At 60.3% G+C, this 57026-nt stretch carries 51 protein-coding genes and 1 pseudogene; 21 read left to right on the forward strand and 31 right to left on the reverse strand.

From position 1 onward, the window contains the following. Together cbiE and L9059_RS24665 are read right to left on the reverse strand one after the other, a co-directional pair. A partial coding sequence (gene cbiE / locus L9059_RS24660) for a precorrin-6y C5,15-methyltransferase (decarboxylating) subunit CbiE (RefSeq protein ID WP_247293444.1) occupies nucleotides 1-742 on the reverse strand: 742 nt, incomplete at its 3' end. 146 nt (nucleotides 743-888) lie between these two features. Further along, a complete protein-coding gene (locus L9059_RS24665) occupies nucleotides 889-1539 on the reverse strand; it encodes a hypothetical protein (RefSeq protein ID WP_247293445.1) in 651 nt (216 codons plus the stop codon). A gap of 265 nt (nucleotides 1540-1804) precedes the next feature. Between L9059_RS24665 and cobG the strand changes: the two genes are divergently transcribed. The 5 genes from cobG to L9059_RS24690 all read left to right on the forward strand — a co-directional run bounded on the left by cobG (nucleotide 1805) and on the right by L9059_RS24690 (nucleotide 7158). Continuing rightward, complete coding sequence (gene cobG, locus L9059_RS24670; protein WP_247293446.1) at nucleotides 1805-3127, forward strand: precorrin-3B synthase; 1323 nt, start codon at nucleotides 1805-1807, stop codon at nucleotides 3125-3127. Then, the gene (locus L9059_RS24675) at nucleotides 3120-3746 is read left to right on the forward strand and encodes a precorrin-8X methylmutase (protein ID WP_247293447.1); all 627 of its coding nucleotides are present in this window, start codon (nucleotides 3120-3122) and stop codon (nucleotides 3744-3746) included. Before cobG ends, L9059_RS24675 begins: the two co-directional genes overlap by 8 nt. Then, entirely contained in the window at nucleotides 3743-4477 is a 735-nt protein-coding gene (locus L9059_RS24680; RefSeq protein WP_428480297.1) for a precorrin-2 C(20)-methyltransferase, read from the forward strand. Before L9059_RS24675 ends, L9059_RS24680 begins: the two co-directional genes overlap by 4 nt. Then, nucleotides 4477-6183, forward strand: coding sequence for a precorrin-3B C(17)-methyltransferase (cobJ, locus tag L9059_RS24685; protein ID WP_247293448.1), 1707 nt, complete (start codon nucleotides 4477-4479; stop codon nucleotides 6181-6183). The genes L9059_RS24680 and cobJ overlap by 1 nt, the downstream gene beginning before the upstream one ends. Nucleotides 6184-6333: 150 nt before the next feature. Next, nucleotides 6334-7158 carry a hypothetical protein gene (locus L9059_RS24690; RefSeq protein WP_247293449.1) on the forward strand — a complete coding sequence of 275 codons (825 nt, stop codon included), beginning with the start codon at nucleotides 6334-6336 and terminating at the stop codon, nucleotides 7156-7158. A 30-nt stretch (nucleotides 7159-7188) separates the two neighbouring features. On the opposite strand, the gene L9059_RS24695 is transcribed toward L9059_RS24690, so the two are convergent. The 13 genes and pseudogenes from L9059_RS24695 to L9059_RS24755 all read right to left on the reverse strand — a co-directional run bounded on the left by L9059_RS24695 (nucleotide 7189) and on the right by L9059_RS24755 (nucleotide 24041). Next, nucleotides 7189-7785, reverse strand: coding sequence for a MarC family protein (locus tag L9059_RS24695; RefSeq protein WP_247293450.1), 597 nt, complete (start codon nucleotides 7783-7785; stop codon nucleotides 7189-7191). 64 nt (nucleotides 7786-7849) lie between these two features. Then, nucleotides 7850-10627 carry a hybrid sensor histidine kinase/response regulator gene (locus L9059_RS24700; protein ID WP_247293451.1) on the reverse strand — a complete coding sequence of 926 codons (2778 nt, stop codon included), beginning with the start codon at nucleotides 10625-10627 and terminating at the stop codon, nucleotides 7850-7852. Between the two features lie 99 nt (nucleotides 10628-10726). Next, on the reverse strand, nucleotides 10727-12022 hold the full coding sequence (purD, locus tag L9059_RS24705) for a phosphoribosylamine--glycine ligase (protein ID WP_247293452.1): 1296 nt from the start codon (nucleotides 12020-12022) through the stop codon (nucleotides 10727-10729). Nucleotides 12023-12211: 189 nt separating this feature from the next. Then, nucleotides 12212-13819 (reverse strand): bifunctional phosphoribosylaminoimidazolecarboxamide formyltransferase/IMP cyclohydrolase, encoded by a 1608-nt coding sequence (gene purH / locus L9059_RS24710; protein ID WP_247293453.1) that lies wholly within the window; start codon nucleotides 13817-13819, stop codon nucleotides 12212-12214. 81 nt (nucleotides 13820-13900) lie between these two features. Continuing rightward, a complete protein-coding gene (fis, locus tag L9059_RS24715) occupies nucleotides 13901-14221 on the reverse strand; it encodes a DNA-binding transcriptional regulator Fis (protein ID WP_007907419.1) in 321 nt (106 codons plus the stop codon). Beyond that, the gene (gene dusB / locus L9059_RS24720) at nucleotides 14218-15228 is read right to left on the reverse strand and encodes a tRNA dihydrouridine synthase DusB (RefSeq protein ID WP_247293454.1); all 1011 of its coding nucleotides are present in this window, start codon (nucleotides 15226-15228) and stop codon (nucleotides 14218-14220) included. Before dusB ends, fis begins: the two co-directional genes overlap by 4 nt. Before the next feature lie 184 nt (nucleotides 15229-15412). Next, a complete protein-coding gene (locus L9059_RS24725; RefSeq protein WP_247293455.1) occupies nucleotides 15413-16633 on the reverse strand; it encodes a DUF3426 domain-containing protein in 1221 nt (406 codons plus the stop codon). Between the two features lie 30 nt (nucleotides 16634-16663). Beyond that, nucleotides 16664-17542, reverse strand: a complete 879-nt coding sequence (gene prmA, locus L9059_RS24730; RefSeq protein ID WP_247293456.1) for a 50S ribosomal protein L11 methyltransferase — start codon at nucleotides 17540-17542, stop codon at nucleotides 16664-16666. 222 nt (nucleotides 17543-17764) lie between these two features. Then, nucleotides 17765-19123, reverse strand: coding sequence for an acetyl-CoA carboxylase biotin carboxylase subunit (gene accC / locus L9059_RS24735; RefSeq protein WP_247293457.1), 1359 nt, complete (start codon nucleotides 19121-19123; stop codon nucleotides 17765-17767). Between the two features lie 17 nt (nucleotides 19124-19140). Continuing rightward, on the reverse strand, nucleotides 19141-19602 hold the full coding sequence (accB, locus tag L9059_RS24740; protein ID WP_008031264.1) for an acetyl-CoA carboxylase biotin carboxyl carrier protein: 462 nt from the start codon (nucleotides 19600-19602) through the stop codon (nucleotides 19141-19143). Nucleotides 19603-19650: 48 nt separating this feature from the next. Beyond that, nucleotides 19651-20103 carry a type II 3-dehydroquinate dehydratase gene (gene aroQ, locus L9059_RS24745; RefSeq protein ID WP_247293490.1) on the reverse strand — a complete coding sequence of 151 codons (453 nt, stop codon included), beginning with the start codon at nucleotides 20101-20103 and terminating at the stop codon, nucleotides 19651-19653. 268 nt (nucleotides 20104-20371) lie between these two features. Beyond that, nucleotides 20372-20878, reverse strand: a pseudogene (locus L9059_RS31095) (methyl-accepting chemotaxis protein); the annotation flags it as partial. 1546 nt (nucleotides 20879-22424) lie between these two features. Then, nucleotides 22425-24041: a response regulator gene (locus L9059_RS24755; RefSeq protein ID WP_247293459.1), complete on the reverse strand. Its 1617-nt coding sequence runs from the start codon at nucleotides 24039-24041 to the stop codon at nucleotides 22425-22427. Nucleotides 24042-24463: 422 nt separating this feature from the next. On the opposite strand from L9059_RS24755, the gene L9059_RS24760 reads away from it, so the two are divergent. The 7 genes from L9059_RS24760 to L9059_RS24790 all read left to right on the forward strand — a co-directional run bounded on the left by L9059_RS24760 (nucleotide 24464) and on the right by L9059_RS24790 (nucleotide 31869). Continuing rightward, nucleotides 24464-25531: a DUF2333 family protein gene (locus tag L9059_RS24760; RefSeq protein ID WP_247293460.1), complete on the forward strand. Its 1068-nt coding sequence runs from the start codon at nucleotides 24464-24466 to the stop codon at nucleotides 25529-25531. A 3-nt stretch (nucleotides 25532-25534) separates the two neighbouring features. Next, nucleotides 25535-26092 carry an NUDIX hydrolase gene (locus L9059_RS24765; protein WP_247293461.1) on the forward strand — a complete coding sequence of 186 codons (558 nt, stop codon included), beginning with the start codon at nucleotides 25535-25537 and terminating at the stop codon, nucleotides 26090-26092. Between the two features lie 290 nt (nucleotides 26093-26382). Continuing rightward, nucleotides 26383-26754 (forward strand): translation initiation factor Sui1, encoded by a 372-nt coding sequence (locus L9059_RS24770; protein ID WP_247293462.1) that lies wholly within the window; start codon nucleotides 26383-26385, stop codon nucleotides 26752-26754. A gap of 214 nt (nucleotides 26755-26968) precedes the next feature. Next, nucleotides 26969-28882, forward strand: a complete 1914-nt coding sequence (speA, locus tag L9059_RS24775) for an arginine decarboxylase (RefSeq protein WP_247293463.1) — start codon at nucleotides 26969-26971, stop codon at nucleotides 28880-28882. A 285-nt stretch (nucleotides 28883-29167) separates the two neighbouring features. Further along, nucleotides 29168-30202 carry a contractile injection system protein, VgrG/Pvc8 family gene (locus tag L9059_RS24780; RefSeq protein ID WP_247293464.1) on the forward strand — a complete coding sequence of 345 codons (1035 nt, stop codon included), beginning with the start codon at nucleotides 29168-29170 and terminating at the stop codon, nucleotides 30200-30202. Continuing rightward, entirely contained in the window at nucleotides 30199-30981 is a 783-nt protein-coding gene (locus L9059_RS24785; protein ID WP_247293465.1) for a DUF4123 domain-containing protein, read from the forward strand. The genes L9059_RS24780 and L9059_RS24785 overlap by 4 nt, the downstream gene beginning before the upstream one ends. 12 nt (nucleotides 30982-30993) lie before the next feature. After that, entirely contained in the window at nucleotides 30994-31869 is an 876-nt protein-coding gene (locus tag L9059_RS24790) for an alpha/beta hydrolase (protein ID WP_247293466.1), read from the forward strand. Here L9059_RS24790 and L9059_RS24795 read toward each other — a convergent pair. Continuing rightward, nucleotides 31863-33212: an MATE family efflux transporter gene (locus tag L9059_RS24795; RefSeq protein WP_247293467.1), complete on the reverse strand. Its 1350-nt coding sequence runs from the start codon at nucleotides 33210-33212 to the stop codon at nucleotides 31863-31865. The genes L9059_RS24790 and L9059_RS24795 overlap by 7 nt on opposite strands. A 28-nt stretch (nucleotides 33213-33240) precedes the next feature. Then, on the reverse strand, nucleotides 33241-33534 hold the full coding sequence (locus L9059_RS24800; protein WP_045060321.1) for a hypothetical protein: 294 nt from the start codon (nucleotides 33532-33534) through the stop codon (nucleotides 33241-33243). Nucleotides 33535-33684: 150 nt separating this feature from the next. Here L9059_RS24800 and L9059_RS24805 point away from each other — a divergent pair, with 150 nt between their 5' ends. From L9059_RS24805 to L9059_RS24825, 5 genes are all read left to right on the forward strand, one after another. Continuing rightward, on the forward strand, nucleotides 33685-33987 hold the full coding sequence (locus L9059_RS24805; protein WP_135294881.1) for a MazG-like family protein: 303 nt from the start codon (nucleotides 33685-33687) through the stop codon (nucleotides 33985-33987). After that, nucleotides 33987-34736 carry a methyltransferase gene (locus L9059_RS24810; protein ID WP_247293468.1) on the forward strand — a complete coding sequence of 250 codons (750 nt, stop codon included), beginning with the start codon at nucleotides 33987-33989 and terminating at the stop codon, nucleotides 34734-34736. Before L9059_RS24805 ends, L9059_RS24810 begins: the two co-directional genes overlap by 1 nt. Before the next feature lie 12 nt (nucleotides 34737-34748). Then, nucleotides 34749-35375 carry a DUF4136 domain-containing protein gene (locus L9059_RS24815; RefSeq protein ID WP_247293469.1) on the forward strand — a complete coding sequence of 209 codons (627 nt, stop codon included), beginning with the start codon at nucleotides 34749-34751 and terminating at the stop codon, nucleotides 35373-35375. A 54-nt stretch (nucleotides 35376-35429) separates the two neighbouring features. Then, nucleotides 35430-35987 carry a DUF4136 domain-containing protein gene (locus tag L9059_RS24820; protein ID WP_247293470.1) on the forward strand — a complete coding sequence of 186 codons (558 nt, stop codon included), beginning with the start codon at nucleotides 35430-35432 and terminating at the stop codon, nucleotides 35985-35987. Nucleotides 35988-36211: 224 nt separating this feature from the next. Next, nucleotides 36212-38179 (forward strand): pilus assembly protein TadG-related protein, encoded by a 1968-nt coding sequence (locus L9059_RS24825; protein WP_247293471.1) that lies wholly within the window; start codon nucleotides 36212-36214, stop codon nucleotides 38177-38179. Here L9059_RS24825 and L9059_RS24830 read toward each other — a convergent pair. Further along, nucleotides 38176-40917: a PAS domain-containing sensor histidine kinase gene (locus L9059_RS24830; RefSeq protein ID WP_247293472.1), complete on the reverse strand. Its 2742-nt coding sequence runs from the start codon at nucleotides 40915-40917 to the stop codon at nucleotides 38176-38178. The two genes, L9059_RS24825 and L9059_RS24830, sit on opposite strands and share 4 nt — an antisense overlap. Beyond that, complete coding sequence (locus L9059_RS24835) at nucleotides 40914-41354, reverse strand: TadE/TadG family type IV pilus assembly protein (protein WP_247293473.1); 441 nt, start codon at nucleotides 41352-41354, stop codon at nucleotides 40914-40916. Before L9059_RS24835 ends, L9059_RS24830 begins: the two co-directional genes overlap by 4 nt. Before the next feature lie 75 nt (nucleotides 41355-41429). Between L9059_RS24835 and L9059_RS24840 the strand changes: the two genes are divergently transcribed. After that, nucleotides 41430-41900 carry a prepilin peptidase gene (locus L9059_RS24840; protein WP_247293474.1) on the forward strand — a complete coding sequence of 157 codons (471 nt, stop codon included), beginning with the start codon at nucleotides 41430-41432 and terminating at the stop codon, nucleotides 41898-41900. Between the two features lie 118 nt (nucleotides 41901-42018). After that, nucleotides 42019-42810, forward strand: a complete 792-nt coding sequence (locus tag L9059_RS24845; protein WP_247293475.1) for a response regulator — start codon at nucleotides 42019-42021, stop codon at nucleotides 42808-42810. 116 nt (nucleotides 42811-42926) lie between these two features. Here the strand turns inward: L9059_RS24845 and L9059_RS24850 are convergent, their stop codons facing one another. From L9059_RS24850 to cpaB, 8 genes are read right to left on the reverse strand one after another with little or no spacing between them, the layout of a single operon-like run. Beyond that, entirely contained in the window at nucleotides 42927-43187 is a 261-nt protein-coding gene (locus L9059_RS24850) for a DUF3613 domain-containing protein (protein WP_247293476.1), read from the reverse strand. Between the two features lie 11 nt (nucleotides 43188-43198). Next, nucleotides 43199-43906 (reverse strand): tetratricopeptide repeat protein, encoded by a 708-nt coding sequence (locus tag L9059_RS24855; RefSeq protein ID WP_247293477.1) that lies wholly within the window; start codon nucleotides 43904-43906, stop codon nucleotides 43199-43201. Nucleotides 43907-43930: 24 nt separating this feature from the next. Further along, nucleotides 43931-44821: a type II secretion system F family protein gene (locus tag L9059_RS24860; protein WP_247293478.1), complete on the reverse strand. Its 891-nt coding sequence runs from the start codon at nucleotides 44819-44821 to the stop codon at nucleotides 43931-43933. Between the two features lies 1 nt (nucleotide 44822). Continuing rightward, nucleotides 44823-45707, reverse strand: a complete 885-nt coding sequence (locus L9059_RS24865) for a type II secretion system F family protein (protein WP_247293479.1) — start codon at nucleotides 45705-45707, stop codon at nucleotides 44823-44825. 13 nt (nucleotides 45708-45720) lie between these two features. Beyond that, nucleotides 45721-46995: a TadA family conjugal transfer-associated ATPase gene (locus tag L9059_RS24870; RefSeq protein WP_247293480.1), complete on the reverse strand. Its 1275-nt coding sequence runs from the start codon at nucleotides 46993-46995 to the stop codon at nucleotides 45721-45723. Next, nucleotides 46992-48182 carry a CpaE/TadZ family protein gene (locus L9059_RS24875; RefSeq protein WP_247293481.1) on the reverse strand — a complete coding sequence of 397 codons (1191 nt, stop codon included), beginning with the start codon at nucleotides 48180-48182 and terminating at the stop codon, nucleotides 46992-46994. Before L9059_RS24875 ends, L9059_RS24870 begins: the two co-directional genes overlap by 4 nt. Further along, entirely contained in the window at nucleotides 48179-49393 is a 1215-nt protein-coding gene (locus L9059_RS24880; RefSeq protein ID WP_428480298.1) for a type II and III secretion system protein family protein, read from the reverse strand. The genes L9059_RS24875 and L9059_RS24880 overlap by 4 nt, the downstream gene beginning before the upstream one ends. A 20-nt stretch (nucleotides 49394-49413) precedes the next feature. After that, the gene (gene cpaB / locus L9059_RS24885; protein ID WP_247293482.1) at nucleotides 49414-50358 is read right to left on the reverse strand and encodes a Flp pilus assembly protein CpaB; all 945 of its coding nucleotides are present in this window, start codon (nucleotides 50356-50358) and stop codon (nucleotides 49414-49416) included. 332 nt (nucleotides 50359-50690) lie between these two features. Here cpaB and L9059_RS24890 point away from each other — a divergent pair, with 332 nt between their 5' ends. Next, on the forward strand, nucleotides 50691-50882 hold the full coding sequence (locus tag L9059_RS24890) for a Flp family type IVb pilin (RefSeq protein WP_247293483.1): 192 nt from the start codon (nucleotides 50691-50693) through the stop codon (nucleotides 50880-50882). A 79-nt stretch (nucleotides 50883-50961) separates the two neighbouring features. Next, a complete protein-coding gene (locus L9059_RS24895; RefSeq protein ID WP_247293484.1) occupies nucleotides 50962-51375 on the forward strand; it encodes a response regulator in 414 nt (137 codons plus the stop codon). A 453-nt stretch (nucleotides 51376-51828) separates the two neighbouring features. On the opposite strand, the gene L9059_RS24900 is transcribed toward L9059_RS24895, so the two are convergent. The 4 genes from L9059_RS24900 to L9059_RS24915 all read right to left on the reverse strand — a co-directional run. Next, nucleotides 51829-53499 carry a ShlB/FhaC/HecB family hemolysin secretion/activation protein gene (locus tag L9059_RS24900; RefSeq protein ID WP_247293485.1) on the reverse strand — a complete coding sequence of 557 codons (1671 nt, stop codon included), beginning with the start codon at nucleotides 53497-53499 and terminating at the stop codon, nucleotides 51829-51831. Between the two features lie 140 nt (nucleotides 53500-53639). Then, nucleotides 53640-55217, reverse strand: coding sequence for a collagen-like triple helix repeat-containing protein (locus tag L9059_RS24905; RefSeq protein WP_247293486.1), 1578 nt, complete (start codon nucleotides 55215-55217; stop codon nucleotides 53640-53642). 289 nt (nucleotides 55218-55506) lie between these two features. Continuing rightward, on the reverse strand, nucleotides 55507-56361 hold the full coding sequence (locus L9059_RS24910; protein ID WP_247293487.1) for a MaoC family dehydratase: 855 nt from the start codon (nucleotides 56359-56361) through the stop codon (nucleotides 55507-55509). Nucleotides 56362-56363: 2 nt separating this feature from the next. Continuing rightward, the coding region (locus L9059_RS24915; protein ID WP_247293488.1) for an SDR family oxidoreductase at nucleotides 56364-57026 on the reverse strand (663 nt) is incomplete at its 5' end.

Consider the following 57026-nt stretch of genomic DNA (forward strand, 5'->3'; position numbering starts at 1 on the left):
GAACCGGCGCCAGGCGGGCGAGGGTAATCGCCCGCACGTCGCGCTTGGTCAGTTGGCCGTCATGCTTGAAGGCGCTGTCGGGCAAACCGGCCAACCGCGACAGGCGCGGCGCGTCGGGTTCGGCAAGGCATTCGATGGCGACCAGGTTGAGATCGGCGATGAGCGGATCGGTCCAGTCATTGGCCACTGCGTCGATGCGACGTTCGGCGTCACCGCCCAGGTGCTCCAGCACGCTCAGGCGACTGGGGCCGAACCCGCGCTCACGTAACAATGCGGCAATGGCCCCAGGGCTCTGGCCGTCATTGCTGAGTACCAGCAGGCGAGTGCCACTGAACAGGTGCGCATTCAGCGCAGCGAGCGGGCGAGCCACGACCGACAGCGTGATGACCTCCTGCAACGGCCAGCCCATTCGAGCAACGGCCAGGGAACACGAGGAAGGGGCGGGCAGGATCAGCATTTCCTCGCTGGACAGCTGGCGGGCGAGACTGGCGCCGACGCCGAAGAACATCGGGTCGCCGCTGGCCAGCACGCACACCGACTCGCCGCGCAGTGCCAGGAGTGAATCCAGCGAGAATGGGCTCGGCCAGGCATGACGTTCGCCGATGATACACAAGGGCAATAAATCGAGCTGGCGTGGGCTGCCAAAGATCCGCGATGCAGACAGCAGCGCATGCCGGGCATTTTTCCCAAGACCCTTGAAGCCGTCTTCACCGATACCTACCACCGTCAGCCAAGGGGTCATGCCGTTCCTCTATTATCAAGCAAAGCTACACCATCACCGCACTCGAGCCTGAGTTGCCCGTGCGATCGAATATTATAGCGCGGTGTCGCTTGTAACCGGCTGTCGATATCTGCGCAGGAGATAAGCGTTTGGGAGTGCCGGTTTCTTCAGCTCCTGTATTTCTGCAGTTCAAATCGAATCATGGTTATTTCCCGGCGCTTCTTGTCCATCAATGCTCGAACACTGTCGAACTTGGCCTTGTCCAGTTTCAGATAAGCCCGCCGCTGAATGATCTTGGCCGATTGTCCGTACAGGTCCCGGTAGACGAAATGGCTGGTTTTCGATTCTGCTACCAACTCAAGATTAAACACCGCCATTTCAAGGATGCCCCTGGCGTCGTAGCGTGCCGGAATAACCTGGAATCGCTCGCCCATCAGGCTTTCCTCATCCAGGGACGTCTTCGCTGGTTCGTCACGCTTGAGCGCATCGAGGGTGTCAATCATGGCGTTGCCCTGGCGAGTGTCCGGCATGGCCTGGGTGCTGGCGACCAGGAAGTCGGCAACTGTCTTCTCGACCCAATGGCGTGTGCGAGTAAAGATGGCATCTTCGTACACGGACCAGCCCAGAAACTTCAAGGTCGATACATACTCATCCAGCCATTCTGCCGAATCGAGAAAGCGGCTGTAGCCCAGGTCGGCGGATCGCGTGGCGAGCTGGGTACTGTGAGTCAAGTCATCGTAATCTTGCAGGGAAAGTTCACCAATGCACGAAACCAGGTTGGGGCCAGTCAGCAAGCCCGATGGTTTTCCGTTAGTCATGAGTTACTCCTTGTATGCAACTGATACCCTGTCGGTTTGAACTTGAAAAAATACAAGAACGCCGGCGTGATAGATATTGAAGTGATGTGTGGAATTGATTCGCTGATTGAACAGTGCAGTCATGCCTTACTTAATGCGATTCTCCTGGTCATGAAATAACGGAGGCCCAAAAGCGCGCGCGTTTCGTCGTCAAAACGTACGGGCTTTTCATCCTGCCGGGCAAAGCAGGCATAATGCCGACCTTCCTCCCCTTGCCGGCTAACCCGTGAAATCACGACAGACCTCCAGCCCCTTGCGTCCTTCGGCTTGCCCGGGATTGCTGCGTGTCGTCCAGGCGCTGGACGGGGGGATTTGCCGGATCAAACTCGATGGCGGTTGCATCCGCGCCGATCAGGCCATCGTTGTTGCGCAGGCCGCGCAGCGGTATGCCGGAGGGGTCATAGAGGCAACCAACCGGGCCAACTTGCAGATCCGTGGCATTGGTGGGCAGGCAACAGCGCTGATCGATAGCTTGCTGGCCGCCGAATTGGGGCCTGCCACTGCCGCTGGCGACGACGTGCGCAATGTGATGCTCAGCCCTTGCGCCGGCATTGATCGACAAATGCTGTTCGACACGCGTCCACTGGCCCGGGAAATACTCGACAGCCTGCAAACCCGTGAGTGCTTTCATGACCTGTCGGCCAAGTTCGCCCTGCAACTGGACGGCGGCGAGGCGCTGGCAATGCTCGAGCACCCTCACGACCTGTGGCTGAGCGCGGCTGATCGAGAAGGAGAGCAGGTGCTGGTGTTCGGTTTTGCCGGCTGCCCCACAGACAGCCCGGCGGCAGCGGTACACCTGCGCGACGGACATGCGCTGGTGATCGCCGTACTGGAGCTGTTCCTGGAACTCGCACGGCCGGATCAAACCCGAATGCGCCATTTGCTCGCCGAACAGTCCCCAGAGTCGCTGCTGCGAACATTGGCCACCCGTGTGCCGCTACTCTACGTCGCTGGAGCGCAACGACCGGCGATGGCCGCGAAACTGCACGTGGGAACCTATGTACAGCGCCAGGATGGCCTTGTGTATGTCGGTGTTGTTCCGCCTCTGGGGAGGCTGGCCTCGTCGATGCTCAAGGGCGCCGCTCAACTGGCTGAACAGTTCGGCGACGCCAGCCTGCGCCTGACTCCCTGGCAAAGCGTGCTGTTGCCCAACATCCGCCAAGAGGATGCCCCCCTGGTCACCCGGCAATTACAGGCCCTGGGTTTTCTGGTCGACGCCAGCGAGCCGTTGACCGACCTGGTGGCCTGCACCGGATCTTCCGGTTGCAGCAAAGGGTTGGCGGATACCAAGGGCGATGCCCGGCTGCTGGGGGCGCTGCGTCCAAGCCCGCACACCCGGGAACAGGTGCACCTGACCGGTTGTCCGCGCACCTGCGCCTGCGCGCACGCTGCCCCCGTTACCTTGCTGGCGACCAGCATGGGTCACTACGATGTCTATTTTCGCGATGCAGCACTGCCGGGTTTCGGCGCGCTGCAAGCACGCAATCTCACTATTGAAGCGGCGGGTGCATTGCTTGATGCCCGCCCACGGAGCCCCCTTGATGCTTGATTACATCCGCGACGGTCAGGAGATCTATCGCAACTCCTTCGCGATTATCCGCGCCGAGGCCAACCTCGACCGGATCCCGGCTGACCTGGAAAAACTCGCGGTTCGAGTGATCCACGCCTGCGGTATGGTCGAGGCCATTGGTGGCCTGCAGTATTCCGAAGGCGCGGGTAAAGCGGGGCGTGATGCACTCATGGCCGGGGCGCCGATTCTGTGTGACGCACGAATGGTGTCCGAAGGCGTGACCCGCACGCGTTTGCCGGCCAACAACCAGGTGATCTGTACTCTGCGCGACGACAGCGTGCCGGACCTGGCGCGTGAGTTGGGCAACACCCGTTCAGCCGCCGCACTTGAATTGTGGCGCCCGCATCTGGAAGGCAGCGTGGTAGTTATCGGCAACGCCCCGACTGCCTTGTTCTACTTGCTGGAAATGCTCGATGCCGGTGCGCCGAAACCTGCGCTGATCCTGGGCTTTCCGGTAGGTTTCGTCGGCGCAGCTGAATCCAAGGCAGCGCTGGCCGCCGACAGCCGAGGCGTACCTTTCGTGATCATGCAAGGGCGACTGGGGGGTAGTGCAATGGCTGCTGCTGCCGTCAATGCCCTCGCTACGGAGATCGAATGATGCAGGCCCCTGGACGTTTGATCGGCCTGGGCGTCGGTCCTGGTGATCCGGAACTGATTACTGTCAAAGCCCTGCGCCTGTTGCGCGAGTCGCCTGTGGTCGCGTACTTCGTCGCCAAGGGTAAAAAGGGAAATGCGTTCGGTATCATTGAAGATCACCTTCAGGATGTACAAACATTGCTGCCGCTTGTGTATCCAGTGACGACCGAAGCATTGCCAGCACCGTTGTCCTATGAACAAGTGATCAGTGACTTCTACGACGCAGCCGCGCAAGAGCTGGCGGCGCATCTGGATGCCGGTCGAGATGTGGCGGTGATCTGTGAAGGCGATCCGTTCTTCTACGGTTCCTACATGTATCTGCACGATCGCCTGGCCGAGCGCTACGACGCCGAAGTCGTGCCCGGTGTCTGCTCGATGCTGGGTGGTGCGTCCGTGCTCGGTGCCCCACTTGTCTATCGAAACCAGAGCCTGTCGGTGTTATCCGGCGTCTTGCCCCATGAAGATCTCAAGCGCCGCCTGGCCGACGCCGACGCTGCGGTGATCATGAAGCTGGGGCGTAACTTTCCCAAGGTACGTGAAGTACTGGAGGAGCTGGGCCTGGCAGAACGGGCGCTATACGTCGAGCGTGCCACCATGGCCAACCAGAAAATAGTACCGCTGGATCAGGTCGAGCCGATGTCTTCGCCGTATTTCTCCTTGATCATCGTTCCGGGTGAAAGGTGGCAGGGCTGATGAGTCGACCCGTTCCTGCAATCGTCATTCTCGGTAATGGTAGCCTCGCGACCGCACGCCTTATTCAACGATGCCTGCCCGGGGCCCTGATCTACGGGTTGTCCGAAAGGGTCGAGGGCGCGGATGTCGTGTATCAGGAATTCGGTGCTACCCTGCGCGAAATCTACGCGGCGAACACGCCTATCATTGCGCTGTGCGCCGCCGGTATCGTGATCCGTACTCTGGCGCCATTGCTTCTGGAAAAAGGCGTGGAACCGCCGGTACTGGTCGTGGCCGAAGACGGCAGCGCGGTGGTGCCGTTGTTGGGTGGCCTGGGCGGTGTCAACGTATTGGCCCGCGAAATTGCTCAAGGCCTGGGTATTACGGCGGCCATTACTACCAGCGGCGAACTGCGCTTCGGCACCTGTTTGCTGAACCCTCCCAGCGGTTACGCCTTGGGCGATCTGGAACTGGGCAAACGATTTGTTTCCGATCTGCTCGGCGGTGAACCGGTTCGAATTGAAGGCCATGCGCCGTGGTTGGCACAAGCCCAGCTGGCGCAGGACCAACAGGCACGTCTGGCCATTCATGTCGCAAGTACCGAGCGCGAACCATCCGCCAATGAGCTGCTGATTTATCCCAAGAGCGTTCTGGTTCTGGTGACCGAAGAGGTCGAAGGCCTGGCCGATGCCATTCGCAAGCACCTGCATAGTGCGAAAATTGCAGTGCAATCGCTGGCCTGTTTGTTGGCCCATGAAAAGCAGATGGCCAGCCAGGCGCTACGGGATGCTGCCGTCGAACTCAATGTGCCATTGCGGTTTTCCGGTGCGGAGACGGTTTCCGATCAGTTGGGCGAACTGACCGCGCCACCGCTGGTGATCCGTAGCGATAGCGGGATTACTATTGCCGTTGCCGAACATCCTTTGGACCCTTCGCGCATAGGTCGTGCACGTGGACGCCTGGCCGTTATCGGGCTTGGCCCGGGCGCTGCCGATTTGATGGTGCCTGCAGTGAAGGTGGAATTGACCCGCGCCACCGATGTTCTCGGTTATGAAACCTATGTGCGAATGGCGGGACCGTTCCGTGCCGATCAGGTGCTGCACTGCACCGACAACCGTGAGGAAATGCAGCGAGCGCGTCATGCCTTCGAGCTGGCGGCGCAAGGTCGCTGCGTTGTGGTGGTGTCTTCCGGTGACCCTGGGGTATTTGCAATGGCAGCTGCGGTGCTTGAGGCACTGCATGAGTCCCGCGACCCCGCGTGGCACAACGTTGACCTGGAAATTCTTCCTGGCGTGTCGGCGTCATTGGCGACCGCTGCTCAGGCAGGTGCTCCGCTGGGGCATGACTTCTGTGTACTGTCGCTGTCGGACAACCTCAAACCATGGGACATCATCGAAAAACGCCTCGCCCTGGCTGCCGAAGCCGACCTGGCCATGGCGTTCTACAACCCGATTTCACGATCGCGTCCCTGGCAGTTGGGGCGTGCGCTGGAGATCGTCGCGCAGTACCGAATGGCTGATACGCCGGTCGTGCTGGGGCGAGATATCGGGCGTCCAGGTCAAACGTTGCGGGTGACGACCCTGGGGCAATTGACCGCAGATCAGGTTGATATGCGAACAATGGTATTGATTGGTTCTTCGACGACCCGCGTGTTTCCCCGAGCCCAAGGTTTGCCATGGGTATATACACCGCGTAGTTACGGTGAAAAGTTGCTCGATATCAAGTAACCGTGAGCTGTCCGAATCACCCGATTCGGACAGCTCTGCCACTTCAAACATAAATGGACATTCTTTGATGTTTGAAGGGGCACGGCAATATGAGTTAGGTTTTGAGGGTGCCAGGAGGCACCGTTAACTAACTAACAAGGAATGTCATATATGCAAAATGTAGACGGCACAATCAGTACCGAGGAGTCCAAGGACCTCATTTCGTGGCGTGTAGAAAGACGTCAGTCGTTATCGACTAATGTCAGTCCTGTCAGGTCGTTGGTTTCCCCGCTAATATCCAACCCCACCAGAGAACTGGATGCCCTGGTCTTAGGTAACGCGTTAATCGGCTACGGGGATAATGTGTCGCTCGAGAACATGACCATTATCGAGAACATCATCAAGTTTTCGAAGATGGAAGCTACCCTTGAAGTTCCGGGTGATAAAAAGCCCAAGGAATGGCATCAGGCCTTCCTTAAGTGCATGGAAGACCTGGGCTGCTATGTTCCGGACAGCGGAGTCGTGGAATATAATCGAGGCGCCGTGCAACTCACCATGTCCAACGTGTTAACAGGTATCGTCAAGGCAGGCATCGAAGCTGCCAAAGCGGCAATTCCAGGTGCAACAGTGCTGGGTGCTGTGGCGGATTCAACCCTGGATGCCCTGAAAAAAGAGCCGGACGTCGTCAAGTTGTTCCATTTCGAAGTCACCAAGGCCAAGGGCGTGAAACTTGCGATCTTGCCCTGCGAGCAACTGAAAAACGGCTTGATCATGATCATGCTGTCCTCCATATACAGTGAGTCCTTCAAGTCAGAGGGGGGAGTGATCTTCCTTGATGCAACGGTCGAGGATCAGGATGTTTTCCGCGCGGCCTCTTTCATCACATTCAACCCGCTTCGTTACGCGCAAAATAAAGCCAGCATCGAACGTGTGCTTGACCATCAGCAGGACGCTCAGTTGACCAAACGTTTTAATCGCACCAGGCAAAAGGCCTGACACGGGTCGAGTGGGCCTGGTGCCTGATACTCAGGACACCAGGTACCCTCTCACTCCGGTAAAGATGATTTGCGCTGCCAGCGCACACACGAACAACCCCATCAATCGGCTGACAATTTGCAGGCCCTGGTCGCCCAGGATTCTCTCGATGCGGTTGGACAGATAAAGCACTACGCCCACGGTGAAACTGGCCAGGGCGATGCTGACGATGGCAGTCAGCTTGTCGTCCCAATGGGGCTGGCTCACGCCCATGACCAGCAGGGCGCCGATGGTCCCGGGCCCGACGGTCAGGGGAATGGTGAGCGGGACGATGGTTACGTCCTGCTGCACATTGTCGGTTTGCACCACCGATTTGCCCTGCGCCATGCCCAGTGCCGAGATGAACAGCACGCTGCCGGCGCCGATGCGGAAGGCATCCACGGTGATCCCGAACACATTAAAAATCACCCGGCCAAACAGGTACAGCAACACACTCGAAACCAGCGTGGCGGTCGCTACTTTCCAGGCCAGGCGGCGTTGTTCTTTTCGCGAGTAACCGCGAGTCAGGCTGATGAAGCAGGACAGTACGAAGAACGGGCTGTAGAGCACCAGCATCTTCAGGTAAACACTGAACAACACATGGAGCATGGTGCGAGCTCACTGGAGAGAAAAGTCGAAGGGGAGTCTAACAGGCGCTGCAGCGTCTGTCGGCTCAGGTGGTTTGAGTCGCCGCGCGGTTCTGTTGATCTCGCTGGGCGACCCAGTGCTCGATCAGTTCGCGCAATTGGGAAAGCTCCACTGGTTTGGCCATGTGTCCATCCATGCCTGCCTGGCGGGCTCGCTCTTTGTGTTCGGCGAGGATGTGCGCCGTCAGGGCAACCACGGGGGTGCGCATGCGCTGATTTCCGACCTCCCAGGCGCGTAATTGCTGGGTGGCGGAAAAGCCGTCCAGAACAGGCATCTCGCAATCCATCAGCACCAGGTCATATCGCTGGGCCTTCATGGCCTGGAGCGCTTCTTCGCCATTGCTGGCGGTGTCGGGTTGCAAATTGAGTTTGCCCAGCATTCCGCGAATCACCTTGGTGGAAATGCTGTTGTCCTCGGCTACCAGAATACGGAAATCCCCCGGAACCTTTACCGGCAGGGTCGGGCCGGTTGGCAGTGGGTAGGGGGTAGCCAGGCCTTTGTTGCGCTGATTCAGCTCGTCGGCAAGGGTGGTCTTGAGCGTATAGCCGGCCACCGGCTTGGCGAGAATGCGCTTGATCCCGGAATTACGCGCGATGATTTTGCTGGGTGCGTTACTGATGCCTGTAAGCATGATCAGCAGAATGTCGTGGTTGAGGCTCGGGTCTTCCTTGATCTTAGCCGCCAGTTGCATACCGGTCATGCCAGGCATGTTCTGGTCAAGGAGCACTACGTCGAAATAGTCCCGCAGGTGCGCCTTGGTGCGCAACAGCGCAAGCGCTTCCTTGCCGGACGGCACCGCACTGACGTTCAGGCCCCAGGCGGTGCATTGTTGCACCAATACTTTACGGCACGTGTCGTTGTCGTCGACGACCAACACCCGCGCACCCTGAAGTGGACCATCGAGATCGGAGGTTGGATGTTCGAGGCGATCGGGGTCCAGCGGCAAAGTCAGCCACAAGGTGCTGCCCTGGCTATTACCGCTCTTGATGCCGAACTCTCCCTGCATCAGTCGAATCAGCTGACGTGCGATCACCAATCCCAGGTTGCCCCCGAGGCGGCTGGCCGACAGGAAATGCTTGCTGTGGAGTTCGGCATGCATCAGCGCGTCGCGCTCCTCGGCATTCATGGGCTCGCCGCTGTCCTGCACGGCAATGCGCAACCGCGGTTTGGTGCTGCGTTCATCCAGTGCAACGACGATCAGAATTTCACCTTCGTCGGTTTTCTTCAGGGCGTTTTCCAACAGGCTCAGCAGGGTCTGGCGCAGGCGCGTCGGATCACCGCTGATAACCCGCGGAACTTGCGGCTGGATAAAACTGATCAGCTCGACGTTCTGCTGCTCCGCCTTGGCGCGGAAGATACTCAGGCAATCTTCGATCAGCGCGTTCAGATCGAACTGCACATCGTCCAGTTCGATCTGCCCGGATTCGAGTTTGGAGATGTCGAGAATCTCGTTGATCAGTGTGAGCAGTTCGTTGCCGGCGCTGTGGATCGTCTGCACGTAGTCGCGTTGCTTGACTGAAAGAGGGGTGCCCAGCAGCAATTCAGTCATGCCCAGCACACCGTTCATGGGTGTGCGGATTTCGTGACTGATCTTGGCGAGGAATTCGGCTTTGGCATTGATCTCGGCATTGCTGGCGGCCAGGTCGCGGCTGATGCTGAAACGGCTTTCAGTGATGCTGCGCTGGCGCTCGCTCAGGGCAATGCTCATCAGTAGGCCGCTAACGCATATAAACGCCAGCAGAGTGGTAATAAGACCCTGGGGCTCCACCAGTGTCAGCCCCAGCAGTGCGGGGAGAATGATCAATGTGCCCAGGTTGAACACCACCATTGCAACCACGAAAAAGCGTGCTGGGCGATAACCTTTTTGCAGGTGCCAGGCCCCGGCGAACAGCATGCTGAGGCCAGCGAGGGCGACCAGACCGTAGGTAATGATGTTCAACGGCAGCGTGTTGACGAACAACAGCAACAGGCCGCAGGCGATGATGAACAGCATCTCGGCCAGCAGCAGTTTATTCATTGGGTGCGAACCCAGGGGAGCAAAAAAACGGTAGGCAAACATCAGTCCGCAGGGCGCGGTCAGTAGCAGGGCGAGATACGCACCGGGAGTCTGGATTGCGTGCCAGTCAGGCATCCATGCCCCGGCAAGGTTCAGCAGCAGTGCCAGGCTCAGCATCAGCAAGGCCTCGCACCCGGCCAGCCAGAGACTGCTGCGTGATCGCGTGTAGGCGTAACGGATAAGGTTGTGCAGGATCAGCATGCCGATGCAACCGAACAGCAGTCCGTATATCAGTGTCTGGGTCTGGTTGGCGGCGGTGCTGATCGCCGATTGCAGGGTGATGTGCGGCCGCATCTGGTGTTCGGAAGCCAGGCGCAGGTAGACATCCAGGGGTTTGTCACTTTGTGGCAGCGGCAACAGGATATCGCTGCTGGCCAATGGCCGTTCGTCTTGCGGCTGATCGGGCCCGGCATGGGTCTGATCGAGGAGCTTGTCGCCGTCCAGTACGTAGAGATTGATGTGTGCCAGATCCGGGGCGAATACCTTCAGCACCTGCTCGTGTTTGCCGGGAGCAAGCCTGAAGCGCAGCCAGAGCGCGCCATCGGGCTCGGCAGCAGTCAGGCGTTCAAGTTCGATGGGGCTGAATTGATTGATATAGCGTGTGGAACGGATATCGCTCAGTTGCAGGTTGCCCTGATCGTCGAGTAATACCGCCCAGCCACTGCCTTGCGCGGCCTGGACCGGGAGCATGCAGAGCAATGTCAGCAGAGTGACGGTGAGACTTACGGCAATCCTGAGCCAGCGCACGGCGAAATCCCTTCGTAGGTTGATGCCAGAATATAACTATGCGCGGCGCCGGAATAGTCCGGCAAGGGCTTGACGCCCTTGCCCGACCGAATGGATCGACTATTCCTGATTTTCGCCACGCTCGCGGGCAATGGCGCGGTAGCCGATGTCCTTGCGATAGAAACATCCTTCCCAGTCGACCTTGGCTGCGAGTTGGTAAGCCTGCTGTTGGGCGGCATCTACGCTGGCGCCCATGGCGGTCGCACAGAGTACCCGACCACCGGCGGTTACCACTTGTCCGTCCTTGAGCACGGTGCCAGCGTGGAAGACTTTGCCTTCCAGGGCGGCGGCGGCGTCCAGGCCATTAATGGCAACGCCTTTGGCGTAATCACCAGGATAACCACCCGCTGCCAGCACGATGCCGACGCTCGGACGTGGATCCCACTGTGCTTCGACCTTGTCCAGCGCTTGTGCCAGGGCGGCTTCGACCAGCAACACCAGGCTCGACTGTAAGCGCAGCATGACCGGTTGGGTCTCAGGGTCGCCGAAACGGCAGTTGAATTCGATAACTTTTGGGTTGCCCGCTTTGTCTATCATCAGTCCGGCGTACAGGAAGCCAGTGTAGACGTTGCCTTCATCGGCCATGCCGCGCACGGTCGGCCAGATCACCAGGTCCATGACGCGCTGGTGTACTTCGCTGGTCACTACCGGGGCGGGGGAGTAGGCACCCATGCCGCCGGTGTTCGGACCGGTATCGCCATCGCCGACGCGTTTGTGATCCTGGCTGGTGGCCATCGGCAATACGTTCTTTCCGTCGACCATGACGATGAAGCTGGCTTCTTCTCCATCCAGAAATTCTTCGATGACCACACGGGACCCGGCGTCACCGAAGGCATTGCCTGCGAGCATGTCGCGTACGGCTTCCTCGGCTTCGGCCAGTGTCATGGCGACGATCACACCTTTACCGGCAGCCAGGCCGTCGGCCTTGATGACGATCGGCGCACCTTTTTCACGCAGATAAGCCAGGGCAGGCTCGATCTCGGTGAAGTTCTGATAGTCGGCGGTAGGGATTTTGTGGCGCGCCAGGAAGTCTTTGGTGAACGCCTTGGAGCCTTCCAACTGGGCTGCGCCAGCGGTCGGACCGAAGCAATCGAGGCCGCGGGCGCGGAAGAGATCGACCACACCGGCAACCAGCGGTACTTCCGGGCCGACGATCGTCAGAGAGACATTCTTCTCGGCGAAGTCGGCAAGCTGCTCAAGGGCCAGCACATCGATCGCAACGTTTTCGCATTTGGCTTCAATGGCGGTGCCGGCGTTGCCAGGAGCAACAAAAACCTTCTGCACACGCGGATCCTGAGCCACTTTCCAGGCCAGGGCGTGTTCACGGCCACCGCTGCCAATGATCAAAACATTCATTTCAAAAACCTCGGATGAAGCTAATTCTGTTTTAGAACCTAAAGCGCTTCGCGCTGCAGGAGGTCGCAATGAAGCCGGTAGATGCAAGGCGGAGGCTACCTTGATAAGCGGAGTTGCCTTTTGGCAATGAGCATCATCAAGGTAGCCTCCAACGCAGCAGATGCCGGTTTCAGTGCGGCCGTTGTCTGGTTAGTGACGGAAGTGGCGCATGCCGGTGAACACCATGGCGATGCCGGCTTCATCAGCCGCTGCAATCACTTCTGCATCACGCATCGAACCGCCTGGCTGGATCACTGCCGTGACACCGGCCTTGGCTGCATTGTCCAGGCCGTCGCGGAACGGGAAGAAAGCGTCCGATGCCATCACCGAACCCTGCACCTGCAAACCGGCATGTTCGGCTTTGATTGCGGCGATGCGGGCCGAGTTCACACGGCTCATCTGGCCTGCGCCGACGCCGATGGTCTGGCGGTTCTTGGCGTAGACAATGGCGTTGGATTTAACGTATTTGGCGACTTTCCAGGCGAAGATCAGGTCGTTGATTTCCTGTTCGGTCGGAGCGCGCTTGGTCACGACTTTCAGGTCTTCGCTGCCGATCATGCCGATGTCACGGCTCTGCACCAGCAGCCCGCCATTGACGCGCTTGTAGTCCCACGCAGCAGCGCGATCTGTCGACCACTCGCCACAGGCCAGCAGGCGCACGTTGGCTTTGGCTGCGACGATGGCGCGAGCTTCTTCACTCACGGACGGCGCGATGATCACTTCGACGAACTGACGCTCGACAATGGCCTTAGCCGTTTCAGCATCCAGTTCGCGGTTGAAGGCAATGATGCCGCCGAACGCAGATTCTGTATCAGTTGCATAGGCCAGCTCGTAGGCCTGACGGATGCCACCTTCGGCGTCCGGGCTCACGGCCACGCCGCATGGGTTGGCGTGCTTGACGATCACGCAGGCTGGCTTGACGAAGCTCTTCACACATTCCAGCGCGGCGTCCGTGTCAGCCACGTTGTTGTAAGACAGTTCCTTACCTTGCAGTTGGGTCGCGGTGGCGATGCCAACTTCGGCAGGCTTGGCTTCCACGTAAAACGCCGCGCTCTGGTGCGGGTTCTCGCCGTAGCGCATTTCCTGAGCCTTGATGAACTGGCTGTTGAACGTGCGCGGGAACTCGCTGCGATCTTCAGTGCCGAGCGTATCGGCAGCCTGGTTCACGGTGCCCATATAGTTGGCGATCATACCGTCATAGGCTGCGGTGTGTTCAAAGGCCTTGAGCATCAGGTCGAAACGCTGGGCGTAGGTCAGGCCGCCGGCCTTGAGACCTTCGAGCACGCTGGCGTAGTCGCCTGCATTCACCACGATAGCTACGTCTTTGTGGTTTTTTGCTGCTGAACGGACCATGGTCGGGCCGCCGATGTCGATGTTTTCGATCGCGGTCGGCAGGTCGCAGCCTGGCTTGTTGATGGTGGCTTCGAACGGGTACAGGTTGACGGCCACCAGGTCGATCGGCTTGATGCCGTGCTCGCTCATGATAGCGTCATCGATGCCGCGACGGCCGAGGATTCCGCCGTGGATTTTCGGGTGCAGAGTTTTCACCCGACCGTCCATCATTTCCGCGAAACCGGTGTAATCCGCGACTTCCACTGCGGCAACGCCATTGTCGCGCAGCAGCTTGAACGTTCCGCCAGTGGAGAGGATCTCGACACCCAGGGCTTCAAGTTCCTTGGCGAATTCGAGGATCCCGGTCTTGTCGGAAACGCTGATCAAGGCGCGGCGGATCGGCAGGCGGGTAGTCTGGTCGGTCATTTCAATTTCCATCAAAAGCAAAGGAGTCAGCAAAAAAGGCGACCGTTTTTACGCAGGCGCCTTTCTGGTTTGATTGAATGCTTACAGCAAATCGTACTGCTTGAGTTTCTTGCGTAGCGTGCCCCGGTTCAGTCCGAGCAGCTCGCTGGCCTTGGTCTGGTTGCCCTTGACGTAGTTCATCACGCACTCGAGCAGGGGAGCCTCGACTTCGGAGAGCACCAGGTTGTACACATCCGTGACGGCAGCGCCCTCAAGGTGGGCGAAATAATTGTGCAGCGCCTTCTCGACACTCCCGCGAAGGGTCTGGCCTTCTTCGCTAGGCGTATTGAGGTGCTGTTTCAAATTCACGTTGTCGCTCACGGGTGTCGTTCCACTCACTAAAGTCTCGGTCATCATCGTCATGCGGCCACCCCTTCTCCGTCCCCTGTCAGGCTCTTGTAACGTTCGGCGAAGAAGCCCTGAACGTTGGCGCATTGTGCTTCCGTATCTTCCAAACGATTGAAGTGGGCGCGAAATTCCCTGGCGCCCGGCAAGGTTGCGAGATACCAGCCCACATGCTTGCGAGCAATGCGCACACCCATGACGTCTCCATAGAAAACGTGCAGCGCGGCCAAATGCTCTAGCAGTATGCGTTCCACCTCGATCAGTTCCAGCGCCGGAAGTTTTTCACCGGTGCGCAGGTAATGCTCGATCTCGCGAAAAATCCATGGCCGCCCTTGGGCAGCTCGCCCTACTAGCAGGCCATCGGCACCGGTGGCATCGAGCACATACCGGGCCTTTTCCGGCGAATCGATATCGCCGTTGGCAAACACCGGGATCGACACCGCCTGCTTGATCGCGGCGATGGTGTCGTACTCGGCTTCACCGGTGTACAGATCTGCACGGGTGCGGCCATGGACCGCCAACGCCGTGATTCCTGCCTGTTCGGCGATCTTCGCCACCGTCAGGCCGTTCTTGTTGTCCCGGTCCCAGCCGGTCCGGATCTTCAGGGTAACCGGCACATCGACTGCGGCCACGACGGCCTGCAGGATCTCGGTTACCAATGCTTCATCCTTCAACAGTGCGGAGCCGGCGGCCTTATTACAGACCTTCTTGGCCGGGCAGCCCATGTTGATGTCAATAATCTGTGCGCCTAGTTCGACGTTGGCCCGTGCAGCATCGGCCAGCATCTGCGCATCGCCACCGGCGATCTGCACCGAGCGGGGCTCGGGATCACCTTCGTGGATCATGCGCATGCGTGACTTGCGGGTGTTCCACAAGCTCATGTCGCTGGTGACCATTTCCGAAACTACCAGCCCGGCGCCCAGTCGCTTGCACAGCTGACGAAAGGGTTGGTCGGTGACGCCCGCCATGGGGGCGAGAATCAAGCCGTTGTGCAATGTATATGGACCGATGCGTACCGCCGACATAGGACTTCCCTGTTGTGGGGCCGGATCATGAGAGTTCGAAAAAGGGTTGGCATGATACCCGCTCTCGATGACTGGATAAAGGCTGAATTGAACAAAATCTGAGCAGTTATTCTGTTATCGCCAGCGGTTTGGTACAGACACGCACAGTCAGGAATCCGTGGTCAATCGCGGATCAGTGGCCGTTTCACTCGGGCGAATGAAAACTCAGGCTGTAGTTCACCGCTTTTGAGCCTGGATCGAGGATATCCAGTGCGATGTGGATAGGCGTTTGCGGGGGCATTTCCGCCATGCCTTCGAGATCGCCGTTGAGGTACTCGCCGGGTTTGAATCGACGGCTGGCGATCAAGTGACCGTTGAGGTCGGCAAAGCGCAGTTCCAGGAGGGGGAATGGCTGGGAGAACGCCGCACGATTGTAGATGATCGCATCGACTACCAAGGCGCCGCTGAAGTCCGGGTGGCTGCGCACTACCAGATTGCTGCTCTTGATTTTCGCGATGTCGACCTTGGACGGTACGGTGCAACCGATCTGAGGGCACAGCTGCTGGAACCAGGGGCGGTACTGGTCCTGGCGCGCGAGTTCTTCGAAGTGATACGCAACGTATTGGCCGCCCAGCGCGAGTGCGGCTAGGACAACCAGCAGCATCCAGATGAAGCGGCGGCCCCAGGGCGAGCGGCGTTTTTGCCAGTCCAGTTGCAGCGGGTCGTCGGTGAGGTCCTGCAGCACTTCGGCGCGCACTGCCGGTTCGCTGCGTTTTTTGCGCAACGGCTCGATCGAAGGCAGATCCTCATCCAGGTCATCTACCGCCGACAGGGACAGGCGTTCCCTCGTGGGTTCTGGCTCCAACAGCAGTTCCTGGCGAACCAGGGGAGGGCGCGGCTCATCGTCGAGCTCGACCAGCTCCAGTGTCAGCGAGGGTTCGGTACGGGCCGGTTTGAGCGGGGTGAATTGCGTAGCGGCAGCTTCGTCGCCCTGGCTGGCCTGTGCACGGTCCGCAGCCGACTCGCTGAACAAGCTGTCGGACCAGGGTGCTTCCTCATGATCGGCGTTGTCGCGTCGCGCACTCAATGAGTCTTCACGGTGCCGGCCGAATTCGGTGGTCGGCTGGATTTCCCGCTGTTCGAGTCGCGCGAGTTCTTCGTCCAGGTCCATGCTGTCCAGGTCCAGTTCGGCAGCCGTCCATTGTTTCAAGCTGATGGCCCGTTGCTCCGGCGGCTCGACGATGACTGGGGATGTGGAGGCAACAGGCTCCTTGCCGGCGTGTTGCTCCAGTAGCTGCTTGGCGGCATTAAAAACCTGCAGGCACGAGCCGCAACGAACCACTCCGCGGGCCACGCTCAACTGGGCGTGGCTGACGCGGAAGCTCTTTTGGCAATGCGGGCATTGAGTGACGAAGCTATCGGTCATGCGGCGATCCGGTGAATGCAGGCGTCCATTCTAGCGCCGACGGCCAGTGATGCGCACCCAGCCATCGCGATTGGCGATCGGGTCCAGGTCGAAGTCCTGGGCGTAGGCCTTGGCGACTTCTTCGCCTTGCTCGGCGAGGATGCCCGACAGCGCCAGGCGACCACCTGGTTTGACCAGGCTGGACAATTGCGGCGCCAGAGAAACCAGCGGGCCGGCAAGAATGTTGGCCACCAGCACGTCGGCCTGAACCTGGGGCAGATCTTGCGGCAGATACAACGGAAAGAGTGCTTCGGCAATGTTGTTGCGCCCGGCGTTGTCGCGGGAGGCTTCCAGCGCCTGCACGTCGATGTCAGTGCCTACCGCTTCTCTGGCACCCAGCAACAGCGCGGCAATCGCCAGGATGCCCGAGCCGCAACCAAAGTCGAGCACGTTGCAATCCTTCAGGTCCTGACCGTCGAGCCATTCCAGGCATAGCGCGGTGGTCGGGTGTGTGCCGGTGCCAAACGCCAGGCCCGGATCCAGCAGCAGGTTCACCGCGTCAGGCTCGGGTGCGGTGTGCCAGCTAGGGACAATCCACAGGCGCTGGCCAAAACGCATCGGCTGGAATCCGTCCATCCAGCTGCGTTCCCAATCCTGGTCTTCGATGACTTCGCTGTGATGCTCGGGCAGCGGGCTGCCGGTCAGCAACTCAAGATGAGCCAACACGCTGGCCGCTTCAGTGCCGCCTTCGAACAGGGCCAGCAGGTGCGTGTGCGACCACAATGGCGTGGTATTGAGTTCCGGTTCGAAGATCGGCTGATCTTCAGCGTCCATGAAGGTCACCGACACGGCGCCCACTTCAAGGAAAGCCTCTTCGTAGGTTTCGGCTTGTTCTGGGCTGATGGCGAGACGGACTTGCAGCCAAGGCATGGCGGGCACCTATGAAAAATATTGATTGCAGCCTAGCGGTCTGCGAGAAGCGCGCAAGTTTACGCGAGCGCGCAGTGTTTGTGGGAGTCGCATGATCTGCATCCTCCGCACGAGCCCTGAACACACTGCTCCCACAGAGACTGTGCAGGGTTGCAGATTTGATGAAATGTCCAGAAACAACAAAGCCGCCCCAAGGCGGCTTTGTTGATTACCAGCTAAAGCTTAGAGCTTCTCGCCTGCCAGCTTGTGTTCCAGGTAGTGGATGTTGATCCCACCTTTGCAGAAACCTTCGTCGCGGACCAGGTCGCGGTGCAGCGGGATGTTGGTCTTGATCCCGTCGACAACGATCTCGTCCAGCGCATTGCGCATGCGCGCCAGGGCTTCATCACGGGTTGCGCCGTAGGTGATCAGCTTGCCGATCAACGAATCGTAGTTCGGCGGAACGGCATAACCACTGTACAGGTGCGAATCGACGCGAACGCCGTTGCCGCCTGGCGCGTGGAAATGCTTGACCGTGCCGGGGCTAGGCATGAAGGTTTTCGGGTCTTCGGCGTTGATCCGGCATTCAAGTGCGTGACCGCGGATGACAACGTCTTCCTGGGTGTACGACAGCTTGTTGCCAGCGGCGATGCTGAGCATCTCCTTGACGATGTCGATACCGGTAACCATTTCCGAAACCGGGTGCTCAACCTGAACGCGGGTGTTCATTTCGATGAAATAGAACGCGCCGTTCTCGTACAGGAACTCGAAAGTGCCCGCGCCACGGTAGTTGATGTCGATGCAGGCTTTAACGCAGCGTGCGAGGACTTCAGCCCGGGCTTTCTCGTCGATGCCCGGTGCCGGCGCTTCTTCGAGAACCTTCTGGTGACGACGTTGCAGCGAGCAATCGCGGTCGCCTAGATGGATGGCGTGGCCCTGGCCGTCGGAAAGCACCTGAACTTCCACGTGACGTGGATTGGTCAGGAATTTTTCCAGATACACCATCGGGTTGCCAAACGCTGCGCCTGCTTCGGTGCGGGTCAGTTTGGCGAAGGAGATCAGGTCTTCTTCTTTATGCACAACGCGCATGCCGCGACCACCACCGCCGCCAGCGGCTTTGATGATCACCGGGTAACCGACTTCGCGGCCGATGCGCAGAGCGGTTTCTTCGTCTTCCGGCAGCGGGCCGTCAGAACCCGGAACGGTTGGAACGCCAGCAGCGATCATCGCGTGCTTGGCCGAAACCTTGTCGCCCATCAGGCGAATGGTGTCGGCTTTCGGGCCAATGAAGGCGAAGCCGGAGTTCTCGACCTGTTCAGCGAAATCAGCGTTTTCCGCGAGGAAACCGTAGCCTGGGTGAATGGCGGTAGCGCCGGTCACTTCAGCGGCGGCGATGATTGCCGGGATGTGCAGGTAGGAGTGGGCGGCCGAGGCCGGACCAATGCAGACGGATTCATCTGCCAGGCCCAGGTGCATCAGCTCTTTGTCAGCCTTGGAGTAAACGGCGACGGTCTTGATGCCCATCTCTTTGCAGGCACGCAGAATCCGCAGTGCGATCTCACCGCGGTTGGCGATCAGAACTTTTTCCAACTTCGCAGTCATCAAAGTTTCTCCGCGGTTCAAACGATGGTGAACAGCGGTTGGTCGTACTCAACCGGCTGGCCGTCTTCGACGAGGATGGATTCGATCACACCGCTGGTTTCAGCTTCGATGTGGTTCATCATCTTCATCGCTTCAACGATGCACAGGGTGTCGCCTTTCTTCACGGTCTGGCCGACTTCGACGAAGGACGGCGAGCTAGGCGAAGATTTGCGATAGAAGGTGCCGACCATCGGCGAACGGGCAACGGTGCCGTTCAGGACAGGTGCGGACGGAGCAGCAGGCGCGGCAGCGGCAACCGGGGCGGCAGCGGCAGGCGCTGGAGCCGGAGCGTGCATTGGAGCCGGAGCGTAGTACTGCTGAGCTGGGGTTTTGCTGTGGCGGCTGATGCGAACGGACTCTTCGCCTTCCTTGATCTCGAGCTCGTCGATGCCGGACTCTTCCAGCAATTCGATCAGTTTCTTAACTTTACGGATATCCATGAATCATCAACTCCCAAGGGTCGGTCAGGGGCGTTTAACGCTTGTTGTTCAAGTCGTTGCCTGTCTTTCAAGCTGCTCTAGTGCGGCCTCCAGGGCCAGTCGATAACCGCTGGCGCCAAGGCCGCAGATCACTCCCACCGCTACGTCGGAGAAGTAAGAGTGATGGCGGAAAGGTTCGCGTTTGTGCACGTTAGACAAATGCACTTCGATGAATGGGATGCTCACCGCCAGCAGCGCGTCACGTAAAGCGACGCTTGTGTGCGTAAAAGCTGCTGGATTGATCAGGATGAAGTCCACTCCTTCGCTGCGGGCCGCGTGGATGCGGTCGATCAATTCGTACTCGGCATTGCTCTGCAGGTGCAGCAAATGGTGGCCCGCTTCACGGGCACGGCGTTCCAGGTCCTGGTTGATCTGTGCCAGCGTCGTGGCGCCATAGGTGCCCGGTTCGCGGGTGCCGAGCAAGTTCAGGTTGGGTCCGTGCAGAACCAGAAAGGTCGCCATCTGCTGTTCCTTGTTATCAGTGTGCATTTGTCAGAACCCGGCGACTATGCCGCAAAGACTTTGTGACTGTCCAGTTCTATGCAATAGCCAGCACGATGGCCGATGTTTGCGCGAAATATATGACCGCCCGTTTCAATCCGGTCATTGTGGCAGACCGTCAGGTTGGCGTTGACAGGTGTGACGCCTTCGCGAGCAACTCCGCTCCCACACAGGATCCATGCTCGACACAGGTCCCTGCGGGAGCATGCTTGCCCGCGAAGGCAGTCGATCAGACGCGAAACGCCTGCACCGCCGTATGCAGCCGCCCGCCCAGCACCAGCAAATGCTCGCCTTGCTCGCGGCCTTCACCAATTCGCAGCAAATTATCCCCACCCAACTGGTGAATACGCTCGCTGTGATCACGGATCTCGCTGACAGCGCTACTCTGCTGCGCTGTCACATCGGCGATGCGTATTGCGGTGTCGGAAATGGTCTGGATCGCACCGACGATTTTATCCAGTGCGCCATCCGCTGCCTGGGCCTGGTTGGCCGTGGACTGCGCGTGCCCGACCTGGGCACGCATGCCTTCGACCGATTGCCGTGCGGCCGCTTGCAGTCCGGCGATCAAGCTCTGAATCTGTGCCGTGGCACCGGCAGTGCGTTGCGCCAGGGACCGAACTTCCTCTGCCACAACAGCAAACCCGCGACCCATTTCCCCGGCGCGGGCCGCTTCGATGGCCGCGTTCAGGGCTAACAGGTTGGTCTGGTCGGCAATTGAGCGGATGACCGTCAGCACCCCGCCGATAGTTGCCGACTCTTCGGCCAGATGCTCAATCATCTGCGCATTGCCTTGCACTTCCCCGACCAGGGCGTGCAGACCGGCAAGGCTCAAGCCGATGACTTTCTGCCCTTGCTCTACTGCCAGCCCGGCATGGCGACTGGCGTCGGCGGCCTGGCTGGCATCGCCGGCAACCTGCTGGATCGTGGCTTCGAGTTCTCCCAGAGAATCGCGGATCATCGCGGTGTCGCCAGCCTGATCTTCGGCGCCGATGTGCAGGTCGTTGCTCAACTCGGCCAGGGTGCGACTGCTGCCGGCAACTTGTTCGGCGTTGAGGCGAATGGTCCCCACCAGGTCTACCAGATAGGCCCGCAGGCGATTGAGCGAGGCCTGGATGTCGTGCAGTTCGCGGTTGGTCTTGCCCAGTTCGATGTCCCGGCTGAAATCGCCCTCGGCCCAAACCGAGAGGGCTGGTGCGAGGTTGGTCAGGGTGCGAGCCAGTCGCCGTTGCAGGGTGTCGATCAGCAGCGCTATCAGCAGGATCAGGCCGATCATCAGCCCTTGCAGCAGTCGCACCTCACCCTGGATTTGCCCGTGTTGCGCACGCACTACCGGTTCCAGATCGGCGATGGACTGCTGCACGGCGGTCACTTTGCGATGGGTCGCGGCGCTGAGCTCGCTGCGTTTCTCGATCTGTTCGCGGGTACGGGCAAGTTCTGCGGGGTAGCGGGCCAAGAGGCTGTTGAGTTCTCGTTTGAGCGCAATGCCAGCATCTTCGGCGACAGACTGTTCAGTGTTTTCCAGGCCCATCATGGCAGCGAAATCATCGGTGTTCGACTCGCTGCTGGCCGTTACTCCCAGCAAGGGTAGGGCCTCCAGAATACTGGCCTGGGTGCGGATGTTGCTGACTTCGCGCTCGACATCCGCGGCCAATTCGCTGCGACCGCTGCTCACCAGTTTGTCCCGGGCCAACGACAGCTTGCCTACGTGCTGCGAGGCACTGAGCAATGGCTTCAGATAGTCTGCGTTGGCGTTGGCATATTGGCTGAGCTGGTCAAGGTTTGCGCCCAGCTCCCGTTCTGCTTGCAGCAGCAATGCCTGGGGGTCCCCTGCGAGCTTGCCGGCGGCGAGCAGTTCGGTTCTGCTGAACCCTTCAAGATCAGCAAGGCTCGGGCGCACGGAGTCGGCCAAGGGTTGCGGCAGTTCATCAAGCTCTTTTTTCAGCTCATCGATCGCCTGGCCAGCACTGCTCAGGCGCAGAGCGTCGCCACTGGCGAGGTAGTCCTGAACGTTGTGCGCTACCTGCCTCTGAAACTGCTGGGACAGGCTCAGGTAACGCTCCATCAGTAAATAGGGGCGTTCAAGGGCTTTTTGCGACCACCAGAGGGTGGCGCCAAGAGCGGCGCACACGGCGACTAAAAGGAGGGTGTTGAGATTGGTCAGCAGCTTCAGACGCATCGCGGGACTACCAACGACAGAATGGTAAGCGCCTGAAGTTATTGCGTTTCTATTACAAAGTTATGACCTGATCGGTGGAATCAGCTGAAAAGGTGGCCTTTTGCTTTTATTCCCGCGAAGACTGTACGCGATTGCGCCCGGCATGCTTGGCGCGGTACAGCGCCTCGTCAGCCTGGCTTGCCATCATCAAGCTGTCGGAGTTATCACCGAGGTCCACCACTCCTGCACTGAATGTGCACCAAAGGTCCTGGGGCTGCGCCGGATAGTGGATTTCGGCGAAGCGCCGGCGGATTTCATCGAGCACCTTGTGGGCCGACTCCAGATCCGTATCGGGCATGACAATGGCGAACTCTTCGCCACCGTAGCGGCCTATGAAGTCGGTCTTGCGCAGGCGCTGCTTGAGAAACAGCGCCAGGCTCTTGATCACCCGGTCACCCATCGGATGGCCATGGCTGTCATTGACCCGCTTGAAGTGATCGATATCGAGCATCGCAAAGCTCAGTGGCTTGTTCTCACGGCGCGCGCGAAAGCTGCAGTCTTCCAGCAACTGCAGGATATGGGTGTGGTTGTACAGGCCGGTGAGACTGTCGCGCACCATCCGCGCCTTGAGGTTGCGTGCCCGCGCCGCACGGTTGCGCACGGTGGTGATCAGGTGGCGCGGTTTTATCGGTTTGGTCAGGAAATCGTCGCCGCCTTCGCTCATGGCGTCGAGTTGCTTGTCCAGGTCGTCCTCGGCCGAAAGGTAGATGATCGGCACGCTGACGTATCGGTCGTTATGGCGGATGACCTTGGCCAATTCGGTGCCGGTGCAGGCCGGCATGTACATGTCGAGGATAATCAGGTCGGGCTGGAAGTCCGCGAGCTCGGCCATGGCCTGAATAGGTTCGATCAAGGTTCGCGTGACAATGCCGGCGCTGTTGAGCAGACGTTCGGTGTGCATTGCCTGGGCGCGGGAATCATCGATGATCAGTACTTTGAACGGTTCGTATTGCGCGACGCAGGTCAGGACTTCGATTTTTTCCAGCAGGCTTGACGCTTCGAGGGTGCCGGTGAGGAATTCCTGGCCACCGGCACGCACGGCGGCGAGGCGGGTGGGGGTGTCGGTTTCGTGAAGGCTGAAGAACAGCAGCGGCAGTTGCTGTTCCAGGCCTTCCTGGGCTTCGGCGGCCAGTTTGAGGCCGACGCCGGGGCCACTGAAATCGACGTCCATGACGATCGCCGCCGGCAGGCGTTCTACCATCGAGGAGCGAAACGCCGCCACACTGTCCAGGGACTGGGCGCTGAGCCCGAAGAATTCCAGCTGTTTGGCCAGGCGCTCAGCGCGCTCGTGATCCTGCAGCATCACGTAGATCGGTTTGCGCGAGGGCGGCAGGAAGGTCTGATCGAGCTGATCGCCTTGGCGCAGTCCGGTGCGCGAGAGGCGCTGCATTAAACGGTTCAGGTCGGTAATCAGGCCGCTGCTGAGGCGGCCGCGATTGGACTCGACCGCTTCAAGCGACTGGCCGATCTGACGAGCCAGTTGCATGTGTTCCGGTTGCTCGAAGCGCTCGGAGAATCGCAGCAGGCGCAGGTTGGCTTCGCCCAGTTCTGCCAAGTCGGTAGAGGACCACTCGCTGCGCTGCAGGCGTTGCCATATCTCAAGAATCTGACGTGCCTGATGAGTTACCCGCTGGGCAAAGTGGTGCTTGAGGCGCTCACGGCTGGGGTCTTCTGGCTCGGTCATATCCTGACTACTAGTTAGGGTGCATGCTGAGATCGACTGGTGGCTCTATGCTAGCATCTCTTCCAAGCGTGGATCAGTGTCGCATGTCAATAATGTGCTAGGCGAGCCTATTCAGTTTGTGACCGACGAGTCGCGTTGCTGCTTATGGGGTGCGTAGGTGCTGGTAGGAGCTGTCGAGTGCAACGAGGTTGCGATCTTTCAATTCTGGCGTTTCCCACAAGCAAGATCAAAAGATCGCAGCCTCGTTGCACTCGACAGATCCTACGCCGCACCAACACAAGGCGTGGTGTTCATTTATAGTGGAGGCATCGACCGTGCGATTGTTGCTTGCGCCGTGCACGTATTAATGCGCGGCAAATGAGGCACGATGGCGTAGGGTTGTGGTCGAACCGATGAACTCAAGTGATTGAAAGGATATCGCCATGCTGGACTGGAAGAACCGCGCGGGCAGCGCGCCTGAACGTGCCGCCGAACCAAAATCGGCTACCCGCAGCTACATAGGTGGCCTGTTGTTCAGCCGGGCGCTGGTCACCTTGATCGGCCTGTACCTGTTGGTGGCGATCGCCCTGGGCTGGTATTGGAGCCAGGAGCCGGCGCTGTTCCCGGTTCAGCAGAATGCCCAGGTCGCTGCCGAGAAAGCAGGCAAGCAGATGGTCACCGGCTACACCACGGTTGAAACCCTCAAGACCGTTGCAGGGACCTTGCTGACCAAACCAGGCGGCTATATTTCCAATGACCGTTTTCCGCCAGGCCTGTGGATGGACAACACGCCAAGCTGGGAATACGGGGTGCTGATCCAGGTTCGCGACCTGACCCGAGCCCTGCGTAAAGACTTCGCTCGCTCGCAATCGCAGTCGGCTGAAGACTCCGACCTGGCCAAGGCCGAGCCGCGCTTCAACTTCGACAACAAGAGCTGGGTGCTGCCGTCCAGCGAATCCGAGTATCAGGAAGGCATCAATTCCCTGAGTCGCTACCAGGCTCGCCTTTCCGATCCTTCGCAGAAAAACGCGCTGTTCTACGCCCGTGCTGACAACCTCAACAACTGGCTGGGTGATGTGGGCACCCGCCTGGGTTCGCTGTCGCAGCGCCTGTCGGCCAGCGTTGGCCGGGTCAAGCTCAACACCGCATTGAAAACCGAAGTCGTGGCCCCGGGCCAGGTGCCGCAGGTCGACGAGGAAATCGTCGAAACCCCATGGATGCAGATCGACAACGTGTTCTATGAAGCCCGCGGCCAAGCGTGGGCCTTGTCCCACCTGCTGCGCGCCATCGAAGTCGACTTCGCCGACGTGCTGGCGAAGAAGAACGCCACGGTCAGCGTGCGCCAGATCATTCGTGAGCTGGAAGCGTCGCAGGAGCCTGTCTGGAGTCCGATGATCCTGAACGGCAGTGGCTTTGGCGTCCTGGCCAACCACTCGCTGGTCATGGCCAACTACATCTCCCGGGCAAACGCCGCAGTGATCGACTTGCGTCAATTGCTCAACCAGGGCTGAGTCATGGCCGATAGCGACAAAGAGGCCGCCCACCGCGCGGCCTCGGATGCCGAGCAGATCGCCTGGGTCGACGAGCAGGACAACCTGCTAGGCGCCCTGGTGCGTTCCGACCTTCGCGAGCGGGGCCTGATCGGGCGTGGCACGTACATCATGCTGTTCAATTCGGCGGGTGAGCTTTGCGTGCACCGCCGCACCTTGAGCAAGGCGATCTACCCCGGCTACTGGGACGTGGCTGCCGGTGGCATGGTGCTGGCGACCGAGACCTATGCCGAGTCGGCCGCACGGGAACTGGAAGAAGAGCTGGGTGTTAGCGGGGTAGAGTTGACCGGCCACGACCATTTCTATTTCGAGGACACCGGCAATCGCCTGTGGTGTTCGGCGTTTTCTGCAGTGTGGGATGGACCGTTGATCCTGCAGCCGGAAGAGGTGGTTGAAGCGTGCTTTCTGCCTATTGATCAGGTCATGCTGGAAATCCGGCAGAAGCCTTACTGCCCGGACTCCCTGGCCGCGTTGAAGCGCTATCTTCGCGCCTGCGGGAAAGACGTCGCAAAAGAGCTATAAATTGGCGCCGATTGGCTCTTAGCAATCGGCGTTTTTGCCGTTACACTGCGCGACCTTTTCAAGCTGAAACGGTATTGCTGTAACTGTAGGCGCGAGCTCGCTCGCGATGTACTCAAGGGCGACGCGTTCATTCAGAATGCCCGCGTTATCGTTTACGTTCATCGCGAGCGAGCTCGCTCCTACAGCGAACGGCGCATACCGTTTCAGTAGCGCTGCCCCTGCCTGAGTGGGGCTTCGCGGTCGATAGCCATGCGCTGCGGCCAGTCTTTGTCCTCCCGAGAGGATTGCCGGTGGCCAAAAAAGCCGCATCCTTCGCCGCCCTTGGTGGCTTGGTATTTTCCACCGACGCAGGTCGTCATTGCCCCGATTGCAGTAAACCGGTGGACGCCTGCATCTGCAAACAGACCGTTATCCCAGCCGGCGACGGCATTGCTCGCGTGCGTCGCGAAAGCAAGGGTCGTGGCGGCAAGACGGTGACCACCATCACCGGCGTGCCCCTGGCTGAAGATGCGCTCAAGGACCTGGCGACTGCGTTGAAAAAACGTTGCGGGACCGGTGGCGCGTTGAAAGACGGCATCATTGAAATCCAGGGCGATCATGTCGAGCTACTCTTGGCCGAACTGATCAAGCTCGGTTTCAAGGCAAAGAAGGCCGGCGGCTAGCAGCCTCTGTGAAAACCACCCTCGACTTGATCCAGTCCTGACAGCAGGTTTGGCGTCGTCCACATGGTTTTCACAGAGCCTGTTCTGACCGGTTTCTAAACTCACTGCGATCGGCGAGGTCTACCCCCTCGTTGACGAACCGTCATTTTCATTCTTTAGACTGCGCCGGCCTGAACCCAGGCGACGCTCTATGACTTCTTTATAGGGGACTTCAATGTCCGTACGACGCACACGCAAAGACGATGGCAGCCAATGGACAGTTGCGGACAGCCGCAGTGTTTACGGGATCCGCCATTGGGGGGCCGGGTATTTCGCGATCAATGACGCCGGTCGCGTCGAGGTTCGTCCGAACGGCCCCGCCAGTTCGCCAATCGACCTGTTCGAGCAAGTTGACCAACTGCGCCAAAGCGGTTTGTCCTTGCCATTGCTGGTCCGTTTCCCGGACATCCTGCAAGACCGTGTGCGTCAGCTGACCGGTGCTTTCGATTCGAACATCGAGCGCCTGGAATACCAGAGCAAGTACACCGCGCTTTACCCGATCAAGGTCAACCAGCAAGAGGCGGTGATCGAAAACATCATCGCCACCCAGGACGTCTCCATTGGACTTGAAGCCGGGTCCAAGCCTGAGCTGCTTGCCGTGCTGGCCCTGGCGCCCAAAGGCGGCACCATCGTCTGCAACGGCTACAAAGACCGTGAGTTCATCCGCCTGGCGCTGATGGGCCAGAAGCTGGGTCACAACGTGTTCATCGTTATCGAGAAAGAATCCGAAGTTGAGCTGGTGATCGAAGAAGCCGCCTCGCTGAAGGTCAAGCCACAGGTCGGCCTGCGCGTGCGCCTGTCGTCCCTGGCGTCGTCCAAATGGGCGGACACCGGCGGCGAGAAATCCAAGTTCGGTCTGTCGGCGGCGCAACTGCTGTCGGTGGTCGAGCGTTTCCGCGCTGCGGGCCTGGATCAGGGCATTCGCCTGTTGCACTTCCACATGGGCTCGCAGATCGCCAACCTGGCGGACTACCAGCACGGTTTCAAGGAAGCGATCCGCTACTACGGCGAACTGCGAAACCTGGGCCTGCCGGTGGATCACATCGATGTCGGTGGTGGCCTGGGTGTCGACTACGACGGTACTCACTCGCGTAACGCCAGTTCGATCAACTACGACATGGACGACTACGCCGGTGTCGTGGTCGGGATGCTCAAGGAATTCTGCGATGCACAGAGCCTGCCGCACCCGAACATCTTCTCCGAAAGCGGTCGCTCGCTGACGGCGCACCACGCCATGCTGGTGGTGCAGGTCACCGACGTCGAGAAACACAACGACGACGTGCCGCAGATCGAGAACAAGGAAGCCTTGCCGGAAACCGTGCAGTGGCTGGTGGACCTGCTGGGGCCGACCGACATCGAGATGGTCACTGAAACCTACTGGCGCGCCACTCACTACATGAGCGACGTGGCCACCCAGTACGCCGATGGCAAGCTGACCCTGGCGGAAAAAGCCCTGGCCGAGCAATGCTACTTCGCCGTGTGCCGTCGCCTGCACAACTCTTTGAAGGCGCGTCAGCGTTCGCACCGTCAGGTGCTCGACGAACTCAACGACAAGCTGGCTGACAAGTACATCTGCAACTTCTCGGTGTTCCAGAGCCTGCCGGACACCTGGGCAATCGGCCAGGTCCTGCCGATTTTGCCATTGCACCGCCTCGACGAAGAGCCGCTGCGCCGCGCCGTGCTGCAAGACCTGACCTGCGACTCCGACGGCAAGATCAAGCAATACGTCGACGAGCAGAGCATCGAGACCAGCCTGCCGGTACATGCTCTGAAGGAGGGTGAAGACTACCTGCTGGGCATCTTCCTGGTTGGCGCCTACCAGGAAATTCTCGGTGACATGCACAACCTGTTCGGTGACACCGACTCGGTGAACATCTACCAGAACGCTGATGGCAGTGTGTATCACGCCGGAATCGAGACCCACGACACCATCGAAGACATGCTGCGCTACGTGCACTTGTCGCCGGAAGAGCTGATGACCCACTACCGCGACAAGTGCGCCAGCGCGCGCATCACTGCCGCCGAACGCACCCAGTTCCTCGACGCCTTGCGCCTGGGCCTGACCCGTTCTTCTTACCTGTCCTCCTGAGTGAGTGATGCCAGGCTTGATTCCTGTCTGGGCCGGTTGGCCTGCGACGGGCAAGCCTGGCTCCCACCGATAAGTCGTCTGAAATCTTTCTGCGCACTGTAGGAAGTTTCAGTTCGCACGGTGCTACGGTTCTCTCATGCCTGGCGGAATTAGCTGCTTTCTGACGATCTAAAGCGTTTGTTCCTCAATTCGCGTAGGCCCTTTCCCAAGTTGTAATTCGGCACTCTACTCAGCCATCCCTCTCAGGGAGAATCCCTGGCTGCCCCCTCCAGTAGAGAATCGCCGATGTCCAATCCAGCCAACGAGCCTGCAATTCGTCTGGATGTAGCAGGTCTGTCCCATTCCTTCGAAGTCCTGGACTTTGCCTGTTCTGAAGCCATCAGCCAGCCGTTTGTGTACGAGCTGCAGGTGCTGCTCGATGACCCGGAACTGGACCTTGCCAGCCTGCTGTACCGTTCGGCCTATCTGCATCTGGATGCGTCGGGCAACGGTGTTCACGGGCAGCTGAATGAGCTGGTCCAGTTGCAACATGGCCCGGGGCCCCGGCGTTGCCATGTGCGGCTGCAGCCGAAGCTCAGCGGCCTGTCCCAACGCAACAGCCAGCGCATTTTCAGTGCCCGTTCAGTGCCGCAGATCCTCAGCCAGGTGCTCAAGGAGCATGGCCTCACCGAAGAGGATCGGCGGTTCGACTTGCGTGGGGAGTATCCGCTGCAGGATTTCTGTACGCAGTATTGCGAGTCGGACCTGCAATTCCTGCAGCGCCTGTGCGCCCAGGCGAACATTCATTACTACTTCGAGCACAGCAGGCGCGGTCATTGCCTGGTCTTTGTCGAAGCGCAGGCATCAGCTACTGCCGCAGTGAAACCCCGCATGCCCAGCTTGCAACGAGCCTGGGTGGTCGAGGTCGATGAAGCCCGGCCCGATCCGTCGAGGCCAGTCGCGGTGCAGTTTGACTGGGTGTACCAGGGCGAAGGCGCAACGCCCAGTCATTGCTGGCTGCCAGTGTCCGAACACGTGTGCCGTGACTCGTTGTTGCAGCTGACCGAAGGGGCCGAGGTGGTGGTGAGCTTTATCGAGGGTGATCCGGATCGCCCACTGATCACCGGCTTTCTGAGCTCCCCGACGGCGCTGCGAGTCCAGTGCCCGGTTGATGTCCCGGCCCCCTGCGCAAATGTCGAGGGCCTGCTGCAACAGTTGCGCTCAGCACAGCCGCTGCTATTGCTGTGCATGCTGCCGGGTGGCGGCAGTTTCAATCATTGCGCGCAGACGCTTTGCACGTGCCGGCTGGCCATGCGGCTGGGCGGGGGGCAATTGCCATGAGCGTCCCGAGGCCACGCTGGCTACTTCTCGACGGATCTGACGCGCCCCAGGCCAGCGCCGCGCTGGCGGACACATTCGCCCACGTGTCGCGCTCTTGGTTGTTCGAAGGCACTGAGCTGCATGCGCTGCGCGAGCAAGGCCCGACGCTGGTCGATCTGGATGATTGCCCGGTGCTGGCTGAGCGCGCTCACCAGGAGCCGCGCATCTGGCGCGGCCTGTTGTTGTACAGCGAGGCCTCGACCGCACAGTTGCTGGCTCATCTGCGACGCATGCTGACAGTTTCGGTCGGGCTGCATCATCGGGCCCTGCTGAGTTACTACAGCCCGTACACCGCCAGCTACTTTTTCGATGCCTGCGATGCCCGTGAGCTGAGTCGCTGGCTGGGGCCGGTACGTCAACTGAGCTGGTTCGGCGGCACCTGGGCGGACCGGGCAATCGGCTTCGAGGGCTGGCAGCAGCTGAGCAACCCAGGGCTTGTGACCGGCCCCCTGGCGATCCAGGAATGTCTTAGCCAGGGACAGCTGGACAAGCTGCAAACCTGTCTGCTGGAGCAGCATGCCTGGCAATGGAGTGAAACCACCGGGACCGATTACGAGCGTCTGTGGTCCCATCTTCAGGAAGGCCTGGCGCTGGGTTTCAGCGAGCGTGCGGTGCTCGACGAGTGGTTGTGGCTACGCTTGCAGTATCCGGCGTACACACCAGCCAGCACGCTGCCGGGGCTGACCCCGCGAGAGCATCTCGAATGCCTGCGCTACCTGTGGAAGAACAACAAACCCTGAGGTGTGGCGGCGATGGCGAACAGAATCCGGCTATTTTGCAAACTGGCCATCGGCGCGCTGCTGCTGGCTGCAGCCACGGGCTGTTCACCGCTCAAGGCACTGAATGCACTGACGCCTGAAGGCAGCTTCGACAAAACCGAGGGCATTGCCTATGGCAGTGATCCGCGGCAGAAGCTCGATGTGTATGTACCGCGGCATTCCATGGAAAACGCACCGGTCGTGGTGTTTTTCTACGGTGGCAGCTGGAACAGCGGATCGCGCAGCGATTACAGTTTTGTCGGCGAGGCCCTGGCATCCCGGGGAATCGTGGCGGTGTTGGCGGACTATCGGCTTTATCCGCAGGTACGCTACCCGGCGTTTCTTGAGGATGGTGCCAGGGCAGTAGCCTGGACCCGGGCGCATATCCAGCAGTTCTCCGCAAATCCGCAGCGGTTGTACCTGATGGGGCATAGCTCCGGCGCGTACAACGTCGCGATGCTGGCGCTGGACCCGCAGTTCCTGGGGGCCGCAGGCATGTCGCCACACGATATCAGTGGCTGGATCGGCCTGGCCGGGCCCTATGATTTTCTGCCCATCAAGAACCCTGACGTGCGCCCGGTGTTTTTCTGGCCGGATTCGCCGCCCCAGTCGCAGCCGATCAACCATGTCAGTCGTGGAGCGCCACCTGCCTTGCTGATGGCGTCCAACGATGACGAACTGGTCGACCCGAGTCGCAACACCGGCGGCCTGGCGCGCAAGCTGCGCGAAGCGGGGGTACCGGTGCGCGACCTGTATTTTTCCCGCACCGGTCATGCCACCCTGGTGGCAACGTTGTCCCGGCCGCTGCGTGGCCTGGCGCCGGTGCTGGATGAGGTCACAGGCTTCATCAGGGCCACGCCGGCTCAGTGAGCCTTGGCAGCAAACCAGCCGTCGTTCTTTTGCAGAAGCCAGGCAAATGCGCCCAGGGTCAGGCTGCGTAGCAACATGAACAGCAGAAACGTCAGCCACAGGCCATGGTTGCCCAACCCTTGCAGCGCCCAGGCGAAGGGCAGCAGCAGGGCCACCGTTAACAGCATGCCGTTGCGCATTTCCCGGGCCCGCGTAGCACCGATGAACAGACCATCGAGCAGGTAACTCCAGACGGCGATCAAGGGCAGCGCTGCCAGATAGGGCAGGTAGATGAACGCGGTGTCACGCACGCTTTGTATATCGGTCTGCATCTCGATAAACAGATGCCCGCCAAATAGAAACAGCGCGGCAAAGCCCAGGCTCGCCAGCAGTGACCAACCTGAGGCCACCACTAACGAGCGGCGCAATGCCTGCCGATCCCGGGCGCCAATCGCATGACCGCACAACGCCTCCACGGCGTGGGCCAGGCCATCCAGTGCATGAGCAGTCAGCAGCAGGCCATTAAGGAGCAGCGCATTGGCGGCCACGGTGGCGTCGCCCAGCCGTGCACCTTGCACGGTGATCAGGAAAAAAATCGACTGCAGCGCCAGGCTGCGAATGAAAATGTCGCGATTGACCGCCAGCAGTGCTCGCCAGCTCTGCCAGATTGCCAGCGCGGCCCAGGCGATGTGTCCGGGGTAGGCGCGCAGAGCCTTGCGGGTCATCAGCAAGCCGATGATCGCACCGGTCCATTCGGCGATGACCGAGGCCCGGGCGGCCCCGACCACACCCCAGTCCAGGCCAAGAACGAACCACAGGTTCAAGGCGATGTTGACCAGGTTGGTACTCAGCAGTATCGCCAATGGTGCCCGGGCGTTCTGCGTGCCGAGGAACCAGCCGACCAGTGCATAACTGGCCAGCGCCGCCGGCAGGCCGAATAATCGGGTATGGAAGAATTCGCGGGTCAACTGCTCCAGCTCAGCCGAAGGCTGCATGAAGTGCAGCGCGACTCCGCTCAAGGGCACGCCTGCCGCGCCCAGGACAATCGCCAGCCCTAGGGCCAGCAACAAGCCTTGCAACAGGATCTGGCGCAATGCCGCGCCATCGCCTCGGCCGGCCGCCTGCGCCGCGAAACCGGTGGTGCCCATGCGCAGGAAACCCATGCCCCAGGCCAGGAAGGTGTACAGGCTGGCCCCGACGGCGACGGCGCCCAGTTGATGGGCATGGGGCAGGTGGCCGACAACGGTGCTGTCGACCAGCGCCACCAGCGGCACGGAAATATTGGAAAGAATCATGGGCGCGGCAAGCGCCCAGACCCGGCGATGGGTCGGGCGATCGCGCCAGTCGTTACTCAGGTTGGACATGCAGGCTCCTTGGGGGAGCCATTGTGTGTCAGTGGATTATCCAGCTCAACAACCATAAGCCCAGCAGCAACCAGATGATGCCCATTATGATCGACGCATTCATGAATGCCCGGATGGCCGACCACAGCAGCATCAGGCCAAGAACCAGCGCGATGATGCTGATGATCGAAGTGTCCATCCCCAGCGCCCGGGACAGCCCTTCGACAAAATTGGCCCCGGCATGGCTCAATAGATTGAACAGGCCGCTGAGGCCGTCGACGATAAAACGAATAACTGAACCGAGTGCCTGGCCGAGCCATTCGAAAAAGCTTTCTACCTGCATGTGTAGTTCGTCCTGAGAGAATGATGAGGCCCGTGAGTGCAGCTTCTACAGGGCATCGACTGTGGATTATGGGGCAAAGTTCGACACTACATCGATATGCTTGCAGTCCTGGGCCAACCCCGTGAAGCTATACGTCTTCAGGAGAGCCCGATGAACCTTGTTGAACTGACCGAACGCCTGCACGCCATCCGCGACCGCAATGACTGGCGACAATTTCACAGCCCAAAAAACCTGGCCATGGCTGCCAGCGTGGAAATGTCCGAGCTGGTGGAGATTTTCCAGTGGCTGACCGAAGACCAGTCGCGCCAGTTGCCGGCCGACAAACTCGCCCATGCCGGTCAGGAAGTCGGTGACATCGTGCTTTATCTACTGTTGTTGTGCAGCGAGTTGGGGTTGGACATGAATGAAGTGGTGCGCAGCAAGCTGGCGGACAGCGAACGGCGGTTCAACTGATGAGTGACCGTCATTTCGATCAGTTGGCGACGCGCTTTGCCGAAAAAATCTATGGTGGGGCCAAGGGCGCCATCCGTCTGGCCGTGCTACAGGCTGATCTGGCCGAAACCCTGCCGGACCGGCCGTTGCGCGTTCTGGACATCGGCGCCGGGCTGGGCCACATGTCGTTATGGCTGGCCCAGCGAGGTCACGACGTCACGCTCGCCGAACCTGCCGAACCGATGCTCGAAGGCGCTCGCCAGCGCTTCGCCGAGGCCGGGCAGCAGGCGACCTTTATTCAGGCGCCCTGGCAGGATCTGCTGGGCCAGCTTACCGGGCCCTACGACCTGGTGCTGTGTCATGCGGTGCTGGAATGGTTAGCCGAACCCCACGCGATACTGCCGGTCTTGCATCAATTGACCCGGCAGGACGGCTGGTTGTCCCTGGCCTTCTACAACCGCGATGCGCTGATTTACCGCAACCTGCTCAAGGGCCACTTCCGCAAGATGCGCAAGAACGACATGGCAGGTGAAAAGCAGAGCCTCACGCCACAGCAGCCCCTGGACCCGCGTGAACTTGCGGCGCAACTTGAAGGCCTGTGGCAGGTCGAAACTCAGAGTGGGGTACGGGTGTTTCACGACTACATGCCAGTGGAGTTCCAGGCCCGCGCAGAACTGGTGGACTTGCTTGAAATGGAACTCGCGCACCGCCGTCACCCAAGCTTTGCCGGGCTTGGGCGCTATTTGCACTGGATCTGTCGGCCGATCTGATCGGAGCATGAAATGAAAAGTCGTTCGGGTTTACTGATGCTCTGCCTGGGGTTGGCGGCCTGCCAGGGTAGCAACCCCTATGTCGCGGCCTCCAGGCCATTGCCGCCTGCGCCGCCCCAAGCCGCGACCACCTTCGACCGTAGCGCCTATCCGGCACCGCCGCGCGACTACGGCCGGTATCGCAGTTGGGCCTGGCTGAACGGGCAATTGCCGCCGGGGACCGCTTGGGCGGATTCGGCGCAGGTGGCCGAAGCCGTCAGCAACGCGCTTGACCAGCGTGGCTTGCGGCCGTTGCACGACAACCGCCCGGCCGACCTGTTCGTAAGCGCCGACCTGCGCCTGGAGACCCGCTTGCGTCAGGTCCGGGATGACTCCTATGGCGGCGCCGGTTATTACGGCGGTGGTGGCGGTTATAACCGCTGCTGTGGAAGCGGCTATGGCATGTACAACACGGTGCCGATCGTGCGCACTTATCAGGAACAGGTCGTGGTAGTAAGGGTCGACCTGTTCGATGCGCAAAGTGGCCAGCCGGTGTGGAGCGCCAGCGCCGAAACCAGCAACCAGGGCAAGCAGAGCGCCAGGGCCGATGCAATCAGGGAGGCTGTGGAAAAAGCCATGTCGGCGTATCCTCCCAGTTAGCTGCGGTAGATAAGACGCATTACGCAGGTTCATGCCTTCACCCGGAGAATCATCATGTTCCGCCGTCTAGCTTTACTGGTCGTGGTCGCGCTGTTGGGCGCCTGTGCCTCGGACCAGGTCAACCATGACTTTGACGCCAGTCGTGATTTCTCCGCCTACCGCAGCTGGAGCTGGAAAGAGCCGGCCCTGCAATATCGGCCCGATGACCCGCGAATCAAGAGCGATCTTACCGAGCAGCGCATTCGCCAGTCTGTGACCGACCAGCTCGACCAGCGCGGCCTGCGCCCGGTCGCCGCCGGCACCAAGGGTGACTTGAGCGTACAGACCTACCTGATTGTCGAGCAGCGCCAGCAGCAGGTCACAACCAACTACGGCGGTGGCTGGGGTGGCCCGTGGAATGGTTATTGGGGCGGGCCGATGTACAACGAAACCCGTAACGTCACCTACAAGGTCGCGACGGTGCAGATCGACCTGCTCGATGGCAAGGACGGCAAGCTGGTATGGCGCGGCAGCGACGAGCAAATGATCGCCCGCTCGCCAAACCCGGCTGATCGCAGCAATGCGATACGCGAGACCGTGGCACGGATCCTGGCGAACTATCCGCCTAGATAGTCCTGTCACACAATCCTCCGGAGGGATCGGGCTTGCTCGCAAAGGCGCCGTGTCATTCAACAATGATGAGGCTGACACATCGCTTTCGCGAGCAAGCCCACTCCCACAGTTATCTCTGCAAGGTGCTGAATGGCTTGTTGCCAGCAGTCACGCCAACCCTTGTCTACACTCTCTCGTACCCATGGAGGTAACGCCTCGGCAGTACGCCGGCAAAGGAGTGCAGGATGTCCCCCCGCTTGCAGTTTCACAGCCCGGCCCGGCAACGTGGTGCGATCGGTCTGATGGCAGCACTGACCCTCGGCCTGGCAATGCTGTTCATGTTGCTGGTGCTCGATAGCGGCAGGCTTTACCTGGAGCAGCGCAAGCTGCAGCGAGTCGCCGATGTGGCGGCCCTTGAGGCCGTGACCCGCGACGGCGATTGCCTGGCCAATCTCACTGCTGCCAAATACTCCACTGAAAGTGCCCGCCGCAATGGCCTGACCGTCGCCGACGGCATCACCCTGACCACCACATGCGGAGTCTTGCTGACCGGTGCCGACAAACTGCGCAGCTTTACGCCGGATGCCAGCAAAAAAGAAGCCATCCGCGTGATTGCCACCCGAGTGGTGCCTACCAGCATCGCCGCCGGCGTCGGAGCACTGTTCAGCCCCGGCCCGGTCAGCCTCAACACCCAGCTCACGGCGACAGCGGTCAGTGCTCCGGCCGTGCTGCCGCCCCTGGCCATGTTGACCATTGGCAGCACTGCGCTTGTGGTCGACTCCAGCAAGTCCGCGGCCTTGAATCTGTTGTTGGGGAAAATGCTCGGCGGCAGCCTTGATCTGAGCGTGGTGGGCTGGCAAGGCCTGGTCGATACCCACATCAATCTGCTTAGTTACCTGAATCAACTGGCCCTGGACGTCAATGTCAGTGCCGGCAACTACACCGAGTTGCTCAACAAAAAAATCAGGCTGACCCAGTTGCTGGATACCGCGATCACCGTGCTCCAGGCCGGCGGAACGACCGCTAACGTCGCGGTTAACGGGCTGACCGATCTCAAGGTTGCAGCAGGCAGTACCGAGCTTACGTTAGGGCAACTGCTGCAGTTGCAGACCGGCGCGCCGTCATCTGCCCTGAATACCAACCTGCAGGTGTTTCAGCTGGTGGAAGCCTTTGTGCAATTGGCCAACAGCAAGAACGGGATCGTAGTCGATCTGCCGCTGAATATTCCTGGATTGGTCAACGGCTCGGTGCAGGTCAAGGTGATCGAGCCGCCGCAGCTGTCGGCGGTGGGTAATCCGGCACTGGCCAAAGCCAACCCGATGGGGCCCGACCGTATTTTCGTGCGCACAGCGCAGGTGCGGACTGTGCTGTCGCTTAAACTTCCGTTGTTGTCGGGGGTTACAGGGCTGCTCGATGCGATCACCAGTTTGCCTGTGGTCAACGGTGTGACCAGCGCCTTGAATGACCTGCTACACCTGAACCTTGGCGGAGCAGTCAGTTCGCTGCTGTGTACCTTAACCGGTACTTGCCAGGTGACTGACCTGAGGATTCTGCCGACATCGACCATCGACATCGCGCTTGAAGTGGCAGCAGCCGACAGTCACGTCACCGACTACAACTGTGCCAGCGAAGCGACCAAATCCCTGACCACTCAAACCAACACGTCGCTGGCGAAAGTCAAAGTCGGCATGATCGACAAGGTCAACGCCTTTTCATCCTCGGCCGATGTCACCGTGCAGCCACTCGCGCTGATTGATGTCGGGATGTACAAGTGCGTGCTTTTTGTGTGTGACAAGGCTAACCGCAAAGCTTTTTACGGCGGGGGCTTGGGGGTGAAAGTCGATGCCCCGATAGCGAGTACCCAGAGCAGCCACGTCTACAACATGCCACCAGAAATCAAACAACCGCCACTGTTCTTCAGCCTGGGAACACAGGGAGTCGTCGACAGCCTTAGAGCGACCCTCAATGGCGTGCAGATAGAGGCTTACAAACCTACCGGGTCCAGTCTTTTGGGCGGCTTGCTCACGACGGCCGCCGGGGCGCTCAAAAGCGTCAACGATACACTCGGCGCTGCTATCAACGGCCTGCTAAGCAAAGTTCTCGACCCCATCCTCGACAACCTGCTCTCTGCCCTCGGCATCACCCTGAACAAGGTCGAAGTCGGTGCCAACCTCAGTTGCAAACCTCCCGGGCGAGCCGGGCTGGTGATTTAAACTTGGGGTAATACCGGCAACTCAATGCAGAATCGCGCACCGTACTGAGAGTTAGTCACACTGAGGCGCCCGCCCATGTTCTGGACAATGCCGTAACTCACGGATAACCCCAGGCCAGTGCCGACGCCCACCGGCTTGGTGGTGAAGAAGGGCTCGAAGATCCGCTCCAGCAGCCGCGGATCAATGCCGCCACCATTGTCCTCGACCCACAGACGCACGTGTTGCGCATCCCGTTCGGCATCCAGCGCGATCCAGGGCTGGAACTGGCGATCAGCCTCGCGTCTGGCCAACAGGGCATCCCGGGCATTGACCATCAGGTTGATCAGCACCTGTTCCAGCTGATCGACATGACCGCGGACCTGTACGTCAAAACCGGTCTCGCCAACTCGCAGTTCAAGCCCTTTGCCGCGCATGCCTTCGGCCAGCAGCGCCAAGGTGCCTTCGATGGCTTGTAACGGATTGAATGGCTGCTGCTCGATCTCGGACCGGCGACCGAATACGCGCATGTGGTCCACCACCCGCGCTGCGCGCTGGACCTGAGTGTCGATGCGCTTGAGCTTCTCGGTCAGGTAATCGACCTGCACATCACCGTTGCCCAGGCGCTTGAGGACATTGACGATGGCCATGCGCATCACATTCAGCGGCTGGTTGATTTCATGGGCAAGGCCCGTGGCCATTTCGCCCAGGGTGGCCATTTTTGCGCTCTGGGTGAGTTGCTGCTGGGAGCGCCGCACCTCCGTGTTGTCGCGGGCTACAGCCTGGATTTCCAGCAATCGCCCCTGATCATCGAACACCCCACGATCCGACCAGATCCACCACGCATGCTCACGTCCGGGCAGTTGCAGATTGATTTCCGCAGTACTCACCGCAAACTCAGGGCTCAGTTGGCTCAGACGCGAAACAAACGCCTCGCGCTGTTCTGGCGACATCCAGCTGCCGAGGTTCACGCCGGGTAACGCTTGCGGCTCGCATTCCAGGTAGGCCGCCAGTGGACGGTTGCCGAAGGTCAGCGTCAGGTCGGGCAGGTAACGGCAGATCATCGCCGGTGAGTCTTCCACGAGGATGCGATAGCGTTCCTCGCTTTGCCGGACCTGCTCGGCAGCCTGGGTGGCTTCGGTGACATCCAGCCACAGGCCCACGGCCTCCACCGGCAGGCCGAGATCGTCGCGCAGCAGGCGGGCTTCATCGAGCAGCCAGTGGTAATCGCCCCGACTGTCGCGCATTCGATAACGCGCCTGTACCGAACCCTGGCGCAGCAATTGTCGGGTGCGTTCGAAGTATTGGTTGCGGTCATCCGGGTGTACTCGCTCGACCAGCATCGCGGGGTTGCACTCGGCGAGGGAGAACCCCAGTAACGGCAACAGGCTGTCACTGAAAAACGTCGGCTGCAGCGCGCCTTCGACGTAGCGCTGAACATAGATCACTGCGGGTGAACTGGCGATCAGGTTGTCCAGCCGGGCATGTGCCATTGCCGCGCTCTGCTGCTGGTTCTTGATGTCACTGATGTCGAGCATGAAGCCGATGATTCGCCGGTGTATACCCGCGCCGACGGCCTGGCCTTGCAGGCGGTACCAGGTGGGGGATTGCGCGGTATCGGCACGCAGCACGCGCGTGCACAGCAGCAGGGGGGCACTGTTGTTTCGCAGATCAAGCAGGCGAGCATTGAGTTCTTCGCGATCGGCGGGGTGTACCTGTTCGAGCCAATCGCGCACCGGTAAACGCCCATGGTCCAGGCCCAGGTCGCTGGCCAGCGAGGGGGCCAACTGCAGCTCGTGGCGATCACTGAAAAGCTCCCACCAGCCAGTGCCGAGCAAGGTTTGAAGGGCTTCCAGGCGCTCCAAATGCAGATGGTGGCGCTGCTCGCGCAAACGCTCCAGCAAGGGGGCCGCCAGTGCGGCCATCAGCTGCAACCAGTCGCGATGGTTCAAGTCAGGCGCACGCTGTTGCACTGAGTAAAAGCCGCACAGCAACCAAGCCGCCACTCCTTGGGCGTCGTGGTAAGGCACGACAAAGCCTTCAGCATTGCCGAAATAATCATTCAAGCGGGGATGCTCGCCGCGGATCAATTGCTGGGGGGTGCAGCCGCTCAAGGTGTCGAGGCCAGTGCCCAGGCGTTGACCGTTGTGCCATAACTGCGGCGCGTCGGCCGCGCTGAAGTGCTGATGCACCTGCCAGCCTTGTTCCTGATCATCGAGCAGCGCCACGGCAATACAGGGGATTTGCAAACGTTGGGTGAGGATTCGCAGCTGTTCTGCCATCACCTCCGGCAGGCGCGGCAGGCTGCACAGGCGCAGTTGCTCGCTGATCTGGCTGGAGAGCAGCTGACACTGCTCGCGGTTGCGCGCCTGACGGCGTTCGAGCAACAGATCGCCGATGTCCAGCAACTGTAATAACCAGCCTTCGGCCTGGGGTTGTACCCAACCGCGCAGGTGCAGGGGCTGGTCGCCGAGGCCGTGAAAATCCAGGTCCAGGCTATGTCCGAGCCAATCCGCAGGCGTACCTTCAATGGACAGGCAGCTGTGGGGCATCAGGTAGTCGCGCAGTAGCACCGGCTGGGCATGCAAGGCCTGGCGAGTGAGTGCGTGTCTGAGCGGTCCCGCCAGGTCAATCACTCGACCCGCAGCATCCAGCTGAATGTGCAAACCCACGCCGGGCGCGCTCAATGCTTGCGCAGCGATGAGGGTTTTTGGCGGTTGGCGTTGGAGCAGGCGCCTGAGCAGCGTGTCGCCGGCACTCAAAACTGCAGGCTCGATTGTGCGCTGAGGGTGGTCGGCAAGTTGGGTATCGGACCGATTCCGGGCAGTACCAGGGAAGGCAGCACACTGTTCAATTTGCTGCTGGGATAGTCGATGCTCACCGTCAGGACTCCGGCGGCATACTCCGCCTTCGCATCGGTGGCGACACTGAATTTCAAGGCCGGTGGAATCCATGACAGGCGTTGAGTCAGGACATTGGTTGCCAGTGTCTCGACAGTCTGTTTGTAGTTGGCGGTCGTCGGGTCCACGGCCACGCTGCGACGTACCGCTTCGGCGGTCGACTCGTTGAAAGATTGCATCAGCAGCAATGGCAGGCTGTAACTGAGAAGGCCGTACAGCACCGCGAAAAAAATCACGAATACCAAGGCGAATTCAATCGCCACGGCACCTTTTTGTTTACGGGGAAGGGCGGTTTTCATGTGTGCGTCTACCCTGACAATCACAACGTAATATCAGCATAGAATCATTCAGCCAAAACGGACGGCTTTTACCTCATGCAGAGTATTTCCCTGATCATCTGGCTGATGGTGTGCGCGGCGCAGGACGCTCGAGAACGACACATTGCCAATATCCTGACCTTGGGCGCAGGCGCGTTGGCGCTGGCTTGGTTGCTGTGGACCGGGAATACCTGGCTGGGCGCCGAGGCCGTTCAGGGCGGCCTGGCCTTTCTGCTGGCGCTGGCCTTCACGCTGCCGGGATATTGGATGGGGCGAATGGGCGCTGGCGATGTGAAATTAGTGACAGCTTTGGCGCTTGCGACGGACGGTATGCACGTTCTTGGCACGATCATCGGCGCTGGAATCGCAAGCGTTTTGTGGTTGTTGTTTTCGCCAAAAATCTGGCTGTATATGAGTCAATCACTTAGAGAACGGTTGCGCTACATGCCACCACAAATGTCAAAAAAACAACCATTTGCGCCGTTTGTACTGGCAGGCGCTGTACTGACTATGGCCTGTCTCCGCTAATCGTCTGTTGTGTGTACAGAGTCGAAAAGTACGTCTACTTTCAAGTCAGTCGTAGTTCTACAGCCCGTGGCTGTCGGTACAGGAATAGCCAGGTTTTGATTTTGGCATGGAGTAGCACGTGAACAAGCTCACCTCGGCAGTAAAAGTCCTTGTGGTTGATGATCAGCCATTGATCGTCGAAGAACTTAGCGAGTTTCTCGGGAGCAGTGGTTACCAGTGTGTCCCCTGTGAGTCCAGTCAGGAAGCGATCGAACGTTTTTCCAATGACGTTGAAGTGGGGCTGGTCCTTTGTGACTTGCACATGCCCGGCATGGATGGCATTGAACTAGTTCAGGAGTTGCAACGCCGGTCCGGCAAACATCGGGTGTTCGAGGCCATCATGCTGACTGGCCGCGCGGATAAGCAGGACGTGATCAAGGCGCTACGCGCGGGCTTTGCCGACTATTACCAGAAACCCATCGACCTGGATGAACTGCTGGACGGTTTGCGACGCCAGGAAGTGGCGTTGCAAGAGCGGCAAAAGAGTCTGCAACTGGGGCATTTGAATCAGAAGCTGCAGTTTCTTTCCGAGTCCATCGATGATCTGTATCAAGACCTGGACAAGGTGCGGCGCAGTCCGTTACCTCGGGGTGCGGCTGGCGACATCGACGATGCGTTCGTCTACACGGATCGGCTGGAGATACCGTCGATTTTCAATCAGCTTTCGCCTCGGCAACTGGATGTGGCGCGGCTAGTGGGCAAGGGGCAAACCAACTACCAGATCGCCTGTGAGTTGGGGATTACCGAGAACACGGTGAAGCTGTATGTCTCTCAGGTATTGCGCTTGACTCACATGCACAATCGCACTCAATTGGCACTGGCGTTGTCGCCCAATATCTCTGGTATGCGCCAGAGAATCACGGCGCACTGAACGGCAAAAATCCACTGTAGGAGTTGCCGAAGGTTGCGATCTGTTGCCCTTTTAAAGGTCAAAAGATCGCAGCCTGCGGCAGCTTCGGGGATGTACATACGGTTTTCGAAGGGCCTTCAATTCCCCTCCAGCGATCCTCCCGCATCCTGTTCATAAAACTCCGGTATCGGGTACTCAAAACTTTTCAAAAACCGCGCCATGGCCCGTTCCCGCTCGGCCGCCGTGGCTGTCTGTGGAATGCTGGACGCCGCCTGATTGCGACTTTGCAGCACCAGCCAGCCTTCGGTTTCCTGCTGTTGTGGTGAAGAAGGGCCGGCGTCGATGGCCCAGGCTGGCAGACTCAACAGGGGCAGGCAGCACAGGATGGTCAGCTTCATGGTGTTCACCTCTACTTCAGCGCATCAATGACGACCGCAACCTGGCCGCTGGTGGACGGACGTGGCGTGGCAGGGGCCTTGAGTGATTCGGCACGAGCCTTGGCCTCGCCGAATTGCTCCGGGCTCAGGCCTGCGCGGCTGACGAGTTCGCCGGCCTGTTGCCAGTTGTCCTGAAAGATCAACAACGCCACCAGATTCACCGCAGGCAGTTGATCGCTCTGCTTGAGCTCGATCGCGGTCAAAAACTCGAATCGTGCGTCGTCCAGGCGCAGCTGATTCATGTAGACCACGCCCAGGTCATTGCGAATTTTTTCGTCAGTCGGCGCGAGTCGGGCGGCCCGCTGCAGATGCGCCTGGGCCTGGCCGTTTTCACCCCGGCCTGCTGCCAGTTGACCAAGACCGTGTTCGGCTTCGGCGGCACGGCAACTGCCGAGCAGGCTGCGGTACAAGGGTTCGGCATCGCTGCGCCCCAGCAAGCGATAGACCCGGGCCTTGCGCAGGCGCACATCCGCCAGGCTGTCCGGCAGGCTCTGCAGGTTGGCGAGGCTGGCGTGCAGCTTGCCGTCCTTGGCCATGTCATCGGCCAGATTCAGCGCCAGCTCCTGATCGGCACTGGGTTTGGCGCAGTTGGCAGTGGTCAGTACGGACCAGGGGGGCTGGCCGTTGGTGGCGCATCCGCTGAGCATCAGCAGGCTCAGGGCGGCGATCAATGCTTTCATAGGAGACCTCTCGAAGGGTGCAAATCAGGACGAGAACGCCCGGGCAATTGCGGTAAAACCCGGTCCGGCCAGGACGATCAATAGCGCTGGAAACAGAAACAGCATCATCACCACCGACATCTTCGCCGACATTTTCGAGATATATTCCTGCAGGTTGGTCAGGCGAGGGTCGTCGAGCAGCTGCTTGAGCGCCAGCAGCGACTTCATCGCTCCGCCGCCTTGCTGGATCAGTTGCTGCAGGATCACGCAGGTATCGGTGAACTCGTCGATCGCCAGCGCATTGGCCGCCTTGTTCAATTCCTGTCCCAGCTCCAGGCCCGAGTCGACCCGGGCCAGAATCAGGCTCAGCTCCTGGGTGGTCTGCGGCAACAGGCGCCGGGCTTCGACGCTCAATACGCGCAGGGCCTGCTCAACGGCCATCCCCGATTCGAATAGAATTCGCAGCAAAGGAATGAGCGTGGAAATTTCCACGGCAATTTGTTTTTGCCGCCGCTTGGCGGCGTATGCCAGCAGGCGCTTGGGCAACAGGTAACCGATGGCCAAGGCAAAGAATGGCGCGATCCAGTGGTTGCTTTCCTGGGGATAAACCAGCGGTTGCAGCACGATAACCAGGGCCATTACCAAGAACGGTGTGCCGATTTGCAGCGCGGCAAATACCGAGCGCTGGCGGGCGCGGCGCCATCCCACGCGGTTGAGCAGTATTTGGGTTTCGTTGTCGAGACTGACGCTGCGTTGCCCCACCTTGCTGTCACCAACGGCGCGCAGCCAGTTGCCCAGGCGATTGTCCTGCAGCATCTGGCCTTGCAGGCGCTGGGTGACCTGGCGTGCGCGCCGGTGACGCTCGAACAGGCTGGCGAACATCAACAACACGGCTCCCAGCAGCAACAACGAACTGATAATCAACGCGACGGCCATCTCAAACGCTCCGCAACATGCGCCACAGCGCCAGGCAACCGGTGACTTGCAGGCACACGGCGATGATCAGCATCTGCCGTCCCCCTGCGTCGTTCCACATACCCAGCATGTAACCGGGATTGCTCATCATGAAATAGCTCACCAGGATCAGCGGCAACGACCCCAGGACCCAGGCGGTCATGCGGGTTTCACCGGTGAGTGCACGCAATTGGCGAGCACCCTGCTCGCGCTCGCGAATCAGTTTGATCAGGTTCTCCAGCAGTTCGCTGGCGTTGCCGCCATAACGGTGATTGACCTTCAGGCCCAGGGCGAACATGCGCAACTCGTCCTGCTCATACAGCTCGGCAAAGTCATTCACCGCTTCTGGAAGGCTCACGCCTAACTGCACATTGCGTTGAACCCTGCCCATGGCAGTTTTCAACGGATCCTCGCTGGCGTCGACCGCGCCCATCACCGCGTCCGCCAAGGTGCGACCGGACTTCAGACTGCGTACCGTGTGGTCCAGCAACTGGGGTAACTGCTCGACGATCCGGCGGATCAGCCGGCGATAGCGCCACGACACATACACCCGCAGCGCCAACGGCGGCACCACCAGCAACAGCAGGAAGCCGGCCCAGCTCGCGACGGTAAAACCCATCAGCATCGACACCACCCACAGCGTCAGCCATCTACCCAGGCGGTCGGTGGGGCGCCCCAGGCCTGCACGCAGAAATGCCCGCTCCAGGCCCGTCCACCGAGTCTTTTCCGGCACCCGTTCCGGTTGCCCCTGGCCCAGGCGTTCCAGTACCCGTTCGCTGCCGGATTTACGCACGCCCTGATAGAACAGGCGCACAGAAAAGGCCAGCAGCAACAGGCACATCAGGCACAGCAACAGAGGACCGATCATGTGCGCCTCGCGGTCAGTGATGGGCGCTGACCGACTCGCGGCGCAGCTTGTCGCCAGCGGGGTTGACCGCCTCGCGCAGAAAGCCGAAACCGGTACGTCGATCAAGCCGGAACAGGGTGTTGGTGACGTACACGTCGTCGCGGATCCCCACTACTTCCACGACTTCGCTGACGCAGCGGCGTCCGTCCGGCATGCGGGTCAACTGGATCACTACGTCCAGTGCTGCGCAGATCATTTGCCGCAGGGTGCGCTCTGCGATGGTGCGGCCCGTCAGGCCTACCAGGGTCTCCAGGCGCAGCAACGCATCCTGCGCGTTGTTGGCATGCACAGTACTCATTGAACCGTCGTGACCGGTGTTCATGGCGGTGAGGACATCGACCACTTCGACGCCACGGATTTCGCCGAGGATGATCCGGTCCGGGCGCATCCGCAGGGCGTTGCGGATCAGGTCACTGGCTTTCACTTCGCCGTGGCCTTCGGCATTCGGCGGGCGGGTTTCCAGGCGCACCACGTGTGGGTGGCCGAGTTGCAATTCGGCGACGTCTTCGATAGTCACCAGGCGTTCATGAGGATTGATCAGTTGGCTGAGGATATTCAGCAGGGTGGTCTTGCCCGTGCCGGTGCCGCCGCTGATCAGGATATTGCAGCGCCTGCCGACTGCCTCCTGGATGAAGTCGAAGATCGCTTGGTCGATGGTTTGCATCGCCATCAAGTCCGAGCTCTTGAGCATGTCCTTGCGAAATTTACGGATTGACAGGCAAGGGCCGTCGAGGGCGATTGGCGGGATGATGGCGTTGACCCGGCTGCCATCGGGCAGGCGCGCATCGACCATCGGCGAGGACTCGTCGAGCCGCCGGCCCAGAGGTGCGAGGATACGCTGCATCACGCGTTCGACATGGTGTGCATCGATGAAGCGCAAGTCGCTTTGATGCAGCACGCCGTCGCGTTCGATAAACACCCGGTGTGGGCCATTGACCAGAATCTCGGTCACCGCCGGGTCGCGCAGCAGCACTTCGAGGGGACCGAAGCCGGTCAGCTCGTCGACGATCTCTTCGGCCAGGCGCTCCATTTCATAACGAGAGATCGCCAGGTGCAGGCGGGCGATGTACTCGGCGATCTTGTCGATTACAAACTGCGACAGCACTTGCCGGGTGCCCTCCAGCAGGTTTTTCCCGGACTCTTCGATGGCGTCGATGATGTAACGGTGCAGCACCAGTTTCAGGCCTTCATGGTCGGTGTTGCCCACTGCATTCCGGGTTGGCGCGCCGAAAAGTTTTTCACTGTTCATTGCGTCCCCCTCAGTCGGTCGAACCATCCCGTCTTGGCTTTGACGATGCCTTCGGAGCGTTTTGCCAGGCGTTCGCCGAGGGTACGCAGACCCTGGGTCAAGGTTTCCCGAGGGGCCAGTTCAAATAGCGATACGCCCTGATTCTTGGCGTTAAGACGCACCTGAGGGCTGTTGGCGAGCGTCGCAATGACCTCCATGCCGAAACTTTTACCCAGGGTCTCGGCGTCGGGTGCGACGTCGCGCAGGTAGCGGTCCACCAGGAGCTTGGAGTGATCGAGCTTCAAGCCTTTTTCGCGCCAGAAATTGAGGACCGCCAAGTTGCGCCGGCAGTCGAGCACGTTCTGATCGGTGTACCACAGCAACTTGTCGCAGTGGCTGACAAAGGTCCGCAGCGCCTCGCTGTCCTGCTGCCCCGTGAGGTTCACCACGATGTGCTGGAAGTGTTGGCGCAGCGCGCTGAGCAGCATGTACAGCTCTGCGGCACTGGTGTGCTCCAGCGGCTCATCGGTACTGGCATAGGCCAGGATTCGCAAGCCGGCTTCGCAGCGACTGAAAGCGCTGTCGATCAACGTGGCGTCCAGGCGTCGCAAGTGCCGCAGGGCATCGCCAAAGTGAAACGAGCTCTCCAGGCCCAGTAACGCCAGGCTGTCACCGCGGGGCAATCCGAGATCCAGCAACAAGGTTTGTTGCCCGCTCTTCTGCACCACTTGCGCGAGATGGGTGCAAAGCAATGCGCCATCGGCGTTGCCCTGCACGCTATACAGCACGGTCAGGCCACCCAGTTGAGTGTTGGGGGTTACGGGTGGCAGGCGCTTGCTCAAGCGCCGAACCAGGCCTGCGACTTCACTGGAGCGCGAGCCATACGCGACGAAATCCCGGGCACCTGCGCGCATGGCGTTGAGCACCAGTTGATTGTCCATGCCGTCGCCCAGCGCGACGATCGCGAGCATTGGCTTGGCTTCCAGGGCGCCTTCGATCAGCGCGCTCTGGGCCACCACGTGGTCTCGATCCAGGTCAATGAATACCAGGCTGGCGAACGTCACTTCCACCAACGCCAGCAATTCGTCGAGGCTGCCGCCACCGGCGCTGACCACCTGGCCCAAGGGTGCGAGGGCACCCTGCAGCCACTCCAGGTCGGTGTCGTTGCGCGTAATCGCGAGAAAGGTCTGACTCAGGCTCTGGCTCATTGCGATAGTCCGCTGCGTTTATCGAAGTTGCCGTTTTCGAGGAAGTACATACGGTAGAAATTCGGATCGTAGTTACGCAATTTTTCCCCGGGCAGCGAAGGCAATTGCGCGTTCGCCGCCAGTGGCTGGACCAGGTGCGGGGTGACGATCATCAGCAGTTCGCGTTCTTCGCGATTGATGTTCTGGTCGCGGAAAAACGCACCCAGGATCGGGATGTCGCCAAGTCCCGGAAACTTGTTCACCTGGGAGCTGTTACGGGTGCTGATCAGGCCGCTGATGACAAAGCTTTCGCCATCGGCCAGGGAGATGCTGGTGTCGGTGCGGCGTACCGTCAGCGCCGGGACGACGGTGCCGGCGATGTTGACGCCGTTGCTGTAGTCCAGTTCGCTGACTTCCGGCGCGACTTTCAGGGCGATGCGATTGCTGCCGATGATGGTCGGGGTCAGCGTCAGGCGGATGCCGAATTCCTTGTACTCGATCGAGACGTTGTCGCTGCCGGAGCTGGGCACCGGGATGGGAATTTCGCCACCGGCCAGGAAGCTCGCACTCTGCCCGCTCAGCGCCACCAGGCTAGGGCGCGCCAGGGTGTAGGCGAAACCGCTGCCTTCAAGGGCATTGATCATCACCATGGTCTTGCCGCCAATCCAGGAAATATTGAACTGATCGTTATTCACCGGTAGCCGCGGCTGTACCACGCCGTCAATGGTCGGCAAGGTGCGGGGTGCGCCGAACAGGAAGTTGCCGCGTGTACCAAAAATCGAGGTCGAGGCTTCCTTGAGTTTGGTTCGGCTGACTTCGACGAAGCGGATGTCGGTTTGCACTTGGGAAGGCAGCAGCGCTTCCTCGGAAGGCAAGGCGACGGCGGTGAGCGCCGCGGTGGCCTTGCCCTGGACGAACACCATGGTCTGGCGCGGTATGGTCGAGCAGGCGGTCCAGACCATCAGGCTGGTCGCGCCGGGTGCCATGCCAGTAAGCAGGAAACCGCTGGCGCCGGTGGTGCGCACGTCGGCGATCTTCGGGTCGCCGACGGCCAGGCGGGTGATCGCAACCGGCGACTGCAGCTCCTGCTGCAAGCCTTCGCCGACTTCCAGCACGCTGGGCAACGGGCTCAATGCCGTGCAATGGCTGGAAGCGGCGAGGCTGGTGTCGGCAGCTGCCAACACCAGGCAAGCGAACAGCGGGCAAAATATCGGCATGGAACGACTGGGCATAAAACTGCATCCTTGCTCGATCAGGGAGTTTGTTGGGTTACTTGGTTACCACGGATGACTTCCACGGCCGGCCTTGCAGCGGCAGTGCGCGCAGGGCTGCTGATGGGTGTTTTCGGCGCGCCGCCCAGGGCCAGTTGGGTGAACTGGAACAGGCCGCTGTTGGCAGCATCGAGATTGCCGGGCGTGTCGCTTTCTCCGGCCCAGTAGCGCGCCAGGCGCTGCTCTTCGGCGCTGCGTACCGCCAGGCGCAAAGTGCCCACCTGGGTCGCCAGCATCAGTCGGCTGAGCAACGGTTCCGGTACGGCCAGCAGCACGGTGCGGGCAGCGATGCGGCGCTGATCCTGCTTGATCTTTTCTTCGGCGTTGAGGGGCGGGGTGGCGGGCTTTCCGTCGTTGGTCAGGCCGAGCTGGTCGCCGACCCCGAGCACGCGCATGGCCGGGATGACGATCTGTGCCGACTGTTGCCGGTTGCTCTCGTCCTGGCGCAAGTACAGCAGCACATCGACATAGTCACCCGGTGCCAGTTGCCCTGCGGCCCCGATCACTTCATCGACCGCGACGGCGAGTGCGCGCTCGTCACTGCGGATCATGCGCGCCAGGGCGCCACCGGTTTCGAAACTGTCTTCGCTCAACCAGGTGCCAGCGGTGAGTGTGCGCCATGGCATGCGCCCGACTGCCTGGTCGATGCTGCCCAGGCTACCTGCCGGTGCACTGCGCAGTTTTTCCACGACGAGGTCGGCTACGGTCAATGGTGTAAATGGCGCCACATCGTGCACCAGTACGACCACCGAATGGCGGGTCTGGTCTTCGGCGGTGGCGACGGTTTTTTCGATGGCGACCACTGCGCTCGGAGCCTCGGAAGGTGCGGCGGCGGGCGCACGACTGAGCATCAGTCCCCAGTATCCGGCGACGACTGCTCCGACTAGCAACAACCCGGCAAGGCCCATGGTGACGCGACTGTTCATGACGGCTCTCCCTTTCCTGCCGCAAGACTTGGCCCATATCCAGACGGGGTAAATTCGTGCTCAGGCAGCTATGAACATTCAACGATTTCGCTATTTGACGGTAGCGCAGGTGAGGCAAAACGCCATTAACCAGAATGAAAATATCTGGCAAAAATTTGAGAAGTGGCCGTAATGGCGGGTGTTCTTTTGGGTGCTTCAGAAAGTGCTAATACTTTGTAATTAATACGTTCTTACAGTTGCTGGGGGTGGGTTTGTTGACAATGCTCTGATTGCACGGAGCAATCATGTCACCGCCCGTGATACCGGTGCCCAGGGGCCCAAGGAGTTGTCAGATGTTTCTTAAACTGTATGTGAAAGTTCGCGTGTTTTTTGAAAGTACTGAAGGGGCTTCGGCGATTGAGTATGCGATTGTGGCGGCGATGGTGGCGGTTGTTGTTGTGGTGTTTATTGCCCCCATTGGAGATCAGGTCAAGGAGATTTTCAACAAAATTACCGTAGGAATCGGAGGCACTGCTGTGTCGTAAAGCAGTTAAGATAATCAGCTGTATTCCTGATTGTCGGCTAATGTGGTTAAACCTAGGATTGCCGTAGCGGAAACGCCACATGACAATATCTTCACCCCCACGCCAGCAGTTGCTCTTGGTCGACGACGAAGAAGACGCGCTGCTTGAACTTGCCGAACTGCTGGAGGGCGAGGGCTTTTGTTGCTTCACGGCAACGTCGGTCAAACTCGCCCTGCATCACCTTACCCGCCATCCTGATATCGCCTTGGTGATCACCGATCTGCGCATGCCGGAGGAAAGCGGCATGTCGCTGATCAAGCGGTTGCGCGAGCACACCTCACGTCAGCATCTACCGGTGATCGTCACGTCCGGGCATGCGGACATGGAGGACGTCAGCGACATGCTGCGCCTGCAGGTGCTCGACCTGTTTCGCAAACCCATCTACCACGTGCGACTGCTGGAGACGTTGAACAACCTGTTCCCGCAGCCCCTGGCCCAAGTGACTTCCGGCTGAACAAACCCGCTCCTACCGATGCATGCCGCCAGCGTGCCCGGTCCCGCAGGAGCAGCCTTCGGCAGCTCCTACGTGGGGATCGCTCTGCGTCTACAGCTGTGTCGATTTGATCCAGTACGCGCTTAGCCGTGATCTCCGCCAGCATTTCGGATTCGGCGGGGGGAGGGAGTGTTTGATCCATTGTGAAACTCCAAGTGATATTAGGCGCTGCCATCAATCGCCGCGACGCAATCGTAGGTGGCAGCTGTGCGCAGGTTCGCGGACCGAGCCACTTGGAAACCCACTGTAGGAGCGAGCTTGCTCGCGATGGTCGTGAACGATAATGCTGGCAACCTGATATGCCCGCGGCGTTCTCGGGTTCATCGCGAGCGAGCTCCTACAGTGGGTTCGTATAGGCCACCGTCCTTCTGGCGATCGTTCAACGTCGCCATCGCGAGCAAATCGGTCCTCAACTCAAAGCTGGTAACTGAAACTGATGCTGTACCGCGGCTTGCGGTTGAAGGTATCCAGTGCTTCCTCGGACATTGGCTTGGCGGCTTCCAGGGCGATGTTGTAGTACTTGGCATCGCCGAACCTCAACCCGATGGCGCCCGAGGACAGATTGTTCCCCTGCACCGGCAGCTTGTTGAACCAGGTCTTCGAGCGATCCAGCACCACATACGGCTGGAGGGTTTTTACCCAGCTCCAGTCACGGTTGAAGCTGTAGTTGACCTCGTACGCCACGCCCCAGCCCTTGTCGCCGGACGCTTGATCGTCGGGGTAGCCGCGACCGAAATTCTGCCCGCCGAATACCGCTCGTTCGCTGTCGGGCAGGGTGTCTTCACTCCAGTACAGCGCGGCCGAAAGCACCCCCTGCCAGTTGTCGAAAAACCGGTCGCTCTGCACGCCGGATAAACGCAGGCGGAAGAAGTCCAGGTCGAGGTCGGTGTTGTTGGTATCGGCCCCCATGCCATCGATGCCTTGATAGACCCCGCCACTGAGGATCCGCAACTGCTTGGCATCGGCCTTGCGCCAGTCGCTTTCGAAAGCGAGGGCGCGCACATCGCTGTTGATGTCGACGCTCACAGGAAAGCCGACCACCTTGTAGCGGGTCTTGTCATTGACCGCGTACACCCTTGAGCTGACGCTGAGCTGTTCGTTAGGTGAGGCGATCAATGGATGGCTCAGGCCAATGGAGTAACGGTCATTCTCTCGGTGCGGCTTGAGCTCCAGGCCATTGTCGGTCAGCACGTTGGTGCCCGGATCGGCGCGGTAGCGTGAGGCGGAAAGCGCCAACTGCGTGCCCTCGGCGTCCAGAAACTGGTTGTAGTCCAGGCGGTAGTACTGCTCGTGATCTTCCCCCGGTGGAAACAGGCCGCTGAGGCTCAGTTGCTCGGCCATGGACGTTTGGGAATTGCTGCTGAGACCGAGCAAGGCCTGGGTGCCGTTGCGGTTGCTTTCGGTGGCGCTCAGGGTGCTGGTAAAGGGTTTGCGACTGGCCTGGGCGACCAGGTAGGCCGCACCGTCGGTGGTGCCCGGTGGCGGCACCTGCGCCTGCAAGGTCACGCCAGGAATTCGACTCATGAGGGTGGTGTAGCGCTCGAAGGTCTTGCGCGTCAGCGGGCGTTCGGCCTGCAGCTTGGCTACCAGTTTGTCGAGCAGGCCCTTGACCCGTCCGACGTCGCCCTGCAACTGGTAATCCTTGATATAGCCTTCCACCAACACCACCCGCGCCACGCCATTATCGAACGTCTGTTGCGGCAGGAATGCATAGGACAGCAGGTAACCGTCCTGCTGATAGCGGCGGGTGATGCTGCGGGTTGCTTCAATCAGGTCAGCGAGGCTGGTTTCCCTGCCGATCAGGGGCTGGTACAGCGTGGCCAGTTCGCTGAGGGGGTAGACGGTTCCGCCTTCGATCTGCACGGTTTTCAGCTTGATTCGAGTGTTCATCATCAGGGGCTGGGCCTGGGTGGCGCCGGGTTCCGGCACCGAGAGCGGCGCAGTGCTGGGGCGGTAGGCATCGGCGGGCAAGTTCGGTGCTGGCAGGTTGCGGGTGGTTTCGTTGCTGTTGAGAAAGCTGGGAAGGTTGTCGGCAAGGGCACAGGTACTGACGGTCAGAGCTAGCAAGGATGCCAAGAGGCGCATAGGACACTCCATGTTCAATTTACAACTTCGCCTGGATCATCATGTTCCAAAGAAAAAGCGGAAGACTCTTTCGAATCTTCCGCCTTCAACCAAGCGTAGGCGCTGTAGAAAAAGCCGTCGAATCGGTCTGGTGCAAAAAACTAACGGTTCTTGCCGCTCAACTTGCCGGTAAGGCCTCCCAGTAAGCCACCGAGACCACCTGTAGCGCCGCCATCGCCAGGGGCGCCGTTCACCAGACCGCCGACGGCACCGACGGTACTGCCTACCGTGGTGACGGTGTTGCCGACCGCCGCCACGACCGGGTTCGGCGTGCTGGTGGCGATCGCTGAGCCAAGGTTGCTGACCGCGCCACCCACCTGATGGGTCAGGCCGTTGACGGATGCCCCAAGGCCTGTCGCTGCGCCGACGTTCTGGGTCAGGCCGGTGACGGCGGTAGTGACCGGATTCAGGCCAGTGCCCACTGTGCTGCCGAGGTTGGCCAGGGGCGCGGTGGCTGCCGTATTGGCGACGCCGGAGCCGCCCAGTACAGTGTTAACCGACGCAACCAGATTGCCCGCTGCCCCGGCGGTTACACCGCCTGCACTGACCACGCCACTGGTGCTGCCGGCGTTAAGCCCACTGCCGACATTGACCACCGCGCCACCGACGGTCTGCAGCAAACCTGTGCCGCCCAAGGCGCCACCCAGGACGCCGCCCGCGCCGGAATCGGTGCCATTGGAAACCAGCCCGCCGACTTTGCCCACCGCCGTGCCGGTGTTGCTCAAGGCGCCGCCGACGGTGTTGGTCAGGGCATTGCCGTTACCCGCCAGGGTGACTTTGTCGCCCACACCATTCACGGTGCTGCCCACTTTGTTCACGATGCCTTTGAGCGGACCACCGAGCCCGGTCGCGTCGCCGATCTTGTCAGTCGTGGTCTCGACCATGGCGATTACCGGCACGAGTTTGCTGCCGACCTCCTTGGTCACTGTCCCCAGGGGACCGGTAGTGGTAGCTGTACTCAGGGTATCGCCAAGCATGGTGACTTTTTCGCCAACGCCGTCCAGCACGGGGGCGACTTTGGTGACGACGCCGCCCACCACAGGAATGCTGCTGGTGGCGGTGGCGAGTTTGCCGCTGACGTCGGAGACGCCATTGCCGACATCCTGCACCACGCCGCCTACCGATGCCGCTGTGACACCCAGTCCATTGGGATCGCTGTCCAGTTTGCCGATGCCATTGGCGACGCCGTCACCCAGGGTGCTGACGACATTACCGGTAGTGTTGACTGCACTTTGCACCACACCGCCGACCACGGGCACGGTGCCCAGGCTGTCGCCGACCTGGCCGACTCCATCGCCTATGCCGCTGACGGTTTTGCCAACGTCCTGGACCAGGGTGGTGGTCACCAGCGGAGTAACGCCGGGGTTGGTCGGATTGGTTGGGTCGGTCGGGTCTGTGGGGTTGGTCGGGTTGCTCGGGTCTGTGGTGCCGCCGCCAGTTCCACCGGTGCCCGCGGTGTTGTCACCACCCGATCCGCCAGTGCCTGCGGTGCCGTCAGCTGTACCGCCGGTTCCGCCTGAGTCTCCGGAGCCGCCTGTTCCCGCGCCTGCGGTGCTGTCGGGGGATGAACTGCCGGAGCTGCTGTGATGACCACCGCCACCACTGCTACAGCCGGTCAGGCCGAGGGACAGGGCGAGTGCCATGGCGATTGCTGATTTGCACCACACGTGGGTTTTCATGAGAGGTATTCCTTGCACCTGTTACAACGTTCGTGGTCTTCGATGGCTTGCCGGTTTCTGTTGCCGGCAATGCCTTCGTCCGTTGTAGACATGACAGTCGCAAGGGGGCGCCAATACCATTCTCCAGTTGGTATTAACGCCTTGTATAGGGTTTTGTTTTGGCTGATATATGCTTTTAAATCAATGTATTAAGAAGTGTTTTAAGGGTTCATAAACCTTAGTGATATATACAATTTCAGATCAGTTTGCAGCAGCAAAGCTTGCTCTCGATGACAATTTTCCAGACGCCTCAAGTAATCGGCGACCAATGCCCCATCATATGCTCCAGGTCCCCGGCCCCCTGCAGTTGAAAGTCCCCACTCGATCCCGCCGCACTCGCCATCAACGTCACCTCACTGGGCAGTCGCACCGGCTTCATGAATTGCACGGCAATGTTTACATTGGCCGTGGGCAAATGATCGGCGAGCGCCGCCAGGGTCCTGGCCTTGTTCCACAACCCGTGGGCAATGGCGGTGGGGAAGCCGAACAGCTTAGCGCTGACGGCACTCAGGTGGATCGGGTTGTAATCACCAGAGACTTTGGCGTACTGCCGGCCGATGTCCGCAGGGGCTTTCCACTGCGCCACCTGAGTCATCGGCAACATCGGCGCCAGCACTTGCTCCGCCGGTTCGCCCTCCAGCTTGACGCCGCGACAGAGCATCCGGCTCTCGGCTTCCCAGAGCGGCCCGAGTTGATCATCCAGGGTCGTCACCAGGTCGAACGTCGCACCCTTTGCGTGGGGCTGCAGGTTCTGCACTTGCACGCTGACCCGCACCCGGCCCACGCCGCCCATCGGGCGCAGGACGCGGATGCGATTGCTCAAATGGATCAGTCCGAGCAACGGGAAAGGAAACTCCTTGGCCGTCAGCAGTTGCATCTGCAAGGCAAACGCGAGGACGTGGGGATAGGTGGGTGGCAGCAAGGCGTTGTCGGCGAAACCGCAGACTTTGCGGTAGGCCGCCAGGCGCTTTGGATCGACATCGATCCCGCTACGCAATCCGGAATCCGGGAGGGTAGTGCCAGTGATCTTGCGTCGAGTGGCGGCCCGAACGTACAGGTCCGTCACGCTCGGTTCGCGATCGAGTGTGTGCCAATCGGTCGTCATGTCTAAGCCCCCAAAACGCTTTGTCCGCAGACTCGCAAGGCCTGTCCAGTGAATGCGCCAGTGCCGGGCTGGGCAAGCCAGGCGACCGCCTCGGCAACGTCTTGCGGCAAACCACCCTGGCCCAGCGAACTCATGCGTCGGCCGGCTTCGCGCAGGGCGAAGGGGATGTGTGCGGTCATTTGGGTTTCGATGAACCCGGGTGCCACGGCATTGATGCTGATGCCGCGCTCCTTGAGCAGCGGCGCCCAGGCTTCTGCCAGGCCGATCAGCCCGGCCTTGCTGGCGGCGTAATTGGTCTGCCCGCGGTTGCCGGCGATGCCGCTGATGGAGGCCAGCAGGATCACCCGGGCATTGTCGCGCAGGGTGCCCTGGTCCAGCAGGGCCTTGGTCAGCACTTGCGGTGCATTGAGGTTGACCGCCAGCACGGCATCCCAGAACTCCGGCGTCATGTTGGCCAGGGTTTTATCCCGGGTGATGCCCGCGTTGTGCACCACGATGTCGATGCCATCGGGCAGGTGGTCGATCAGTTGTGCGGCGGCGTCCTCGGCGCAAATGTCGAGGGTGACGCTGCGCCCGCCGAGGCGTGCGGCGAGGGCTTCGAGGTCGGACTTGGCCTGAGGCACGTCCAGCAGCACCACCTCAGCGCCGTCACGGGCCAGGGTTTC

This window comes from Pseudomonas violetae (assembly GCF_023072615.1).
GTDB lineage: Bacteria > Pseudomonadota > Gammaproteobacteria > Pseudomonadales > Pseudomonadaceae > Aquipseudomonas > Aquipseudomonas violetae.

What these genes read in the sequence shown, in the direction of transcription:
- L9059_RS24895 (WP_247293484.1), top strand. Translation starts at nt 50,962, where the DNA reads ATGACAATATCTTCACCCCCACGCCAGCAGTTGCTCTTGGTCGACGAC.
- L9059_RS24910 (WP_247293487.1), bottom strand. Translation starts at nt 56,361, where the DNA reads ATGACGACCGATTGGCACACACTCGATCGCGAACCGAGCGTGACGGAC.
- L9059_RS24800 (WP_045060321.1), bottom strand. Translation starts at nt 33,534, where the DNA reads ATGCAGGTAGAAAGCTTTTTCGAATGGCTCGGCCAGGCACTCGGTTCA.
- L9059_RS24725 (WP_247293455.1), bottom strand. Translation starts at nt 16,633, where the DNA reads ATGACCGATAGCTTCGTCACTCAATGCCCGCATTGCCAAAAGAGCTTC.
- L9059_RS24785 (WP_247293465.1), top strand. Translation starts at nt 30,199, where the DNA reads ATGAGCGTCCCGAGGCCACGCTGGCTACTTCTCGACGGATCTGACGCG.
- L9059_RS24665 (WP_247293445.1), bottom strand. Translation starts at nt 1,539, where the DNA reads ATGACTAACGGAAAACCATCGGGCTTGCTGACTGGCCCCAACCTGGTT.
- speA (WP_247293463.1), top strand. Translation starts at nt 26,969, where the DNA reads ATGTCCGTACGACGCACACGCAAAGACGATGGCAGCCAATGGACAGTT.
- dusB (WP_247293454.1), bottom strand. Translation starts at nt 15,228, where the DNA reads ATGTCGGCGGTACGCATCGGTCCATATACATTGCACAACGGCTTGATT.
- L9059_RS24805 (WP_135294881.1), top strand. Translation starts at nt 33,685, where the DNA reads ATGAACCTTGTTGAACTGACCGAACGCCTGCACGCCATCCGCGACCGC.
- L9059_RS24815 (WP_247293469.1), top strand. Translation starts at nt 34,749, where the DNA reads ATGAAAAGTCGTTCGGGTTTACTGATGCTCTGCCTGGGGTTGGCGGCC.
- L9059_RS24690 (WP_247293449.1), top strand. Translation starts at nt 6,334, where the DNA reads ATGCAAAATGTAGACGGCACAATCAGTACCGAGGAGTCCAAGGACCTC.
- L9059_RS24765 (WP_247293461.1), top strand. Translation starts at nt 25,535, where the DNA reads ATGGCCGATAGCGACAAAGAGGCCGCCCACCGCGCGGCCTCGGATGCC.
- L9059_RS24875 (WP_247293481.1), bottom strand. Translation starts at nt 48,182, where the DNA reads ATGAGCCAGAGCCTGAGTCAGACCTTTCTCGCGATTACGCGCAACGAC.
- aroQ (WP_247293490.1), bottom strand. Translation starts at nt 20,103, where the DNA reads ATGGCGACCTTTCTGGTTCTGCACGGACCCAACCTGAACTTGCTCGGC.
- L9059_RS24825 (WP_247293471.1), top strand. Translation starts at nt 36,212, where the DNA reads ATGTCCCCCCGCTTGCAGTTTCACAGCCCGGCCCGGCAACGTGGTGCG.
- L9059_RS24860 (WP_247293478.1), bottom strand. Translation starts at nt 44,821, where the DNA reads ATGGCCGTCGCGTTGATTATCAGTTCGTTGTTGCTGCTGGGAGCCGTG.
- L9059_RS24680 (WP_428480297.1), top strand. Translation starts at nt 3,743, where the DNA reads ATGATGCAGGCCCCTGGACGTTTGATCGGCCTGGGCGTCGGTCCTGGT.
- fis (WP_007907419.1), bottom strand. Translation starts at nt 14,221, where the DNA reads ATGACGATGATGACCGAGACTTTAGTGAGTGGAACGACACCCGTGAGC.
- L9059_RS24905 (WP_247293486.1), bottom strand. Translation starts at nt 55,217, where the DNA reads ATGAAAACCCACGTGTGGTGCAAATCAGCAATCGCCATGGCACTCGCC.
- L9059_RS24695 (WP_247293450.1), bottom strand. Translation starts at nt 7,785, where the DNA reads ATGCTCCATGTGTTGTTCAGTGTTTACCTGAAGATGCTGGTGCTCTAC.
- cpaB (WP_247293482.1), bottom strand. Translation starts at nt 50,358, where the DNA reads ATGAACAGTCGCGTCACCATGGGCCTTGCCGGGTTGTTGCTAGTCGGA.
- L9059_RS24795 (WP_247293467.1), bottom strand. Translation starts at nt 33,212, where the DNA reads ATGTCCAACCTGAGTAACGACTGGCGCGATCGCCCGACCCATCGCCGG.
- L9059_RS24790 (WP_247293466.1), top strand. Translation starts at nt 30,994, where the DNA reads ATGGCGAACAGAATCCGGCTATTTTGCAAACTGGCCATCGGCGCGCTG.
- L9059_RS24755 (WP_247293459.1), bottom strand. Translation starts at nt 24,041, where the DNA reads ATGACCGAGCCAGAAGACCCCAGCCGTGAGCGCCTCAAGCACCACTTT.
- L9059_RS24675 (WP_247293447.1), top strand. Translation starts at nt 3,120, where the DNA reads ATGCTTGATTACATCCGCGACGGTCAGGAGATCTATCGCAACTCCTTC.
- L9059_RS24870 (WP_247293480.1), bottom strand. Translation starts at nt 46,995, where the DNA reads ATGAACAGTGAAAAACTTTTCGGCGCGCCAACCCGGAATGCAGTGGGC.
- L9059_RS24855 (WP_247293477.1), bottom strand. Translation starts at nt 43,906, where the DNA reads ATGAAAGCATTGATCGCCGCCCTGAGCCTGCTGATGCTCAGCGGATGC.
- cobJ (WP_247293448.1), top strand. Translation starts at nt 4,477, where the DNA reads ATGAGTCGACCCGTTCCTGCAATCGTCATTCTCGGTAATGGTAGCCTC.
- purD (WP_247293452.1), bottom strand. Translation starts at nt 12,022, where the DNA reads ATGAATGTTTTGATCATTGGCAGCGGTGGCCGTGAACACGCCCTGGCC.
- purH (WP_247293453.1), bottom strand. Translation starts at nt 13,819, where the DNA reads ATGACCGACCAGACTACCCGCCTGCCGATCCGCCGCGCCTTGATCAGC.
- accC (WP_247293457.1), bottom strand. Translation starts at nt 19,123, where the DNA reads ATGACTGCGAAGTTGGAAAAAGTTCTGATCGCCAACCGCGGTGAGATC.
- L9059_RS24760 (WP_247293460.1), top strand. Translation starts at nt 24,464, where the DNA reads ATGCTGGACTGGAAGAACCGCGCGGGCAGCGCGCCTGAACGTGCCGCC.
- L9059_RS24840 (WP_247293474.1), top strand. Translation starts at nt 41,430, where the DNA reads ATGCAGAGTATTTCCCTGATCATCTGGCTGATGGTGTGCGCGGCGCAG.
- L9059_RS24865 (WP_247293479.1), bottom strand. Translation starts at nt 45,707, where the DNA reads ATGATCGGTCCTCTGTTGCTGTGCCTGATGTGCCTGTTGCTGCTGGCC.
- accB (WP_008031264.1), bottom strand. Translation starts at nt 19,602, where the DNA reads ATGGATATCCGTAAAGTTAAGAAACTGATCGAATTGCTGGAAGAGTCC.
- L9059_RS24780 (WP_247293464.1), top strand. Translation starts at nt 29,168, where the DNA reads ATGTCCAATCCAGCCAACGAGCCTGCAATTCGTCTGGATGTAGCAGGT.
- L9059_RS24900 (WP_247293485.1), bottom strand. Translation starts at nt 53,499, where the DNA reads ATGCGCCTCTTGGCATCCTTGCTAGCTCTGACCGTCAGTACCTGTGCC.
- L9059_RS24820 (WP_247293470.1), top strand. Translation starts at nt 35,430, where the DNA reads ATGTTCCGCCGTCTAGCTTTACTGGTCGTGGTCGCGCTGTTGGGCGCC.
- L9059_RS24835 (WP_247293473.1), bottom strand. Translation starts at nt 41,354, where the DNA reads ATGAAAACCGCCCTTCCCCGTAAACAAAAAGGTGCCGTGGCGATTGAA.
- L9059_RS24890 (WP_247293483.1), top strand. Translation starts at nt 50,691, where the DNA reads ATGTTTCTTAAACTGTATGTGAAAGTTCGCGTGTTTTTTGAAAGTACT.
- L9059_RS24880 (WP_428480298.1), bottom strand. Translation starts at nt 49,393, where the DNA reads ATGCCCAGTCGTTCCATGCCGATATTTTGCCCGCTGTTCGCTTGCCTG.
- prmA (WP_247293456.1), bottom strand. Translation starts at nt 17,542, where the DNA reads ATGCCTTGGCTGCAAGTCCGTCTCGCCATCAGCCCAGAACAAGCCGAA.
- L9059_RS24850 (WP_247293476.1), bottom strand. Translation starts at nt 43,187, where the DNA reads ATGAAGCTGACCATCCTGTGCTGCCTGCCCCTGTTGAGTCTGCCAGCC.
- L9059_RS24810 (WP_247293468.1), top strand. Translation starts at nt 33,987, where the DNA reads ATGAGTGACCGTCATTTCGATCAGTTGGCGACGCGCTTTGCCGAAAAA.